Origin of the sequence: Acinetobacter sp. YH12151 (genome assembly GCF_013418355.1) — a bacterium.
Taxonomy (GTDB): domain Bacteria; phylum Pseudomonadota; class Gammaproteobacteria; order Pseudomonadales; family Moraxellaceae; genus Acinetobacter; species Acinetobacter pseudolwoffii.
Map to the genome: position 1 here is coordinate 115,344 of NZ_VPCG01000005.1, position 42,672 is coordinate 158,015.

General features: G+C 42.1%; 39 protein-coding genes, 1 tRNA gene and 2 pseudogenes (1 of these 42 cut by a window edge). 19 read left to right on the forward strand and 23 right to left on the reverse strand.

Translation table 11 applies throughout. The features are described from left to right. From FTU82_RS03090 to FTU82_RS03100, 3 genes are all read right to left on the reverse strand, one after another. Nucleotides 1-578 carry the start of a glutaminase gene (locus FTU82_RS03090; RefSeq protein ID WP_180085136.1) on the reverse strand. The gene continues 697 nt to the left of window position 1, outside the view, so only the first 578 of its 1,275 coding nucleotides appear in the window; its start codon is at nucleotides 576-578; its stop codon lies off the left edge, out of view. A gap of 218 nt (nucleotides 579-796) precedes the next feature. After that, entirely contained in the window at nucleotides 797-1,603 is an 807-nt protein-coding gene (locus tag FTU82_RS03095; RefSeq protein ID WP_074383104.1) for an SDR family oxidoreductase, read from the reverse strand. 20 nt (nucleotides 1,604-1,623) lie between these two features. Further along, entirely contained in the window at nucleotides 1,624-2,295 is a 672-nt protein-coding gene (locus FTU82_RS03100; RefSeq protein ID WP_100534430.1) for a hypothetical protein, read from the reverse strand. Between the two features lie 174 nt (nucleotides 2,296-2,469). Between FTU82_RS03100 and FTU82_RS03105 the strand changes: the two genes are divergently transcribed. Both FTU82_RS03105 and FTU82_RS03110 read left to right on the forward strand, forming a co-directional pair. Next, a complete protein-coding gene (locus tag FTU82_RS03105; RefSeq protein ID WP_180085134.1) occupies nucleotides 2,470-5,364 on the forward strand; it encodes a valine--tRNA ligase in 2,895 nt (964 codons plus the stop codon). Nucleotides 5,365-5,440: 76 nt separating this feature from the next. Further along, on the forward strand, nucleotides 5,441-6,397 hold the full coding sequence (locus FTU82_RS03110; RefSeq protein WP_180085125.1) for a hypothetical protein: 957 nt from the start codon (nucleotides 5,441-5,443) through the stop codon (nucleotides 6,395-6,397). 69 nt (nucleotides 6,398-6,466) lie between these two features. Here the strand turns inward: FTU82_RS03110 and FTU82_RS03115 are convergent. The 3 genes and pseudogenes from FTU82_RS03115 to FTU82_RS03125 all read right to left on the reverse strand — a co-directional run. Further along, nucleotides 6,467-6,715 (reverse strand): annotated as a pseudogene (locus FTU82_RS03115) (endonuclease domain-containing protein); the annotation flags it as partial. A gap of 71 nt (nucleotides 6,716-6,786) precedes the next feature. Further along, nucleotides 6,787-7,971, reverse strand: a complete 1,185-nt coding sequence (locus FTU82_RS03120) for a molecular chaperone DnaJ (RefSeq protein WP_075167554.1) — start codon at nucleotides 7,969-7,971, stop codon at nucleotides 6,787-6,789. 93 nt (nucleotides 7,972-8,064) lie between these two features. Continuing rightward, nucleotides 8,065-9,096 carry a molecular chaperone DnaJ gene (locus FTU82_RS03125; protein WP_180085123.1) on the reverse strand — a complete coding sequence of 344 codons (1,032 nt, stop codon included), beginning with the start codon at nucleotides 9,094-9,096 and terminating at the stop codon, nucleotides 8,065-8,067. Nucleotides 9,097-9,257: 161 nt separating this feature from the next. On the opposite strand from FTU82_RS03125, the gene FTU82_RS03130 reads away from it, so the two are divergent. Beyond that, the gene (locus tag FTU82_RS03130) at nucleotides 9,258-9,794 is read left to right on the forward strand and encodes a hypothetical protein (RefSeq protein ID WP_180085121.1); all 537 of its coding nucleotides are present in this window, start codon (nucleotides 9,258-9,260) and stop codon (nucleotides 9,792-9,794) included. Nucleotides 9,795-9,845: 51 nt separating this feature from the next. Here the strand turns inward: FTU82_RS03130 and FTU82_RS03135 are convergent, their stop codons facing one another. Further along, nucleotides 9,846-10,562 (reverse strand): carbonic anhydrase family protein, encoded by a 717-nt coding sequence (locus FTU82_RS03135; RefSeq protein WP_180085119.1) that lies wholly within the window; start codon nucleotides 10,560-10,562, stop codon nucleotides 9,846-9,848. A 437-nt stretch (nucleotides 10,563-10,999) separates the two neighbouring features. Between FTU82_RS03135 and FTU82_RS03140 the strand changes: the two genes are divergently transcribed. Next, the gene (locus FTU82_RS03140) at nucleotides 11,000-11,677 is read left to right on the forward strand and encodes a DUF421 domain-containing protein (RefSeq protein ID WP_005172071.1); all 678 of its coding nucleotides are present in this window, start codon (nucleotides 11,000-11,002) and stop codon (nucleotides 11,675-11,677) included. Between the two features lies 1 nt (nucleotide 11,678). Here the strand turns inward: FTU82_RS03140 and FTU82_RS03145 are convergent, their stop codons facing one another. The 3 genes from FTU82_RS03145 to FTU82_RS03155 form a co-directional block, all read right to left on the reverse strand. Beyond that, nucleotides 11,679-12,380 (reverse strand): HAD family hydrolase, encoded by a 702-nt coding sequence (locus FTU82_RS03145; protein WP_180085227.1) that lies wholly within the window; start codon nucleotides 12,378-12,380, stop codon nucleotides 11,679-11,681. Nucleotides 12,381-12,527: 147 nt separating this feature from the next. Next, the gene (locus FTU82_RS03150) at nucleotides 12,528-13,670 is read right to left on the reverse strand and encodes a porin (protein WP_180085117.1); all 1,143 of its coding nucleotides are present in this window, start codon (nucleotides 13,668-13,670) and stop codon (nucleotides 12,528-12,530) included. Nucleotides 13,671-13,823: 153 nt separating this feature from the next. Further along, the gene (locus FTU82_RS03155) at nucleotides 13,824-15,062 is read right to left on the reverse strand and encodes an MFS transporter (RefSeq protein ID WP_180085115.1); all 1,239 of its coding nucleotides are present in this window, start codon (nucleotides 15,060-15,062) and stop codon (nucleotides 13,824-13,826) included. A gap of 137 nt (nucleotides 15,063-15,199) precedes the next feature. Here FTU82_RS03155 and FTU82_RS03160 point away from each other — a divergent pair, with 137 nt between their 5' ends. The 5 genes from FTU82_RS03160 (at nucleotide 15,200) to putP (ending at nucleotide 19,960) form a co-directional block, all read left to right on the forward strand. Then, nucleotides 15,200-15,829: a 1-acyl-sn-glycerol-3-phosphate acyltransferase gene (locus FTU82_RS03160; RefSeq protein ID WP_100355311.1), complete on the forward strand. Its 630-nt coding sequence runs from the start codon at nucleotides 15,200-15,202 to the stop codon at nucleotides 15,827-15,829. A 63-nt stretch (nucleotides 15,830-15,892) separates the two neighbouring features. Then, entirely contained in the window at nucleotides 15,893-16,810 is a 918-nt protein-coding gene (locus FTU82_RS03165) for a patatin-like phospholipase family protein (RefSeq protein WP_005267139.1), read from the forward strand. Between the two features lie 102 nt (nucleotides 16,811-16,912). Further along, complete coding sequence (locus FTU82_RS03170) at nucleotides 16,913-17,395, forward strand: NfeD family protein (protein WP_180085113.1); 483 nt, start codon at nucleotides 16,913-16,915, stop codon at nucleotides 17,393-17,395. 3 nt (nucleotides 17,396-17,398) lie between these two features. Further along, nucleotides 17,399-18,256, forward strand: coding sequence for an SPFH domain-containing protein (locus tag FTU82_RS03175; RefSeq protein WP_005096199.1), 858 nt, complete (start codon nucleotides 17,399-17,401; stop codon nucleotides 18,254-18,256). Nucleotides 18,257-18,469: 213 nt separating this feature from the next. After that, the gene (gene putP, locus FTU82_RS03180) at nucleotides 18,470-19,960 is read left to right on the forward strand and encodes a sodium/proline symporter PutP (RefSeq protein WP_180085111.1); all 1,491 of its coding nucleotides are present in this window, start codon (nucleotides 18,470-18,472) and stop codon (nucleotides 19,958-19,960) included. 93 nt (nucleotides 19,961-20,053) lie between these two features. On the opposite strand, the gene FTU82_RS03185 is transcribed toward putP, so the two are convergent. After that, nucleotides 20,054-20,962: a polyprenyl synthetase family protein gene (locus FTU82_RS03185; RefSeq protein ID WP_074383117.1), complete on the reverse strand. Its 909-nt coding sequence runs from the start codon at nucleotides 20,960-20,962 to the stop codon at nucleotides 20,054-20,056. A 524-nt stretch (nucleotides 20,963-21,486) separates the two neighbouring features. Continuing rightward, complete coding sequence (gene prpF / locus FTU82_RS03190; RefSeq protein WP_100357284.1) at nucleotides 21,487-22,677, reverse strand: 2-methylaconitate cis-trans isomerase PrpF; 1,191 nt, start codon at nucleotides 22,675-22,677, stop codon at nucleotides 21,487-21,489. A 334-nt stretch (nucleotides 22,678-23,011) separates the two neighbouring features. On the opposite strand from prpF, the gene FTU82_RS03195 reads away from it, so the two are divergent. The 4 genes from FTU82_RS03195 to FTU82_RS03210 all read left to right on the forward strand — a co-directional run bounded on the left by FTU82_RS03195 (nucleotide 23,012) and on the right by FTU82_RS03210 (nucleotide 27,583). Continuing rightward, nucleotides 23,012-24,367 carry an amino acid permease gene (locus FTU82_RS03195; RefSeq protein ID WP_180085109.1) on the forward strand — a complete coding sequence of 452 codons (1,356 nt, stop codon included), beginning with the start codon at nucleotides 23,012-23,014 and terminating at the stop codon, nucleotides 24,365-24,367. 88 nt (nucleotides 24,368-24,455) lie between these two features. After that, a tRNA-Arg gene (locus tag FTU82_RS03200) sits at nucleotides 24,456-24,531 on the forward strand. Between the two features lie 338 nt (nucleotides 24,532-24,869). Beyond that, nucleotides 24,870-26,102 carry an OmpP1/FadL family transporter gene (locus tag FTU82_RS03205; RefSeq protein WP_180085107.1) on the forward strand — a complete coding sequence of 411 codons (1,233 nt, stop codon included), beginning with the start codon at nucleotides 24,870-24,872 and terminating at the stop codon, nucleotides 26,100-26,102. A gap of 317 nt (nucleotides 26,103-26,419) precedes the next feature. After that, nucleotides 26,420-27,583 (forward strand): OmpP1/FadL family transporter, encoded by a 1,164-nt coding sequence (locus tag FTU82_RS03210; RefSeq protein WP_180085105.1) that lies wholly within the window; start codon nucleotides 26,420-26,422, stop codon nucleotides 27,581-27,583. A gap of 64 nt (nucleotides 27,584-27,647) precedes the next feature. Here the strand turns inward: FTU82_RS03210 and thrH are convergent, their stop codons facing one another. Further along, entirely contained in the window at nucleotides 27,648-28,265 is a 618-nt protein-coding gene (thrH, locus tag FTU82_RS03215) for a bifunctional phosphoserine phosphatase/homoserine phosphotransferase ThrH (protein ID WP_180085102.1), read from the reverse strand. Between the two features lie 204 nt (nucleotides 28,266-28,469). On the opposite strand from thrH, the gene FTU82_RS03220 reads away from it, so the two are divergent. Together FTU82_RS03220 and FTU82_RS03225 are read left to right on the forward strand one after the other, a co-directional pair. Beyond that, nucleotides 28,470-29,204: a phosphoadenylyl-sulfate reductase gene (locus FTU82_RS03220; RefSeq protein ID WP_180101012.1), complete on the forward strand. Its 735-nt coding sequence runs from the start codon at nucleotides 28,470-28,472 to the stop codon at nucleotides 29,202-29,204. 462 nt (nucleotides 29,205-29,666) lie between these two features. Next, nucleotides 29,667-31,049 carry a wax ester/triacylglycerol synthase family O-acyltransferase gene (locus tag FTU82_RS03225; protein WP_005096186.1) on the forward strand — a complete coding sequence of 461 codons (1,383 nt, stop codon included), beginning with the start codon at nucleotides 29,667-29,669 and terminating at the stop codon, nucleotides 31,047-31,049. 208 nt (nucleotides 31,050-31,257) lie between these two features. Here the strand turns inward: FTU82_RS03225 and FTU82_RS03230 are convergent, their stop codons facing one another. From FTU82_RS03230 to FTU82_RS03255, 6 genes are all read right to left on the reverse strand, one after another. Then, nucleotides 31,258-31,431 (reverse strand): PA1571 family protein, encoded by a 174-nt coding sequence (locus FTU82_RS03230; RefSeq protein ID WP_180085100.1) that lies wholly within the window; start codon nucleotides 31,429-31,431, stop codon nucleotides 31,258-31,260. A 132-nt stretch (nucleotides 31,432-31,563) separates the two neighbouring features. Next, on the reverse strand, nucleotides 31,564-33,018 hold the full coding sequence (rng, locus tag FTU82_RS03235; RefSeq protein WP_005096179.1) for a ribonuclease G: 1,455 nt from the start codon (nucleotides 33,016-33,018) through the stop codon (nucleotides 31,564-31,566). A gap of 41 nt (nucleotides 33,019-33,059) precedes the next feature. After that, entirely contained in the window at nucleotides 33,060-33,626 is a 567-nt protein-coding gene (locus FTU82_RS03240; RefSeq protein WP_005096178.1) for a Maf-like protein, read from the reverse strand. Next, the gene (mreD, locus tag FTU82_RS03245) at nucleotides 33,614-34,105 is read right to left on the reverse strand and encodes a rod shape-determining protein MreD (protein WP_005096176.1); all 492 of its coding nucleotides are present in this window, start codon (nucleotides 34,103-34,105) and stop codon (nucleotides 33,614-33,616) included. The genes FTU82_RS03240 and mreD overlap by 13 nt, the downstream gene beginning before the upstream one ends. Next, nucleotides 34,092-34,949, reverse strand: coding sequence for a rod shape-determining protein MreC (gene mreC, locus FTU82_RS03250; protein WP_005096172.1), 858 nt, complete (start codon nucleotides 34,947-34,949; stop codon nucleotides 34,092-34,094). Before mreC ends, mreD begins: the two co-directional genes overlap by 14 nt. A 16-nt stretch (nucleotides 34,950-34,965) precedes the next feature. Continuing rightward, nucleotides 34,966-36,012, reverse strand: coding sequence for a rod shape-determining protein (locus tag FTU82_RS03255; protein ID WP_004279360.1), 1,047 nt, complete (start codon nucleotides 36,010-36,012; stop codon nucleotides 34,966-34,968). Between the two features lie 132 nt (nucleotides 36,013-36,144). Between FTU82_RS03255 and gatC the strand changes: the two genes are divergently transcribed. Genes gatC through gatB form a run of 3 tightly spaced genes read left to right on the forward strand, consistent with a single transcriptional unit; the run spans nucleotide 36,145 to nucleotide 39,483 of the window. Next, entirely contained in the window at nucleotides 36,145-36,459 is a 315-nt protein-coding gene (gene gatC, locus FTU82_RS03260; protein WP_005096170.1) for an Asp-tRNA(Asn)/Glu-tRNA(Gln) amidotransferase subunit GatC, read from the forward strand. Between the two features lie 52 nt (nucleotides 36,460-36,511). Continuing rightward, nucleotides 36,512-37,990 (forward strand): Asp-tRNA(Asn)/Glu-tRNA(Gln) amidotransferase subunit GatA, encoded by a 1,479-nt coding sequence (gene gatA, locus FTU82_RS03265; protein WP_180101013.1) that lies wholly within the window; start codon nucleotides 36,512-36,514, stop codon nucleotides 37,988-37,990. Then, nucleotides 37,990-39,483, forward strand: coding sequence for an Asp-tRNA(Asn)/Glu-tRNA(Gln) amidotransferase subunit GatB (gatB, locus tag FTU82_RS03270; protein ID WP_180101014.1), 1,494 nt, complete (start codon nucleotides 37,990-37,992; stop codon nucleotides 39,481-39,483). Before gatA ends, gatB begins: the two co-directional genes overlap by 1 nt. Nucleotides 39,484-39,526: 43 nt before the next feature. On the opposite strand, the gene FTU82_RS03275 is transcribed toward gatB, so the two are convergent. Continuing rightward, nucleotides 39,527-40,420 (reverse strand): DUF4231 domain-containing protein, encoded by an 894-nt coding sequence (locus FTU82_RS03275; protein ID WP_180101015.1) that lies wholly within the window; start codon nucleotides 40,418-40,420, stop codon nucleotides 39,527-39,529. Continuing rightward, the gene (locus FTU82_RS03280) at nucleotides 40,417-40,830 is read right to left on the reverse strand and encodes a TIR domain-containing protein (protein ID WP_180101016.1); all 414 of its coding nucleotides are present in this window, start codon (nucleotides 40,828-40,830) and stop codon (nucleotides 40,417-40,419) included. The genes FTU82_RS03275 and FTU82_RS03280 overlap by 4 nt, the downstream gene beginning before the upstream one ends. Before the next feature lie 398 nt (nucleotides 40,831-41,228). On the opposite strand from FTU82_RS03280, the gene FTU82_RS03285 reads away from it, so the two are divergent. Continuing rightward, nucleotides 41,229-41,450 carry a hypothetical protein gene (locus tag FTU82_RS03285; RefSeq protein WP_180101017.1) on the forward strand — a complete coding sequence of 74 codons (222 nt, stop codon included), beginning with the start codon at nucleotides 41,229-41,231 and terminating at the stop codon, nucleotides 41,448-41,450. Between the two features lie 15 nt (nucleotides 41,451-41,465). On the opposite strand, the gene FTU82_RS03290 is transcribed toward FTU82_RS03285, so the two are convergent. Together FTU82_RS03290 and FTU82_RS03295 are read right to left on the reverse strand one after the other, a co-directional pair. Continuing rightward, nucleotides 41,466-41,954: a hypothetical protein gene (locus FTU82_RS03290; RefSeq protein ID WP_005172120.1), complete on the reverse strand. Its 489-nt coding sequence runs from the start codon at nucleotides 41,952-41,954 to the stop codon at nucleotides 41,466-41,468. Between the two features lie 224 nt (nucleotides 41,955-42,178). Next, a pseudogene (locus FTU82_RS03295) lies at nucleotides 42,179-42,672 on the reverse strand (transposase family protein); the annotation flags it as partial.

The window sequence follows — 42,672 nt, forward strand, 5'->3', positions numbered from 1 at the left end:
CATTGCTTGATATAACCATTGACAATCGCTTCTGGATCTTCTTCCAATACTCCTACTGTACGCAGCATATAACCCAAGGATCTGTTACGAAACGCCGTTTTCAGTTCAGAGGTATATACATCGGTATCAAAACTCAGTTCACGTCCAGCCAAACCGCTTAAAAAACGGCGCAACTGTTCCGCCCGGGATACTGTGCGTTTATAGGGAATCAGGGAATGGGCAGTAATGGCACCCGAATTGATCATCGGATTTTTCGGAATATTGGTGTCTTTCTCCAGTGAAATCTGGTTAAAGGCCTCGCCCGAAGGTTCCACGCCCACTTTTTCCATGACCTTGGTCAGGCCGACTTTCTGCAAGGCCAAGGCATAGGCAAAAGGCTTGGACATGGACTGCATGGTGAACTCAACCTCGTCATCACCGGTGGAATAGATCGTGCCATCTACGGTGGAGAGTGCCAAAGCAAACTTCTCTGGATCGACTGCTGCCAGCTCAGGAATATAGTCGGCCAAGGCCCCTTTATCATTGTCTTGGCAGGAAGTTAAAACATGCTTGAGATAGTCTGGCACCGGTGTTTTCATCGAATGAGCGTATTCCAATTCACTATTATTTTTAACTAACATAGCGGTTTTTGACTTAAGTACCAGAGTGAAAAGGTAATTTTCTGCATATCTGTGTGATGGGTTGTGCACGCTTTGCGTCAGCTCCTTCAGAAATTAAATTGTAGGTTTGTTTTAATTTTCTTTTTCAGAGCGATCAAAAAAGGGCAATACTGCCCTTTTTATTGAGTCTGGATGATCTATTTCACCTTGGTTCTGCGAATCATCTTGTACAGGACTTTTGGCGAAATACGCGACACCAGTACCCCGAGTTTTTCTTTCTTGCCGCCAATCACGATATATTCTTCGCCACTCTGCAAAGCTTGTACAGTTTGGCGGGCAAAATCTTCTGCGGACAGACCATTTTCAATCGCTTCATCTGCATGCCCTTGTGGCTTCCCTTGACCATTTAAAGCGTTCAGGGACACATTGGTTTTAACAAAACCGGGGAAAATCACCGATACGCCAATCCCCTGATCTGCCACTTCAGCACGCAGGCTGTTGGCCCACATATGAATTGCTGCTTTGGCTGCGGAATAAGACGCGCGATATTGTGTACCGAGCAAACCTGCAACACTGGAAATAAACACAATACGGCCGGATTTTTGTGCCAGAAAAGTTGGCAGTACGGTTTTGGTCAAAAATACCTGCGAGAAATAATCGACTTCCATAATGGCGCGTTCAGTCTGCATGGTGGTTTCTGCAATCAGGGCACGCTGACTGAGTCCGGCATTATTGATCAGCCAGTCAATCCGGCCTTTTTGTTGCACAACCTGCTCATAGGCATGGCGAACCTGACTTTCATCGGTGATATCAGCCGTGATGGAAATATGTTGATCCGGATTGATCAGGCTTTGGCGCACATTTTCCAGTTCTTCATGACGGCGCGCAGTCAATATCACCTGCGCTCCCTGTGCGGCACATTGCTGTGCAATCGCCTTGCCTATCCCTGAAGATGCGCCAGTAATCCAGACCACTTTTCCATTTAAACTTTCAACTTTCGCCATGAAATCCTGTTTCCTTTGTTTTAATAAATATGGTGCGGCCTTTCATCTTCCAGAAATGCCAGTAAATGCTCGAAATAATAACGCATCGTATCAGCATCATAGATATTACCGAGTTTATCAAAACGTTTATAGCCGAGCTGGGTGGTTAGGTGAATCACCCCATTTAAGGTTTTATCGACCACAACATTAAACTTCAACAGGTTTTTCGGTTCACGGATCAGACAGGTCACGCCCTGATCAACGACCTGGGTAAAGGCTTTGAGTGCCGGCGAGACATATTGATGATTGCCGGTTTTCATCTGATCCACACAACCCAGTAACTCCATCACCAGCATCTTTTCCACCGGATAACGCACAAAAACATCGCCGTCATGCGTATAGGTCATGCGATGCAGATAATTCACCATGGGCATGAGCCGTTCATTGCCAAATAAGGAAACCGACCAAGGCATATATTTACGTGTCGTCTCAATAATGTGCTGAATCACTTTTTCAGATTCACTGTCGGGAGATTTCGCGATCTGCACCATCTGACCAAAAATCTGGTCAATAATTTCACAGGCCATATCGGCCAGATTTTCACCGAGCGGTTTAGCCAGACTGTCTGGATCACCGGCATTTAATCTAGAATGAAGGTCGATAAAGCGCTGATGGGTTTCAGGCTGGATCTTCAGGGAAATGCTATAGCTCATCTTGTTATCCTTTTTAATCTTCTGCGATGAGTCGCGTTTTTTATCTTTGCATCATACGACGAGTTGCTCTGCATGCCAATTGTCTAAAGTTTGCATTTGGTTAAGCTGCCGCATGCACTATTTTTTTTGCTACAATAGATCCAATTTTTCATCTACTTTTGATCTGTTCGAACTATGACTGATTCAGCGCAAAATATCGCGACAACCTACGATCCGACCGAGATCGAGAAAAAATGGTACCAAACTTGGGAAGAGCGCGGCTACTTCAAGCCCTCTGAAAAAGGCGAATCATTCTGTATCATGATTCCGCCGCCAAACGTCACTGGTAACTTGCACATGGGTCATGGTTTTAACAATGCCATCATGGATGCATTGACCCGTTATAACCGTATGTCAGGTAAAAATACGCTTTGGCAACCGGGTACTGACCACGCCGGTATTGCCACCCAAATGGTGGTAGAACGTCAGCTTGGTGCAGAAGGCATTAGCCGTCATGACTTGGGCCGTGAAAAGTTCATCGAAAAAGTCTGGGAATGGAAAGAACAGTCTGGCGGTAATATTACCCGTCAAATCCGTCGTTTGGGTTCTTCTGTAGACTGGTCACGTGAACGCTTCACTATGGATGATGGTCTATCCAATGCGGTCAAAGAGGTATTTGTAAAACTGCATGAACAAGGTTTGATCTACCGTGGTAAACGCCTTGTTAACTGGGATCCAAAATTACAAACGGCGCTTTCTGACTTAGAAGTTGAGTCTGATAAAGAAGAAGCAGGTTCATTGTGGCATCTGAAATATTTCTTTGAAGATAAATCATTGCGCACGCACGATGGCAAAGATTATATCGTGGTCGCAACCACCCGTCCTGAAACCCTGCTCGGTGATACTGCCATTGCAGTTGCCCTGGATGATGAGCGTTATGCGCATCTTGTCGGCAAAAACATCATCCTGCCGATTACCGGTCGTAGCGTGGCAATTGTTAAAGATGAATATGTTGACAAAGAATTTGGTACAGGCTGTGTAAAAATCACCCCTGCGCATGATTTCAATGACTATGAAGTGGGTAAACGCTGCGAATTGCCAATCATCAACATCTTCAACAAAAATGCTGAAGTGTTGGCTGAGTTTGAATACATCGCAAAAGCCGGCGAGCAAATTTCTAAAACCATCCCTGCACCTGCGGAATATGTGGGCTTAGATCGTTTTGAAGCACGTAAAAAATTAGTTGAACAAGCTGAAGCTGAAGGCTGGTTAGAGCAAATCCAACCGTATACGCTTAAACCACCTCGCGGTGACCGTTCAGGGGTCATCGTTGAGCCGTTACTGACGGATCAATGGTATGTGAAAATTGCACCGCTTGCTGAGCCTGCAATTAAAGCGGTGAAAGATGGCGAGATTAAATTTGTACCTGAGCAATACAGCAACATGTACATGGCCTGGATGAACAACATCCAAGACTGGTGTATCTCGCGTCAATTGTGGTGGGGTCACCGCATTCCTGCTTGGTACGATGTAGATGGTAATGTTTATGTAGGTCGTGACGAAGCTGAAGTTCGTGCGAAAAACAATATCCCTGCCGATGTTCAATTAGACCAAGACGAAGACGTACTCGATACATGGTTCTCATCGGGTCTTTGGACGTTCTCAACTTTAGGTTGGACTGGCGATGAAGCCAAAGATAAAGAAAACTATTTCTTAAATACTTTCCACCCGACTGATGTACTTGTGACTGGTTTTGACATCATCTTCTTCTGGGTTGCCCGCATGATCATGATGACCATGCACTTCATGAAGAATGAAGATGGCACACCACAAGTACCGTTTAAAACTGTGTATGTACACGGTTTGGTACGTGATGGCGAAGGTCAGAAAATGTCTAAATCTAAGGGTAACGTGCTTGACCCATTAGACTTGATTGACGGTGTTGATCTTGAAACTTTGGTACAAAAACGTACCACAGGTTTGATGAACCCGAAACAAGCAGCGAAGATTGAAAAATCGACTCGTAAAGAATTCCCTGAAGGGATTCAATCTTACGGTACAGATGCGGTTCGTTTCACATTCTGTGCGCTTGCGAACACCGGTCGTGACATCAAGTTCGACATGAAGCGTGTTGAAGGCTACCGTAACTTTGCCAACAAAATCTGGAACGCAACCCGTTTCGTGATGATGAACTGCGAAGAACAAGTGATTGGTCAAGAAGTTCGTCAAGACCTTTGGGAATTGCCTGAACAGTGGATTGTAAGCCGTCTACAAAAAGCGCAACAAGCAGTGCAAACCGCATTTGCAACGTATCGTTTAGACTTGGCTGCGCAAGCGATTTACGAGTTCATTTGGAATGAATACTGTGACTGGTATGTCGAGCTGACTAAGCCTGTTCTGAATGATGAAAATATCTCGGTAGAACGTAAAGCCGAAATCCGCCGTGTTCTTCTTGCTGTGATGGAAGCGTCTTTACGTTTGGCACATCCGTTGATGCCTTACTTGACAGAAGAAATTTGGCAAACGCTTGCGCCGAAACTGAACATTTCTGGCGAAACAATCATGTTGGCTCAGTACCCTGTTGCTGACCAAGCGCTCATCAATGATCAAGCTGAAGCTGATATGCAGTGGCTGCAAGGTTTGATTGGTGCGGTACGTAACATTCGTGGTGAAATGGGTCTAGGTAATGCGCGTTTGTTGCCTGTTCTGCTTCAAAACACCACTGATGCTGAAAAAGCACAGATCGCACGTATTGAACCGTTGTTTAAAGCATTGGCGAAAGTTGAAAGCATTACCTTCTTAGGCGACAGCGAACAACCACCATTATCTTCATCAAGTGTTGTAGGTCATGTATCTGTATTCGTTCCAATGAAGGGTTTAATTGACCCTAAAGCGGAATTGAGTCGTCTACAAAAAGACTTAGACAAGGTTCAAAAGCAGCATGACCAAATTGCCACTAAACTTAGCAATGAAGGTTTTGTGGCGAAAGCACCTGCGGCTGTAGTTGAAGGCGAGAAAGTGAAACTTGCTGAGTTTGCTGACCAATTAGCGAAGATTAAAGCGAATATGGAGCAGATTGCAGCGCTGTAAGGTATTGTCAATTTAATCATTTTTGTAGTATAAAGGGCTGATTATTCAGCCCTTTATCTTTATTGAAATTATTAAAATGCTAAACAATAATAGAATAGAAATTAATCTTGGGATTATTGATAGTTCCATTTCATATTGGGCTTTGCATTTTTATTCCATTTTGGAATGCTTAAGTTCTCATAAAACATTGACTTACCCTGCTCATAATTTGAAGAGCTTTCCCATATGGTCATTAAGCAATATGAAAGGGCATTATCCTAATAGTTTTTGGGATGATATGGAAAAAAGCATGAGAAACTGGGGAAGCCAATATTTTTTCACACACTTTTTAAATCAAAATTTGGGATTACCAATAGTTGACGAACTAAAATCGCGGCTAGATGATTTATTTTATGTTCGAAAAACGTTCGACTATAATAATTTTGAATTCTTTGTTTCTGGCAAAGATTCTAGATTATTTTTAAATCTTAACAAACGGTATGATGAAATTTATCCTAAAAATTTCAACCTTAACCCGCTACAAATTTTAGACCTTGAAAATTATTCTGACTTTTGTTTAGTTCTAAAAAATACTGAAGAAAATAGAAATATTGGAATTTTTGGAGAAGTTGAAGGATGGCATGGAGAAAAATTACTGCGGAACTCTTTTTGGGATCAGAGAAAATCTCAGCACTGTGTAATGGGGGTAGGAGCTATTGACGGAACAGATAAAAAACTATACATCGAAACTTTTTACCATCAAGGTAAGTTCCCAAAAATCATAGTATTATTTGAACAGTCTCATTTTATCATATCTGATTTTTACAATATTCTACAAGAATTTAGAAATATGTTTTATCAGGGTGCATATTATAAATGTCATTCACGTGATGAAAGTATCATATTTATCATTAATTATATAATAAGTAATTGGGATGAACCTGTTGGAACCATTTTATCTTTTCTCCGTAGCCAAATATACGGAAATGGAAATTTAATAGGCATTATTAAAGATGAAAAAATTGAAATAATTCCTTCTATTGATGCTAAATAATAATTAGGTTAGTTGTATTAGTTAAGCATTTATTAGATATCTAGACCTGTTTTTACACTATCTCTTTTTCAAGCCGACAGCCTCTAAAAACTTGGTTCGTTCAGCATCATATTCCACAGCATCATCCGTTCCATGCTGTCCACCATCTACCTCAATCACCAAGCCAATTTCATGACAGTAAAAATCTAGAATATAAGGTTTGATCACATGCTGACGACGAAATTTAAGATTCATAAATCGCTTGGCGCGTAGAAGTTGCCACATTAAATGTTCTGCATCGGTGGCAGTGTGACGCATGGATTTGGCGAAGGCGAATAATCAGCGGGTTAAAGTGCATAAAAAAGCATCGTCAAAATGACGATGCTCTGAATGACAATCAATGCTAAAAATTACTCAAATGACCAACTAAATGCTCTGCTTTTCAGTAAAATTTTTAAGTAATCAAAATCCTTATAATCATTTAAACGCTTTTCATCTCTTAACAGTTTTGCTTGAATATCTGCTAAATCGCGTTGATATTTTTTTATCAAATCAACAGGTTTAAAACGCTGTTTGTAAAAACCAGAGCCGATCCAATCAAATGAATAAATAATATCATCTATTTCAAATTGTAATTTCTCTACTTGCTCTTCCAACAATAAATTATAAGATTTCAAATGCTCATTCGCGATTTTTGTTGCCTGTTCCTGATCACCTTGCGCTGTAAAAACACGCAATTTCAAAAGAGTAAGCAAATCTTTTTCCTCTAATGCAGCATTTGCTTGCTGTAATAATTCGGTTTTTTCAATGCGCTTTTGTTCATCTTGCTCTCGATCAGGGTGAATTAAGGCAGCAATTTTTGAATAAATGCTTTTTAGAGATTGCCCTGCCATTTTTTTCGCTTCTTCAAGCTGTGTTTGCTTCTTTAAAATTTTCTTTTTTTCCTTTTCAACAAACTTTTGATATTCATCACGCTCATCTTCATTAAGCTGATTTTGAATAAAATTTGCTTCTTCTCGATCTAATTTATCTTTTACTTTTTCCATAAACGCGTCGAGATTATTGAGATCCAAATCAAAGTCAAGCCAAGCTACGGGTACCCCGATTTGGTCTGCTATCATTTCTTTTATGGCTTGTTTTTGCATCATTTCATCAGCATCATGCGCTTGATGCGAATGATCATTTACATGAGAGCTGACTTCTTCAGCATCAGCACTTTCTTCTATCAGCTCATAATGTTGAGCAATGATAAGCGTCAACTCATGTTGTTGTTCAGAAAGATTCGGATTATTAAGCAGCTGACTCGCTAAAATTGAAATTTTTTCATCTAAACGCACTAAATATGTTTTTGCGATTTTATGCGTATTTTTATATTGCCAAAGCGTCTCTAATTGAGCGAACAAAACGTGGTGCCACTGACGATATACAGGTAATAGCTCATCTCTTGCATCCTCTTGAACTTGTTTTTGCGTTTGTTGCCAGTCCGCCAATACCATTTGTAATTGCTCAATTTTTTCAAGCAACCGATTAAACTTTTTTTGTTGTGCCGATAATTTTTCACTCGTTTGATAAATGCTTAAATCTAAATTGCTCATTCACTGACTTCAACGCTAATCTTAATTTCTGTAATATTTTAGCATAATGAATAGCATACAAACTTTTTGCTTAGTTCAAAAAAACTATATTCTTTACAAAACCCCATGCTCCAACAACATCCCTAGCCCACTCTCTTTCCCCATAAAACTCAGCCGTTGCTTCTCCGCTTTTAACTGATGCTTCACGTTCGAAACATCCGCATCAATCTGTTTATACAACTGCTCAATATTGAGTTGCCCTTTGGACTTTTGCACCGCAATTTTGGCTTTATTTGACCATACAAGTGAGTTAATCAATTCCTGCATCTGCTGTTTTAAGGACTGGCTTTGTGCTTCTAACGCCTGTTGGTAAAACTTGAATTGTTCTGTGCTTAAACCTTTGTTTGAACCGTTTTTACTTTGCTCAACTTCAAGCTGAATTTTCAGTAAAAAGAATAAATCTTCCTGTTCGTATGCTTCATTGGCACGTTGTAAAAGCTCGGTCTTTTCCTCTTTTTTAGCTTCATCGGGCTCACGATCAGGGTGAATGATGGAAGCAATCTTGAGATACACAGTTTTGAGTGATTGATTCACCATCTTTTCAGCTTGCGCTTGTTTTTCTTGCTGACGTTTTAACTTGGCTTGCTCACGTGCTTGTTGGTATTGATCATTATTCCAATCTTCAAATACATCATCGGCTTGGACTGTTTCAGTTTCAGGCTCATCAAAAGTGTCTATATTTTTCTTCTTGTTTTTTTTCTTGCTGTATTCATCTGCCTGCTGATAATAGACATGCATTTTTTCCACTTCATCTAACTGCTTTTGACTCAGCAAATGTGAACCTTGTAGTAACCGTGCTAAAGTTTGGATTTTATCTTCCACCAATGCTGTATTTGATTTCGTGAAACTATAACTACTTAGACCATTCCAAAGTGTCTTCATCTGTTCATACAAAGTGCTATATAACTCACGATACGCAGGCATCAGCGCCTTTTGACTATAGGCACGAATGTCATCTTGGGCATGTTGCCATGCAAGCAATAACTGTTTCTGCTGTTCAATCTCATCAATTAAACGATTCAGCTTCTGATGCTGTGGTGAGACTTCTAGCACAGTGTGAGGCGTGGTTTTTAACTCAAAAGACATGACATTCAAGAGCAACAAGACAAAGGAGAAGTTTAGCGGTTTTATAAATCAAATGTAGGCCAAGAATTGCAACAAATATGCACTCTATATCACTAAATTTTTGTTTAATATAAAAATAAATAACAATTACTGAAAACTGGCTGTACTGGAGGGAGATTCAGATGCCGACACAAGCAGATTTAATCTTTAATCAGGAACTGGCCGCATGGGTACAAGCCATAGGTTCAGTGATTGCGATTTTTGTGGCGATTAGTGTGCCCTTATATTTAAACCATTTGGCTAAAAATCGTGATGATGCATTACAGGATATGCAAAAACAGAAGTTCTTTGTCACGATGCTGCCGACGCTTTACCGTATTCGCCGTTATAGCACTGACTTTATTGAACAAATAAATGCTTATCCACAAAGTACTCAAAATATTTTACATACCTTGGAAACTGAGTATCTGGAACTGATTCCTGTTTTTTCTAAAGAACTGCATATCTTTGTACATAGTCAAATTTATGACGCCAACTTGAACCAGCTCGCATTTGAGCTGTTTCATTCTGAGGAAATTCTGCAACAGCATTTACTACAGCCTCATGACCAAAAACAGCTCAAGCATCAGGCGTTATTAACCAAACATAGTCAACATATTCAAGAGTTCAGCCAGCAGCTGATTATGCAGATTGAAAAGAGCTATAACCTAGAAAGTTAAATACTCTTTTCAATTTTTTGCACGATAGATGAATAAGATTAAAACCTATGATTATTCAACAATAAGTCGGCCATTCAAAGGTTGAACTGGGCGATTATTCGGATGCCCCATTAAGTTGGAAAATTCTGCAATTTGCTGTGCTGAAGCCTGCTGAATGTCTTTTAAAATGAGCCAGCGTACACCCTCTGAACAAGGTGGGGTGGTCAGTGAACCACTAAAACGATAATAATCCAGATTCTTTGGCAGCATCTGACTCACCGGTTGCGGCGTTTTTAACACTACTTTTTCACCCTGTTTCTTCGGCAAACGCTTCCACATCCGTTCCAACATTGGGTTGGCCTGTCCCTGCTCGAACATCATACCGACTACAGCCAGTTCTCCTTTCGCGTTGGCATGTACAAAATGAATTTCCAGCGGATAGCTCTTACCTTTAATCAAGTTTTCGCTCGGACTATGCAAATGGAACTGTTTCAGTTCAAAACGCTCCCCATCCAGCTCCAGCTCACCACCTTCGGCAAAGTCCACCTGAATGGTATGACCTTTATTTTCAATGGCGTGAATCATGGTGTTATAACTAAATTTCAGCGGTTCCAGTTGTGCTTTTACCGTCCGCTCAATATTAATTGGCGACTGATTCGCACCATCACAGGCAGTATATTTCTGGCTTAAATTCGACCATTGTTCAGGCTGCATATAGCCCCAATTGGCATCTGCATAGCCTGCCGTACTCAAACCAAACACTGTTAAAAATGTGAATATTTTTTTCACAATAATTTTCCCTCTTAGAACCGTAATCAATAATTTTTCATTTAGAAAACAAATTTTTAGGCTTATGACTGCCTCATTTTTCAGAGCACAAACTACAGATTTTTACTTAATTTTGGTGAATTACTTACAAATTTCCAAACACTTAAGCCTATGAAAAGATAGAGTATTTATAAATTATTATTTAAATTTCAATAAGATAATCATTTTAGTGTCCTAAACCAACTTGGAATAAAGTGTGAGCTGAATCACAATTAAAGTGATGAATATTTATGCAATATTTACATGAAACTTCTAGCTACTTCATAAATAAATCTGATTATAAATTCGCTCTATTTTTTAATAATATATTTTATATTCAAAAGCTTACATAAACACAGCAGTAAATAAACCTGCCACATTGCTAGACTCAGCTCAACGCGTTATATAGGAACAGCTTAATGGATTGGGTCTCGATCTTTATTCATGATACGACTTGGAGCTTTGCATCAGAGATTTTGCTACGTTGTATAGTCATGTATATCATGATTATCCTGTTTTTACGGCTGACCGGAAAACGTGGTGTACGACAGCTTTCCATCTTTGAAGTCGCGATCATTCTCGCCCTGGGCTCAATTGCCGGTGACCCGATGTTTACCGAAGATATTCCCCTGATTCAGGCAGTTCTGGTAATGTCGGTGATTATCCTGATGTATCGCCTGACCACTTGGCTGATGATGAAATACCAATGGTTTGAAGACCTACTGGAAGGCAAACCGATTTATATTGTGGAAGATGGCCTGCTGGTCATTGAGGAAATTAAAAAAGGCAAAATGTCACATGATGAATTCTTTGCCGAAATGCGCCAGCAAGGCGTAGAACATCTGGGTCAGGTGCGTACCGGTTTACTGGAAACAGACGGTAAATTCAGTGTGTTATATTTTACCGATGATCAGGTGAAATACGGCTTGCCACTATTTCCTAAAACCTGTTCGATCGTGGAGCAGGTGAAAGCAGACCGTTTATATGCCTGTATTTATTGCGGTCAGGTTCAAAACCTCTCCACAGCTGCACAACAATGTCCTCGCTGCAAATCAGCACAGTGGGCTGAAGCGATTAATTGTTTACGCATCACTTGAATTAAAGCTGATTCAGCCGTTGTAAATGCGTGAAAATTTCAGGTAGCTGCTGGATTTTATATTGGATTTCTTCGGCATCAGGATGAAAGCCCTGCATCCACAAGGCATGCATTCCGGCATTTTTTGCCCCTTGTATATCATTGATTGGATGATCGCCAATATATAAACAATGTTCAGGCAAGACGCCTAAACGTTGTGCAGTAATCTGGAAAATTTCTGGCTGTGGTTTGTTAAAACCCACTAAACCCGAACTGATGATTTCCTCGAAATAATCGGCAATGCCTAAACCTCGAATGGTATTTAAACGGGTGTCATGTCCACCATTCGAAACAATTGCCAATTGATAGCCTTGAGATTTTAACTGCTCTAGCACCTGCTTGGCATCCGGCATTTCTACAGCGCAGCGACCAAACTGGCTAAACCAGAACTGTGCCAGCTCATCTATGCTGGGTGGATTTAACCAGGATAGCTCCTGTAATAATGCATAAGCTGCCGAAGCCCCGATGCTGCCATGCGTTAGCAATTCCTTTTTTGGATAACCCCCATTATCGATGCGGCGAACGATCTCGATAATTTTTTCAGGCTCGACCTGTGCCAATGCTGGGGCATAATATTCTGCCAGATAACGGCTATAGGCCTGTGCTGTCAGGTCACGATGGGTCAAGGTATTGTCGAGGTCAAATAAAACAGCTTGAATAGGCATAATTTTCAAAACGAAATGCTGAAACTTTCAATCAGGATAACAGTCCGCAATTTGTTAGATCAGACATAAAATTGCTAAGTTTTGTTGTTTTAAGCATAAAAAAAGCGATGCCAAAGCACCGCCTTTTCTTAGATTACAAAGTCGAAATTAGAATTTGTATTCGAAACCTGTACCTACAAGAACTTGTTCATCTTCGTCAGAACCTTGTTCGATCGTTAAATAACCAGCATGACCGTATAATTTCACTTGTTTAGAAAGTGCATAGTCTACACCAGCAAGAATTTGGTTCGCCTCAAAGTCTGGAGACGCATTTTTAAAGCTCACAACATTTTGGCTATATTGACCTTTGACTGTCCAAGCTTTTGCTGCAGGTAAATTATATTCAGCGCCAATTAACCATGCTTGAGCATCATCAATATTTGCTGCTACTAAAGCATTAGCTTCTGTTGGACTTACGCTTGCATCTTCAACTTCTGAAGTTTGATAAAGTGCTTTCAGTGCCAAACCACCATCTAGATTAATACGACCAATAGCACGTAAAGTATTTGCTTCAGCAATTACATTGTTTGCAAGAGCTACATCACGTCCCAGCGTATCAGTATTATTGAAACCACGACTTAAGAAACGGGATGGGATCGCTTTATCATAGCCGAGACCAGCAACAAAAGTTTTATCGCTATATACAACTGAAGAAGACCAAGAGTCACCTAGACCACGCCCAGCAACCGTATAGCCACCTTTAGTCGCTTCAATCGTGTTATTACCTTCACCTGTAGCAAGCTGAAGTTTAGCATCGATTTTACCTTCTCCTACATTAAATGCAGGTGCTTCGTAGACAAGCACGTTATCAATACGGTTTTCACCTACCATGATACCTGCTACATCGGCATTATTTGCTACATAGTTATTGAACGTATCAACGACTGATGAAAGCTGTTTGACAGGGGTATCAATTTTACCGGCTTTCAGCGTACCCAACTTTTCATCTTTAAGGCCAATTAAAAGATTACGTGGTACAAATGTGTCAGAACTTCCACCGTTGTCTACATAAAAAGTAAACTCAGCTTGGTATAGGGCACTTAAACGATCTGTAAGTTTTTCATCACCTTTAAGACCTAAGAAAGAGTTGTTTGTGTTCAAATCAGTAATATGACGATCTTCTACGCCATTTTTATTATCTGCTTGTACATGATCTAGAGAAAGATCAATCTCACCATAGAAAGTTGGTGCTGCAAAAGTTGTCCCCGCCACAAGGCTGAATGCAATTGCTGTTGCTAACTTAGTTTTCATTAAAATATTCCCTGTTTAAAATTTATGTTTAAATCAAATTGAAACAAATGTTACAACGTGGAAACATATTACAGAATTATTAAATAAGTATTTAGATATTCTTTTTAATACTTTAGGTTAATATTTAATCAAACCATTGATTGTGTATAAGTTTTAGACTTTTTCTTGAGTTCCCGTCCATCTGAATATGGGAATCAAGCAAAAAATTGCTACGATCACGATGAGATTCAGATAGTCTTGATAACCTAAAGCATCTCCCAAAATACCACTCAGGCTATACAATCCCCCACTTACCGTGGCCATGAGTGCAACCTGAAAGGTAAAATCTGTCCCTGCCAGATGCTTACGGCTGTATTGCATGACCAAGGTCAACATGACCACCAACAGCATAGCTGAGATCATGTCTTCGGCTGCATTGACCAGATATATCATCCAGTTTTGTACTTTGTTTTGAGCTTCATACTGCGTAGCGAGCCAGGCATAAGCCATTAAGCTCAATATTTTTAGAATTGAGAAAATGATCAAACTCGAGCTGCGAGACCAGTACTTCAGACACCAGCCAGCCAATCCTGCTCCAATCAGTGCCGCAAATGCACCAAGCATGGTGACATAAAGGCCAATCTGGCTAAAGCTCAGTCCGAGATCTACCATTAAAGGTTTTAATAAAGGCCCGGATAAACCATCGGCGATTTTAAAGGTCAGTAAAACCAGAAGCCACCTCGCCAAGCTTAAATCTGACCAGAAGTATTGAAAATAGGTTTTTATATTGCTGAGTGCAGGTCCTTTATCAGCTGGCGTGATAATTTTTGAATGCTGAGATTCTCTAAAAAATAAAATGGGTAAAGTATTAATAAAGACCAGAGCTGCCAATAATAGAAAGGTAGCTTGCCATTGCAGCAGATCGAGCAACCATAATATGGCCCCACCTCCGACAATGAATCCCAGACGAGAACCAATCACCTGAAAGGTATTACCCCAATGTTGCTGTTCATTTTTCAGAATATTGACTGCCAGTGCATCGGTGGCAATATCCTGCGTCGCACCAATACCATTCATCAACAAAAGCGTGATAAAAAACAGCAGTAAATACAGCGGCTGATTCAAGGCCTGAATCGGTAGAAATGAGAGCCCAATCAATACAGCAACTGACAGCCATTGCAAGGGAATAATCCAGCTACGGTAATGACCTTTGGCGCTCGATCCATGCCGATCAACTAAAGGTGCCCAGAATATTTTAATCGACCAAGGCAGCATTAACAGACCAAAGCCCCCGATATGCGCCAGCGATACCCCTTCAGCTCGCAGAATGACTGGCAAGGCATGCGTCATAAACCCGACCGGAAGCCCCTGTGCCCAATACAGCGAAAACAGTAAAATATAGGTATTCCGCATATTTAGGCTAAGTCCTTAAGGTGAAAATGCATCACCAGCATTTGAGATGCTATACATTTTGCCAATGATCCGGATTTTACAACAGTCTAATATAATAAAAAATAAAGAAAAATTAGTTTCAGGACGAGACAGAAGCAATGGCCCAAATACGTTTCCCCCAACTCCCGCCGCATGTGCCAGCCCGCGGCAGCAAACTGAGCCGAACTTTTTTCAGGCAGCTTTTCTTGGCTCAGGGCTGGCGTCTGGAAGGAGAATTCCCCGATTTGCCCAAAGCTGTGGCGATTATCTCTCCCCATACCTCCAATATTGATGCCTGGCTAGGTTTCAATGCCCTGCTTGGTCTCGGTATTCAGATTACGATTTTTGGTAAAGACAGCCTGTTTCGTACACCGCTAAAACCGGTGCTGGAATGGATTGGTGTGGTTCCTGTCGTCCGAGATAGTCCACAAGGACATACCCGACAGATTGTAGACATCATTGAAAAATCGCAGCAGATCTGGGTCGGTATGGCACCGGAAGGTTCACGTAAGGTACCGGATAAAATTCGCAGCGGTTTTTATCATATTGCCAAGGCAGCCCATTTGCCGATTGTGATGTTTTCCTTTGATTATGATATCAAGACTATTCATATCCTGGGCGTGTACCATCTGACCGGTGATTATGAATACGACCTGGAACAGATTTATCAGCATTATCAAGGTAAATTCTCGGCCAAAAATCCAGACTGGGTGGCCAAGCCGTTACAAAAGCTTTTGAAAAAAGACTAGGCAAATACGGCTTTTTTTGATGTGATAGCCTGAATTTTGTTGATTTAATCACCAGTTTTTATAATGAAATTAGCCCGTTATGCCTTAATTGGCTGCCTTGGTTTCAGTCTTGCAGCCTGTGACAAAGCTACTAAAACACCTACGCCTGCCACGCCATTAAAAGCCCGTGAACCTGTCGTCGCCATTGCCCTCGGTGGTGGCGGTGCCAAAGGTTTTGCCCATATTGGCGTCATTAAAGTGCTCGAATCACACGGCATCAAACCGAAGATTGTCACCGGCACCAGTGCCGGCAGTTTTGTCGGCAGCCTGTATGCCAGCGGCAAATCCCCTTATCAGTTACAGCAGATTGCCCTGAATTTTAAAGAATCCGATATCCGCGATTTAACCTTGAACCGACAAGGGATTATTGCCGGACAAAAATTGCAGAATTTCGTCAATAAAAATGTGGCGAACAAACCGATTGAACAATTCCCAATTCGTTTTGCTGCAGTTGCCACTCGCCTGGACAATGGGCGTAAAGCTGACTTTATTAAAGGCAATGCCGGACAGGCGGTTCGTGCTTCCTGTAGTATTCCGAATGTATTTGTGCCTGCCGTGATTGGCGGCATCAAATATGTCGATGGCGGTCTGATTAGCCCAATTCCGGTCAAGACCGCCAAAGATATGGGAGCAGACATTGTCATTGCCGTGGATATTTCTGCCCGTCCGGATGGTAATAAAGCCTTGAATATGTGGGGCGTACTGGATCAGACCCTAAATATTATGGGACAGCAAAGCATTAATGAAGAGTTGAGTCAGGCCACTGTGGTGATTCAGCCCAAAGTCGGCCATATCGGTACTTTGGACCTGAAAGCCAGCAATGCCACCATTCTGGAAGGTGAAAAGGCGGCTCAGCTGAAAATCCGTACTATTGAAAAAGCTATTAGCAACTTTAAGCAGTCGCCAGCGGCATTTAAACCGCCCCGTCAGGCAAAATTTTGATGCATGAATTTTTTATATTCATCTGCTGCCGCATCTGCTACATTGAAGATCAATCATATAAAGATGATGATTAATTAAATACTTAGCGATATAGGTCACGATATGGAATTAGTTCTTGAACCTTGGCACTGGTTTGTATTAGGCATCCTTCTGATTCTGTCGGAATTACTGCTGCCCGCATTTGCTGCCCTGTGGTTCGGGATCGGTGCCATCATGGTTGGCGTCCTGTACTGGATGTTCCCGATGATGGGACTGACGACCCAGCTCCTGACCTGGATCGTTCTTTCTGTTCTGTGTACGCTGCTCTGGTTCAAGTTTATCAAGCCACTTTCCATTGACAAGACCAAAGCCGGTCTATCGCGTGAAGCGACCATTAGTCAGGTGGGCATGGTGATTCAGACTAATCTGGATCATGGGCAAATCCGGGTGCGCTTTCCGATGCCAGTTTTAGGTTCGGATGAATGGGAATGTCGTACTCTGGATCAGGTTCAGGTCGGTGACCGTGTTCGCGTCGTGGATATTCTGGGGAATGATCTGGTGGTTCAACCCCACAGCACACATTATCAAAATGAAAAAGGTGAATAAGATATGTCTGGTGGAACTATAATTGTTATCGCATTTTTGGCCTTTGTGGCGATTACAATTTTTAAAGGGGTACGTATTGTCCCGCAAGGTTATAAATGGATCGCACAACGCTTGGGCAAATACCATACGACGCTGAATCCGGGTCTGAATTTTGTCATTCCGTATATTGATGAAGTGGCTTATAAAGTCACCACCAAAGATATTGTGCTGGATATTCCTTCACAGGAAGTGATTACCCGTGATAATGCCGTGTTACTCATGAATGCGGTGGCCTATATCAACCTGACCACACCTGAAAAAGCGGTCTACGGCATTGAAAACTATTCTTGGGCAATTCAAAACCTGGTACAAACCTCATTACGTTCGATTGTCGGTGAAATGGATCTGGATGATGCACTATCATCACGTGATCATATTAAAGCACGTTTAAAATCCAGTATTTCCGATGATATCTCGGACTGGGGTATCACGCTTAAAACCGTTGAAATTCAGGATATTAAACCTTCAGTCACCATGCAAACCGCGATGGAAGAACAGGCCGCTGCTGAACGTCAACGTCGTGCGACCGTGACCAAAGCTGATGGTGAAAAACAGGCTGCCATTCTGGAAGCGGATGGTCGTCTGGAAGCATCGCGCCGTGATGCAGAAGCACAGGTGGTTCTGGCTGAATCTTCACAACGTGCGATTGATATGGTGACTTCGGCAATTGGTAGTAATGAAATTCCGGTTGCCTATTTACTCGGTGAGCAATATATCAAGGCCATGCAAGATATGGCCAAATCACCGAATGCCAAAACGGTGGTCTTGCCTGCAGACGTGCTGAACACGATTCGAGGCGTGATGGGTCGTCCGCCTCAGTAAAAATTTTCATTTTCAAATCCATAGGCAGCGTATTCGCTGCCTATTTTTCGTTTAAACACGAAAATCTCAGCAAAGATTTGGAATTTATGCTTAAATTTCGCGTTATTTTTTGAAATCCTTTGGGCTTTGATGCCAGATCTGTGTTTCGCCACAGCATTTATCATCAACATAAGTCCTTATTCGATTACTGTCCAACTCGAAAATGGATACCGTATGAGCTCCCTAAATCCAACGTTAATTACCTTTCTTTTTTATATTGTCGCCATGGTGGTGATCGGCCTGATGGCTTATCGTGCGACCACAAACTTTTCCGATTACATTTTAGGGGGCCGTCGTTTAGGTAGTTTTGTTACTGCACTTTCCGCTGGGGCTTCCGATATGAGTGGCTGGCTGCTGATGGGCCTGCCCGGTGCAATTTATCTTTCCGGTTTGTCGGAAATATGGATTGCCATTGGCCTGATTATTGGTGCCTGGTTAAACTGGTTGCTGGTGGCTGGCCGCTTACGAGTACATACGGAAGTTCAGCACAATGCCCTGACCCTTCCAGATTATTTTTCCAATCGTTTTAACGACCAGAAGAAAATTTTACGTATTGTATCGGCTTTTGTGATTCTGATTTTCTTTGCGATTTACTGTGCCTCAGGCATGGTAGCAGGTGCGCGCCTGTTCGAAAGCATGTTTGAAATGTCCTACACGACGGCGCTCTGGATCAGTGCCATTGCCACCATCAGTTATGTATTTATTGGCGGTTTTCTGGCAGTCAGCTGGACCGATACCATTCAGGCCGGCCTGATGATCTTTGCGCTGTTGCTCACGCCAATTGTGACCCTATTGACCTTCTCTGATATGTCTCAGGTCACTCTGGCGCTTGAAACGGCACGTCCACAGGCCATGAATCTGGTCGGTGATTTAAGTACGGTGGCCATCCTGTCGCTACTGGCATGGGGCTTGGGTTATTTTGGTCAGCCACATATTCTGGTGCGCTTTATGGCGGCAGATTCAGTCAAGTCAATTCCAAATGCACGCCGTATTGGTATGACCTGGATGATCCTGTGCTTAGCTGGTGCCGTGGCTGCCGGTTTCTTTGGTATTGCTTATTTCCAGCAACATCCGGAACTGGCCAGTGTGGTGAATGCCAATCCTGAAACTGTATTTATGGAATTGACCAAAATTCTGTTCAACCCATGGATTGCCGGTATTGTCCTGGCTGCGATTTTGGCTGCGGTAATGAGTACTTTAAGCTGTCAGCTTCTAGTCTGCTCAAGTACGCTGACAGAGGATTTTTATAAATCCTTCCTGCGCAAAAATGCATCTCAAAAAGAACTGGTTTGGGTTGGCCGTTTTATGGTGCTGCTGATTGCCCTGCTGGCAATCTGGATGGCGGGTAATCCTGAATCGAAAGTGCTGGGTCTGGTCGCTTATGCCTGGGCCGGTTTTGGTGCTGCATTTGGCCCACTGATCATTCTGTCCCTGTTCTGGAAACGCATGACTTTGAATGGTGCCTTGGCAGGTATGATTATGGGTGCAGTGATGGTGATTTTATGGAAAAACCTGTTCGCAGCAACAGGTGTCTATGAAATTATCCCGGGCTTTATCTGCTCATTCATTGCCATCATTGTAGTGAGCTTGATGGGTAAAGTACCTACGGCTGAAATTACCGATCGTTTTGAACAGGCTGAACGTCTGTATAACGAAACCAAATAAAATTAACGATCAAAAAAAGCGGACTTTAAAATCCGCTTTTTTAATACCTGAACAATTACTCAAAATAAAAACAATGAACAGATTCAAGCCATTTTAATTTTTACGCTGGAGTAAAAACTGGGTGATAGAGATCAGCTCTGCCGCCTGATCATCAAAATGAGCAAGTGCGGCTAAGGCCTGATCATGCAATTGCTGTGCATAGGCTTTGGCCTGTTCCAGCCCCATCAAGGCAGGATATGTCGATTTTTCTACCTGCTCATCCTTGCCAGCTGTTTTACCCAACACTTCGGTATCAGAAATAATATCCAGAATATCGTCCTGCACCTGGAAGGCCAGACCAATCGCCTGTCCAAACTCACGCAGCTTTGGAATCGCCAGATCTGTACCTTCAAAGATTGTGACCGCCGCCATCATGATCGCAGCACTCATCAAAGCACCGGTTTTATTACGATGAATGGTTTCTAATACTTCCTGATCAATTTTTTTGCCTTCGGACTGCAAATCCAACACCTGACCATTGACCATTTTCGAAGAGGCTGTGGCCAGAATCTGCATTTGTTTTAGCACAATCGAAGCATCTACCGCAGGGCCTTGATCAAACAGACGACTGCCTAAAATTTCAAAGGCCATCGACTGTAGAATATCACCTGCCAAAAGCGCGGTATCTTCACCATAAGCCACATGGCAGGTCGGCTGACCACGGCGCAGCAAATCATTGTCCATACACGGCAGATCATCATGTGCCAGTGAATAACAATGGATAAATTCAATCGCAACCGCCGCACGGCGTACCGCCGCGGTATTCTGATTCGGTTTCAGTGCTGCTGTGGCATAGCATAATGCTGGACGAACACGCTTCCCTCCCAGCATCACGGCATGATGCACCGCCGACTTTAAAGGTTCAGGAATGGCAAAGGCATCTAGGGCTGTCAGTAAATCTTGTTGAATACGATGTTGTGCTTGAGTCAATGCATGGATTGATACGTCAGTAATAGATGACACATTTGCCTCGAATACATAGTCCGGAAGGATGAAAATAACAAGTTTGAGCCACTTGTTCTGATAAGCACTATTGTACCTACAATCGCCTTGAATTTTCAGCTTTATCTGTGGATTGATTTAAAGCAGCAATAGATATCAAAATATGTTCCTCCACTAAAAAACCACTGCCGCGACAGCGCTACTGTCCCAGAGTTGAAGTGCTTGGATTTATCAAGTGCCTGTGGCAGAGATGCCACACATTGCCCACCACCACAGGACGTCGTGTATGGGCAATAAGAGACCTTTGCCTACCTTGGGTCTTTCCAAAGTAGGATTTCACCTGCACAAATCCATTTAAACTTTTAAAGGAAAGATGAGGCTGGACAATATCTACCTCTAAATATAAACAAGTTTAGATATTTAAACGTATTCTCTGATAGCTTTTATTACTTCCTACCATGCCAACGATAGCTGAGTCAAAATTTTGGCCAGTAATGGTCACAACAGTAATTTTCTCAGGCTAAATAATGGGTCGGCAAATCAAACTAGAGCAAAACATCTTCAGGAACGCGTACCCAACCTTCCATCAACACACGTGCACTGCGACTCATGATGGCTTTTTTCACTTTCCACTCTCCATTTTCCTGACTTGCTTGTGCACCGACTCTTAAAGTCCCCGAAGGATGGCCAAAACGCACGGCTTCACGCTCTACACCGCCTGCCACCCGATTCACCAGAGTCCCCGGAATGGCTGCCGCCGTACCAATTGCCACCGCAGCTGTGCCCATCATGGCATGATGCAGTTTCCCCATAGACAAGGCACGAACCAGAATATCGGCATCTGCTTCGGCAACCACCTTGCCACTTGATGAGGTATAAGTTTTGGATGGCGCTACAAAAGCGATTTTTGGGGTGTGCTGACGGTTAGCTGCTTCGCTAATGTCCTGAATCAATCCCATCTGCTTCGCAGCATAAGCACGAATGGTTTCAAACTTTGCCAGCGCTGCCGCATCATTATTCATATGATCCTGAAGCTCGGTGCCGTTATAACCCAAATCTCCCGCATTCAAAAACACGGTGGGAATGCCGGCATTAATCATGGTGACTTCAAAACTGCCAATATTGGGAACTTCCAGCGTATCGACCAGATTACCTGTCGGAAACATCGAACCGCCTTCGCCATCATCATCGGCAGGATCTAAAAACTCGATCTGTACTTCGGCTGCCGGAAAAGTCACGCCATCCAGTTCAAAATCGCCCAACTCCTGAACTTGACCATTTCGCATTGGTACATGCGCAATAATGGTTTTTTGAATATTGGCCTGCCAGATGCGGACTGTACACAGCCCATTTTCCGGAATACGTGATCTATCAATCAGAGCATTAGAAATGGCAAAAGCTCCCACTGCTGCGGTGAGATTACCGCAATTACCACTCCAGTCCACAAAAGGACGGTCAATTGACACCTGACCAAATAAATAATCTACATCATGATCGGCCTGCTGGCTTTTTGACAGAATCACGGTCTTGCTGGTACTGGAACTGGCGCCGCCCATACCATCGATCTGTTTAGCATAAGGATCTGGGCTACCAATCACGCGCAGCAGAAGCTGATCACGAATCCGGCCGGCCTGTTGTGCTTCTGCGGGCAAATCATCCAGCTTAAAAAAAACGCCTTTACTGGTGCCTCCACGCATATAGGTTGCAGGAATCTTGATTTGGGCTGCAAAACTCATGAATTGTTTCATCCTTTGGCTTGTCTTTGTTTTGGTAAAAAGTTATGGAATACTTATGAGAAGAGTATAATCGCTTTAAAGCCAAGGAAGTTCAGTGCTCCGACCTAAGTATAAAAAATCAGCATTCGTATCAGAGCAAAAAAACAGGAAACTCATCAGTTACAATGTCAATAAAATTAATATATTGATTCAGTTATCTTTTATTTAATTTATTTTTATAATTTTTTATTATAAATCTGATAATAATATTTCATTCAAAGTCTTGCACTAGGTTTCTGAACTTTGTTCCATTACAATCTTTATACTTATTTTTTCCATTGTCGGGCTGAACACTTTGAATAACGAGTCTTCACAACTTCAGCGTGGCTTAAAGAACCGTCATATTCAGTTGATCGCCATGGGCGGTGCAATTGGCACAGGCTTATTCTTAGGTTCCGCACAGGTGATCCAATCTGCGGGTCCTTCTATTATTTTGGGCTATGCCATTGGTGGCTTGATTGCATTTTTAATCATGCGTCAATTGGGTGAGATGATTGTTCATGAACCTGTCGCAGGTTCATTCAGCCATTTTGCTTATAAATACTGGGGCAAATTCCCCGGTTTCCTTGCGGGCTGGAACTACTGGATTCTTTATATCCTGGTGGCCATGACCGAACTTACTGCCGTTGCGAAATATATCAACTACTGGTGGCCGCATATTCCAGCCTGGGCATCGGTACTGTTTTTCTTTATCGTGATTACCCTGGTCAACCTCGGCAATGTAAAATTCTACGGTGAATCAGAATTCTGGCTCTCAATCATTAAAGTGACTGCGGTCGTTTCCATGATTGTCTTTGGCTTGTACCTGATCCTGACTGCAGATGCATCATCAGCTGCATCGTTTAGCAACTTATGGACTGCAGGTGGCTTCTTCCCGAATGGCTTTGAAGGTTTATTCTTCATGCTGGCCTTCCTGATGTTTGCCTTTGGTGGTATCGAACTGATTGGTATGGCAGCAGCAGAAGCTGAAAATCCAGAGAAAACCATTCCGAAAGCGATTAATCAGGTGGTTTTCCGTATTCTGATTTTCTATGTCGGTGCATTAACGATTCTGTTGTCGCTGGTGCCTTGGAATCAGCTGGAACTGGGTGGCCTGGATAAAAGTCCGTTTGTGATGATTTTCAGTCAATTGGGTATTGGCTGGGCTGCACACTTACTGAACTTTATTATTCTGACAGCAGCACTGTCAGTTTATAACAGCGGTATGTATGCCAATAGCCGGATGCTGTATGGTTTAGCACAGCAAGGAAATGCCCCGAAAGTCTTCATGAAAGTGAATAAGCAAGGTACTCCGATTGCTGCTGTATTGTTCTCTGCCGCGCTGATTTTCGGTTGTGTACTACTCAACTACTTCGTGCCTGAAGATGCCTTAAGTCATCTGATTTACATCGTAGTCGGTGCATTGGTATTGAACTGGGCCATGATTACGCTGACCCATCTGAAATTTATTCAGAGTATGAAAAAGCTCGGACAGAAAACATCGTTCCCTGCGCTGTGGTCACCTGCAAGCAACATCTTGGTACTGGGCTTTATTGCAACTATTCTTTACATTATGTGGACACAAGGATTCCAGGAATCGGTCTATATGATTCCTGTCTGGATTGTGATCATGTTAGGCCTGTTTAAGTTGCTTAAACCGAAAAATAGCTAATCACGTTATTTAAATGAGATTTGAAAAAGTTATTGCTCCAGCAATAACTTTTTTTTTGCTTTATTTTGCAGTACATTAACCGTTCTTTGCGCCCTTAGCTTAACTGGATAGAGCAGTTGCCTCCTAAGTGACCGGCGTGGGTTCGAGTCCCGCAGGGCGCACCATCCTTTCAAAATGTGATCTATACTTCAAAAAATTAGCGTTAATCTTCATATTTTTAGAATATTTTTTATACAAAAAGTCATTTTTTCTTCATTATTTTATTTCTTTTACTTTCAAATACTTATTTCAAAATGAGGCTATTTTTTGGTGTAAAAACTCTATTTTGGTGCTTTTTTAGACTAATTAGTTTTTTCTAGAGCATTTACTCTTATTTTAATTGTGGTATTTTTGGCACATGGAGTAACAAATGATTACGGTTTATTAACCGTTATCTCCAAAAAATCAAATAAGTGCAAACAACAACGCTAGATATAAATTTGTACCTCAAGGAAAGACGTAAATGAAATTAAAAACATTAACTACTGCAATGATTTTAGCAACGTTACCAATGACAGGCGCATTTGCTGCAGCTATGGATCGTTCTGGCCAATCAATTGCAGCATTTTTGCAACCTGGTAATTACTTTGAAGCTGGCTTATCTGTTTTAGATGCTGATGTATCAGGTACATCTTCTGCTGCTTTAGGAAACCAATCAACGGGTGATATGGCAAGTTCTTATTACTTTCCATCTGCAGCTCTTAAAATTCAAGCTACTGACAATATCTCTGTAGGTCTTTTATATGATCAACCATTTGGTGCAAAAGCTGAATATAAAGATCCAACAATTGCATTCACAAATGGTGGTGAAGGTACAGCAGCCGAAGTCCATACTGAAAATTTAACCTTATTAGTAGGTTTCCAACCAACTGTAAATTGGAACTTCTACGGTGGTGTAGTTTATCAAGAAGCTAAAGGTGAAGTATCCTTGCGTGGCGCTGCATATAGTGCCCTTGGTGGTGTTGGAAATCCTCTATTACCAGCAATTGCTTATGATGCAGATTTGAAAAAAGATTCTGCAATTGGTTGGACTGCTGGTTTAGCCTATCAAATTCCAGAAATTGCACTAAAAGCTTCTTTAACTTATCGTTCTGAAATTGAACATGAATTAACATCTGAAGAAACTTTAAATGGGGTACCCGCATCATTAGTAACTCCTGCTATTGGTTTAACTTTGAACCCAGGAAAAACTAATGTTACTACGCCACAATCAGTTAACTTAGATTTACAATCTGGCATCATGGCTGATACAGTTGGTTTCCTAAATGTACGTTGGGTAAATTGGGATGGCTTTGCGATCCGTCCAAATGCATTTGGACAGATCTTAGATGCAGCTGGACAAAACCCTGCCCTTGCAAGCTTAGTTGGTGGCAATTTAGTTGAATATAATAAAGATCAATGGTCTGCAACGGCGGGTGTGGGACGCAAGTTTAATGACAAATGGGCGGGTAACGTTTCTGTAGGTTGGGACTCAGGCGCGGGTAATCCTGTAACTACGCTTGGCCCAACTGAAGGTTACTGGAACGTTGGTTTAGGTCTTCAATTCTCTCCAGCTCCAAATTACTTTATTGCTGGCGGTGTGAAATACTTCTGGTTGGGTGATGCAACAGCTTTAACAGTAGCTAATCCAAATGTTGGTGAATTTGAAGATAACCACGCTATTGGTTATGGTCTAAAAATGGGTTATCGCTTCTAAGTTAGAACTTAATATAAAAAACCACCTTTGGGTGGTTTTTTATTGTCTCATTCTATTTTTATACACTTGCATATTATTCGATTATTTTACCATCAATTAAAATTGATAATTTTTTAGTTCTTTTACACTATTTTAAATATTTTAAAATCCATATTTTTCAAAAACTTAAATTCAAAAATATAGTATAAATACTCTAAGCAAGCCCTTTCCTTAACCGCTTTAGTTCATTTCTTCGGCAAAGCTGAGCATTTACTCTTTTTAAAATTGTGTTACTTTTCCAGCACATTTTTGTTACAGATGGCATCAGGGACCGTACCATGAAGCTCAATAAAATTTATTCCGCTATTTTACTTAGCACTTTACCTCTTTCTGCTGTTCAAGCAGCTGGCTTGGACCGCTCTGGTCAGTCCATTTCTGCTTTTTTACAGCCGGGTAATTATGCGGAAGCCGGTATTTCTGTTTTAGATCCAACTGTAAAGGGTTCTTCTACAGTAACTGGTTTAGAAGGCGAAAAAATTAGTGATATGGGTGAAGACTATTACTTCCCATCTGCAGCCATTAAAGTACAAGCGACCGATAAAATTTCACTAGGCTTGATTTATGATCAACCATTTGGTGCTGATGCAACCTACTCATCAACAGCAGGTACATTTGGTAATGGTATGGAAGGAACTTCTGTTGAAGTTGATACTAATAATCTAACAGCGCTGATTGGTTACCAACCCAACCAAAACTGGAATTTTTATGCAGGTCCCGTATATCAAACAGTTGAAGGAAAAGTTTCATTACGTGGTGCCGCATACGGTGGTACTCATCTATTAGGTGGCTACGACATAGATCTTAAAGAAAATGATGCTTTCGGTTGGATTGCAGGTGCCGCATACTCTATTCCTGAAATTGCACTTAGAGCTGCTGTCACTTATCGCTCTGAAATCAAGCATGAACTTGATACTTCAGAAACATTTGCCCTAGGTGCTGTTGTTCGTCCTAACTCAAACACAGAAGTTGTTACACCTCAGTCTGTAAACATTGATTTACAATCAGGTGTTGCTAAAGACACCTTAGCTTTTGCAAATATTCGTTGGGTACATTGGGATCAATTTGCAGTTAAACCTACATATTTAGCTGCTGCAACACAGGCTGCAAGAGGCAAAGCACAAAACCTAATCGACTATTCAGATGATCAGTGGTCTATTACAACAGGTATCTCTCATAAGTTTAATGATAAATGGGCTGGTTCAGCTTCTGTTGGTTATGACTCTGGTGCAGGCAACCCTGTTACGACTCTTGGCCCAGTAAATGGAAACTGGAGTATTGGATTAGGCGCGCAATATAGCCCTGCACAAAGCTATTTCATTGCTGCTGGCGTACGTTACCTATGGTTAGGTGATGCACAAGCGCAAACTGCAGGCACTGTTGTAGGTGATTTTGAAGATAACTATGCTCTAGGTTATGGCATGAAAATCGGCTATCGCTTCTAATCAGTCGATTGCATAAAGAAGGGCGCTCTAAGCGCCCTTCTTTTATTTCAACTTGCTTAACAGATTAAGCCGGAATATCACGCACAGATGCATTACGAATTGCTTCTTTTAAGGCTTCATAGCCACGAATCGGCGGGAATTGCGGGAATTCAGCAATCACATTATCAGGGGCATCAAACAAGAAACCTGCATCTGCTTCGCCTAGCATCGTAGTATCGTTATACGAATCGCCTGCCGCAATCACACGGAAGTTTAAACCATGGAGCGCTTTTACCGCCTGACGTTTTTGATCCGGCTGACGGAGTTTATAAGCAGAGATCATGCCTTCTGCATCCGTTTCCAGCTTATGACAGAAAATAGTCGGCCAATCCAGCTGCTTCATCAACGGATGCGCAAACTCATAGAAAGTATCTGAAAGAATAATCAATTGAAAATGCGTACTGACCCATTTTACAAATTCTTTTGCTCCCGGGAACGGCCCCATTTCTGCAATCACTTCCTGAATATCGCTCAAGCCTAAACCGTGCTGTTTTAAAATATTCAGACGTTGGGTCATCAGTACATCATAGTCAGGAATGTCACGAGTCGTCGCTTCAAGCTCTTTAATACCGGTTTTTTTGGCAAAGTTAATCCAGATTTCTGGAACCAACACGCCTTCTAAATCTAGACATACGACTTCCATGAACATTCCCTCTAAGTTGTATTGAAAAAATTTTGCACTATCATAGCTGAAGAAATAGATTTTGCACTGTACTTTTTTAAATCTATTTTTTTCATAAGTATCTATTTTTTAGTGATAAGTCAACTAAATCAATTCTATTAAAATAGATGTTAAATTAATTAATATAGGCCATGTCCTTTCCAAGCCTATATCGCCAGGATTCTCATGACCATCATTCCTACTATTGATCGTATTGATGCACTTGCATCTGAATATGCAGATAAATCGCCCAATGAAATTTTGGCACTTGCACTGAGCCAGCAAGGTGAAATTGCGATTTCATTTTCTGGTGCTGAAGATATTGTATTGATTGATATGGCATCGCATCTCGGTAAACCGTTCCGGGTATTCAGTCTGGATACTGGCCGTCTACATACAGAGACGTATCAGTTTATTGAACGGGTACGTAAGCATTACAACATCGAGATTGAAATCTGCTTCCCTGAAACGGATGCAGTACAAAATTTAGTGACCACCAAAGGTTTATTCAGTTTCTTTGAAGATGGCCATCAGGAATGTTGCGGTATACGCAAGGTTCAACCGCTACGTAAAAAACTGGCGACGCTGGATGGCTGGATTACTGGTCAGCGCAAAGACCAAAGTCCGGGTACACGCAATGAAATTCCTGTGGTTCAGGCAGATCCAGGTTTTTCCGGTCCGGGTAAGCAGCTGATCAAATACAATCCTCTGGCCAACTGGTCCAGTGCAGATGTCTGGAGTTATATCCGTATGATGGAAGTCCCTTATAATGCCCTGCATGAGAAAGGTTTTGTTTCTATCGGCTGTGAACCTTGTACTCGCCCTGTGCTGCCAAATCAGCATGAACGCGAAGGCCGCTGGTGGTGGGAAGAAGCTACCCATAAAGAATGTGGCTTACATGCTGGCAATCTAAAAAAATAAAGTTAAGTTTTATCGTTCCTATTGATTGAAAGACTATTTTTTAATAAAGATAGTCTTTTTAATTGATAATTTTACATTTAGTGACAAGATATAAATGACCTTTTATCGGGATAATATTATTTTAATTAAAGAGTTTATAAAATTCTAGCTCATTGATTTATTAGCATAAAATGTGAAATTGAACACAATGCTATTCTTTTAATAACACATAATTATTAAGTTACATTCCACTTCGCCTAGTAAATACTATTTTTAGCAAACTATTTTAAAACTAAAATTTTCACATTTCATAAACTTAGGAAGATATTTTGTTCTTGTCAATAGCCACTTTTTCACAGTTGAGGCAAGATAAAGCAGTTCATTTATATGCTAAAAAAGATATACTTTAAAAACTAAAGTAATAATTCTAACAAGGCTTTTTAGCAAAAAAGCCATAGAGAATGCAGTGAGGCAATCCACGCTATGCGTCCATTACATCCAATTGATTTTATTTTCTTAACTTTAGAGAAACGGCAGCAGCCTATGCATGTAGGTGGACTATTTTTATTCCAAATTCCCGAAAATGCACCCGCTTCCTTTATTCAGGATCTCGTCACTGATATTCAAAACTCCAAATCATCGCCGATTCCACCTTTTAATAATTATTTAAATGGCCTGTTTTGGGATGAAGACCAAGAATTTGATTTAGATCATCATTTTCGTCATATTGCCCTGCCGAAACCGGGTCGTATCCGTGAATTGCTCACTTATATTTCACAAGAACATAGTGCGCTGATTGATCGTGCCAAGCCTTTATGGACCTGTCATATTATTGAAGGAATTGAAGGTAATCGTTTTGCCATGTATTTCAAGATCCATCATGCGATGGTGGACGGAATCGCCGGCATGCGTCTGGTCGAAAAATCGCTGTCGCATGATCCGAATGCCAAAAGTATTGTGCCACCGTGGTGTGTTGAAGGGCCACGCGCCAAACGCCTTAAAGCACCTAAGGTCAATGCTTTTAAAAATGTCCTGCAAACCATTAAAGGCCAACTAGAATGCGCACCACGCGTCGCTTATGAGCTGTCTCAGACCGTTATGAAGGATATGGGGCGCAATCCGGATTATGTGTCCAGTTTTCAGGCACCAAGTTGTATTCTGAACCAACGTGTCAGTGCTTCGCGTCGTTTTGCGGCACAATCCTTTGAATTTTCACGTTTACGGCATATTTCTAAAGCATTGGGCGTCACGATTAATGACATGGTACTGGCCATCTGTTCAGGTGCACTACGTGAATATTTACTATCACAAAACGCTTTACCGAAAAAACCATTAATTGCTATGGTTCCGGCCTCGGTTCGAAGTGATGATTCGGATGTTTCCAATCGCATTACCATGATTCTGGCCAATCTGGGCACCCATAAAGAAGATCCTCTGGAACGTCTCAAAATTGTACGTGGCAGTGTACTGAGTGCCAAGGAACGTTTTAAACGCATGAATGCCAATCAGATTTTAAATTATAGTGCCTTTGTCTATGGTGCAGCCGGTCTGAACATTGCATCCGGTTTAATGCCAACGCGCCAGGCATTTAATGTGATTATTTCCAATGTACCCGGCCCTCAGGAACCGCTATATTGGAATGGTGCACGTCTCGAAGCGCTTTATCCAGCCTCAATTGTACTAGATGGGCAGGCTTTGAACATTACCATGACCAGCTATCTGGACAAACTGGAAGTCGGCTTAACCGCATGCCGTAATGCCCTGCCGAAAATGCAGAACCTGCTGACGCATCTTGAAGAAGAAATCCAGCGTTTTGAACGAATTGTAGATGGTGAACCTGTCCCAAAGTTACAGGCGGTGAGCTAGCCGCGGATGAATAAATAAGATAGATGGACTGCCAAAGGTGCTGATCATTTTTGCCAGTCCTTGAGCACAGAATGAAGGGACCGATCTGGTCCCTTTTCTTTGTTTTTGGAAATCTTTTTAAATTATTTTAGAACTTTTGGATGACTTCTCGATTTAAACGTCTATCCAAATCATTTTTTGACAAGTTAGAAACCCTGCACAAATGCAATCAGCTTTTAATGGTACGGCACTGTTGTAATAATTGATGGCAGACGTTACGGATCATGCTGGCGGTAATCTGGACTTCATTACCGCGCTCATCGACGATATATCCTGCATGTACAGTCTTTGGTTCTAATACGTGTTTTAGGCCTTTATTAATTACTGCTTTACTCATATTCATAACACACTCCTTTTGCTAAGCCTGAAACTGGGAGAAACGGCTTTGGCTAATTCATGCATCTAGTATTGTAAATAACAGCACCAATGTAAAATTTCAGATGTAACAAGTGTTTAACGATATTCTGTTACAATTTCAGCTGAGAATGATATCGTATTGCTCTTGCGTATACAGATTTTCTACTTGGAACTTAATCACGCGATTAATGAAATGCTCTAGATCAGCGACTGCTGGGGCCTCTACTGTTAGTAAACGATCAATTACAGCGGGATGCGCGACAACAGTAAAGCCACTCTGCGACTCATAAGCACGTGCATAACGTAGAATTTCTCTGAATATTTCGTAACATACTGACTCGGCGGTTTTGACATAACCGCGTCCCTGACAGGTCGGACAAGACTCACAAAGCAGATGCTCCAGCGACTCACGGGTGCGTTTCCGGGTCATTTCCACCAGACCCAGTTCAGATACCTGAGTAATCTTGGTTTTAGCATGGTCACGTTCCAACATGCGTTCAAACTGTTTCATCACTTCTTCACGATGCTGCGCTTCCTGCATATCAATGAAATCAATGATGATAATTCCACCCAGATTACGCAGACGCAACTGACGTGCAATGACCTGAGTCGCTTCCATATTGGTTTTAAAAACAGTGTCTTCCAGTGAGCGACCACCGACATAAGAACCGGTATTGACGTCAATGGTGGCCATGGCTTCGGTCTGATCAATCATCAGATAACCGCCCGATTTCAATGCGACACGAGTTTGCAACGCCTTTTGCAGATCTTCTTCAACATTATATAAGTCAAAAATTGGACGCTCGCCCGGGTAGTGCAGTAAGCGGTCTCGCATATTCGGCACAAATTCTTCGACAAACTCTTGCAGCTTGGCGTGAATTTCACGTGAATCGACGTATATTTTTGCAGTTTCTTCATTGGCCAGATCACGAATGATCCGTTGTGGTAAAGGCAATTCTTCAAAGATCAGCGAGGGAACTGCAATAATCTTCTGCTTACGCTGGATATATTCCCAAAGCTTGGCCAGATAAGCCATATCTTGGGCAATGGCTGCTTCTTCAATACCTTCAGCAGCGGTACGTACAATCACTGAGCCTGGCAGCTTATGCTCGGCCTGAATCCGCTCAATAATCGAACGCAAACGATTGCGCTCTTCCTCAGATTCAATTCGCTGCGACACACCAATATGATTGCCATAAGGCATCAGCACCAGATAACGCGAAGGAATAGACAAATCCGTGGAAAGACGGGCACCTTTGGTACCCAGCATATCTTTCATCACCTGAACCGTGAGGATTTGACCGGGCTGAAGCAGTTCAAAGACATTTGGGGTGGGCTGCTGGCGCGGCCAGACCATATCATTGATATGCAAAAATGCCGTTCTGGACAGACCAATATCCACAAACGCAGCCTGCATACCCGGCAAGACCCGTACCACTTTGCCTTTATAGACATTACCGACCAAGCCACGCTTGGCCGTACGCTCGACAAACAGTTCATTGACCGTGCCGTTTTCAATCAACGCGACCCGACATTCCATCGGCGTGACGTTAATCAATAACTCGTCAGACATAATTACACTCAAAACATTATAAAAATTCTTTTTATCAGCAGTTAATTTAGTGCCTTAACTGTCTGTAATAACTGTACGGTTTCATAGAGCGGCAAGCCGACCACATTGGAATAGCTGCCTTGTATTTTTGGAATATAACGTGCTGCAATTCCTTGAATCGCATAAGCCCCGGCTTTACCCAGCGGCTCACCTGTGGCCCAGTAACTTTCCATGTCTGCGGCACTCAGGATTTGAAATTCGACCTGCGTACGTACCACTATACTGTATTTTTCATCTTTTGTACGAACACAGACACCGCTATAGACATCATGCCACCGACCGGAGATTTTTGTCCACATTTCAATGGCATGTTGCTTGGATTCTGGTTTACCCAAAATCTCACTATCGACCCCCAGACTGGTATCCGCAGCAATGATGATTGCATCTGGATAACGCTCGGCCACTGCATCAGCCTTGGCTCGTGCCAGACGTTCAACATAAGCCGCGACGGATTCACCTTCACGCACAGATTCATCGATATCCGGACTGTAGATATCAAAGCTCAGTCCGAGCTGCTGTAATAACTCACAACGCCGAGGTGAGCTGGAAGCGAGAATTATATGCGCCATTTTTTCAACATATAATAGAGGACAGGCCAAACCAGAATACTGGTCAGCATTGGAATCCAGTGCCTGGCAAAAGAAAATTGCACGCCTGCCACAATCTGGGCAAAAAAGATCATCAGCAAATGTGCAACAATTGCCAGCCCCGTAATCACCCAGAGATTATTAAAGGTCAGGATACGGCGTTCACGAGTCAGGAATCGGGCTAAAAAGGCAATAATAATAAAGCTGAGGGCATTCAGACCTAAAGGTGCGTCCAGCAGCAAATCAATAAAAATACCGGTACCAAAGGCAAACCATATCCCGCACCAGGTCGGCTGACACAACACCCAGAATAGCATCACCATCAGCATGAACAGCGGACGCCAGCCCGAGAGAGTATAAGAAAGTGGATAGACCATTAAAATCGAAGCCACGATCACTGAAATGACGATGGCAAATAAGGGATCACGATGCTTTCTGGATTTCATCTTAGCGATTGACATGCGGTTGCTCCATCGCCAATGAGTCGGAAAATAACACCACCACATGATGACCACCGGCCAACTGCGCGGCTGGCGTTACATCAATCTGGGCAAATTCACCTGAATTATGTCGTTGTACTTTGGACACCTGCCCCACCAGATAACCTGCCGGAAAATGTTGGCCCAAGCCGGAACTATAGACTTTTTCCCCGACCTTGATATTGGCACTGGTCGGTACATATTCCATTTTCAAACGTCCCAGATCACCCGTCCCCGAGACAATGGCACGCATTCCGGTATGTTCCAGACGCACTGACAATGAATGTTCTTTATCAGACAACAGCATGACCCGGCTACTATGCGGATAGACATTAATAATCTGTCCCATAATCCCCTTGTCATCCAGTACCGTTTGCCCGACTTTCAGCTCGTTATTTGAACCCCGGTTGATCACAATGATATGTCTTAAAGGATCGGCATCGGTGCCAATCACTTCCGCAATTTCAATACGCCCGTCAATGATCAGTGGTGTATCGAGCAGACCGCGCAAACGGGTATTTTCAGCAGAAAGTTCAGAGATTTTTTGTAAGCGAACTTGCGCCTGCAACAACTCAGCCTGCATCGCGGTATTTTCCCGACGCAACTGAACTTCAGACTTGGTTTGTTGATTCAACCACTCTCGCGACAATACCGGATAACTGGCCACAGCATAAATAGGATTATAGGCCGCGTACAGGACATCCCTTGCAGGTTGTACAACATGTGGCATGCGCCAATCAAAGAAAAGCACCACCAAGCATGTTACCAATGCAATGATAAAAGAGCGAAAAGATGGCGGTTGTCGAGAAAACAGATGTGCTTGCACCCGCCGAATCCTTTTCTTAGCCTACGAATAACATGTCATGATTTGGATTGTCGAAAAATTCGAGTACCTTGCCACCACCACGGGTTACACATGAGAGTGGATCTTCTGCCACCACAACCGGCAGGCCGGTTTCTTTGGCCAGCAGCTTGTCCAGATTACGCAGCAATGCACCACCACCGGTTAACACGATACCGCGTTCAGCAATGTCCGAAGAAAGCTCAGGAGGTGTGTGTTCTAGTGCTGATTTCACCGCAGAGACAATGTTTTGCAAAGGATCTGAAATGGCTTGAGTCACTTCGTCTGAGTTAACCACAATCGCACGTGGTACACCTTCTGCAAGATTACGGCCACGAACTTCAATTTCAAGCGGTTTAGCACCTTCATCTGGCAAGGCCATGCCCACTTCTTTTTTGATCACTTCTGCCGTGGTTTCACCGATCACACAGCCATGCGCCTTACGCACATAGTTAATGATCTGCTCATCAAAGACATCACCGCCAATCCGTAAAGAATCTGCATAGACACAACCCTGTAGGGAAATGATCGCAATTTCAGTGGTACCACCACCGACATCGACCACCATTGAACCACAGGCCTGCTCAACTGGCATACCTGCACCAATGGCCGCTGCCATCGGTTCTTCGATTAAACGGACATCACGTGCACCAGCATTAAATACCGCTTCACGAATAGCACGACGTTCAACCAGCGTCGATTTACATGGTACGCACACCACCACACGCGGTGCCGGAGTAAACAGACGGTTTTCATGTACTTTGCGAATGAACTGATTCAGCATGGTTTCAGTGACTTCAAAATCCGCAATCACCCCATCTTTCATGGGGCGGATTGCTGAGATATTGGCTGGGGTACGACCTAGCATTTGTTTCGCTTCAAGACCTACAGCGGCAACAATTTTATGTGAACCACTATGACGGATGGCTACAACCGTGGGTTCATTTAATATAATGCCTCGTCCTGGCGCATAAATAAGTGTATTTGCAGTACCTAAATCAATGGCAAGATCTGGCGAAAACAAGCCTATTAGTCGTTTTAGAATCACGGGGACGTTCTCAATTAAACTTTATATGGACGCAAGGTGGCAACTTTAACTAAATGTGATGATTTGGACAAGTCAATCGCTTATCATAACGCATGATAATTTGAATTTTTTTAATACTGATTAGGTAATATTATGTCTACATCGGATGCACAGCATTCTGCAGATTTAAGTGCAGAAACAGTTTCAGCCATTGCCCACCTTGCAAGGTTATCTCTCAATGATACGCAATCTGCTGAATATGCTCAAAGTTTAAATAAGATTTTAGGCATGATGGACACATTGAAAGGCATCAATACCGACGGAATTGAACCGCTGAAGAGCCCTTTCGACCATCCTCAGCCACTACGTGAAGATGTGGTCTCAGAAAGCAATCATCGCGAGCAATACCAAGCAGTTGCACCTGCTGTTCAGGATGGTTTATACCTCGTACCGCGCGTGATTGAGTAATTACTACCCAGTTCATTCTTTTTATTAAATTAAACGTAAAGAATTATTTCTCATGACAGATTTACATCGCTTATCCATTCGTGAACTCAGTGAAGGTCTGGCAAATGCCCAGTTTTCATCTCGCGAATTGACTGAACATTACTTAAAGCGTATTGCAAAAATTGATGTTCAAGTAAAATCATATGTAACCGTTACGCCTGAATTGGCATTGGTAGAAGCTGATGCGGCTGACACACTGCGTAAGGCAGGTGGTGCAAATGTGTTAACAGGCGTACCAATCGCGCATAAAGACATTTTCTGTACTCAAGGCATCAAAACCACTGCCGGTTCTAAAATACTGGACAATTTTATCTCTCCTTACGACGCCACCGTTGTCGCGAAAGGCAAAGCTTCGGGCCTGGTGACTTTGGGTAAATTGAACATGGACGAATTCGCCATGGGTTCGACCTCTGAAAACTCATATTACGGCGCAACGGCTAACCCTTGGAATTTAAACCATGTTCCTGGCGGTTCTTCAGGTGGTTCAGCAGCAGCTGTTGCAGCGGATCTGGCACCCTTCGCTACCGGTACTGACACCGGTGGCTCTATTCGTCAACCTGCGTCATTCTGTGGCCTGACTGGACTTAAACCGACCTATGGCCGTGTGTCGCGCTTCGGTATGATTGCCTATGCATCATCCCTCGACCAAGGCGGCCCGATGGCACGCTCAGCAGAAGACTGTGCCTACCTGATGAACGTGATGGCCGGTCATGATGCCAAAGATTCAACGTCAATGAATCAAGTGGTTGATAACTATGTGGCGAACCTGAATGATACATCCGTCAAAGGTTTACGCATTGGTATTCCAAAACAGTACTTTAATGTTTCCGGCCTAGCTGAAGATGTTAAAGCACGTGTCGAAGAATCATTGAAAAAGTTAGAAGACATGGGCGCTACGCTGGTTGAGATCGACCTCAACATGACCGAAAGCTACGTTCCGACCTACTACCTGATCGCACCTGCTGAAGCATCTTCTAACTTACAACGCTTTGATGGTGTGCGTTATGGCTACCGCTGTGAAAATCCAGTGGACTTGATGGACTTGTACAAACGTTCACGTTCAGAAGGTTTTGGTGCGGAAGTGCAACGTCGTATCCTGATTGGCACATATGCGTTATCCGCAGGTTACTACGATGCATATTATGTGAAAGCACAAAAAGTACGTCGCCTGATCCAGCAAGATTTCCTTAAAGCCTTTGAATCTGTCGATGTGATTGCTGCGCCATCTGCGCCAACGACTGCCTATAAAATTGGTGCGGATTTGACTCCGGTTGAAATGTACCTGGGCGATATTTATACACTTGCAGTGAACCTGGCAGGTCTTCCTGCGATTAACGCGCCTGTTGGTTTTGACCAGAACAACTTGCCAGTTGGCTTACAGTTGATTGGGAATTACTGGTCAGAATCGCAATTGTTGTCTGTGGTGCATCAGTACCAGCAAGCAACCGATTGGCATACACAACGCGCGGCAATTGCTGAGGAGAATGCATAATGGCTCAAGCTCAAAACAATTCTACAAAAGCGGCTAAACCAAAATCTAACCTGATTGAGGGTTGGGAAGTCGTTATTGGTATCGAGATTCACACCCAGCTTGCCACCAATACCAAAATTTTCTCGGGTTCATCGACTGTATTCGGTAATGATCCAAACACCCAAGCCAGCCTTGTAGATTTGGCCATGCCGGGCGTATTGCCGGTATTGAATAAAGAAGTGGTGGATCTTGCGATTCGCTTTGGTTTGGGTATCGATGCCTATATTGATCAGGCTTCTGTATTTGCACGTAAAAACTACTTCTACCCGGATTCGCCAAAAGGCTACCAGATTAGCCAGATGGACAATCCGATTGTGGGCTTGGGTCATATCGACATCCAGCTTGAAGATGGCACGGTTAAACGGATTGGCGTAACCCGTGCGCACCTTGAGGAAGATGCAGGTAAATCGATTCATGACCAGTTCGAAGGTATGTCAGGCATTGACTTGAACCGTGCCGGTACGCCGCTGCTTGAAATTGTTTCTGAACCAGATATGCGTTCGGTTGAAGAAGCGGTTGCTTATATTAAAGCGATTCATACGCTGGTGCGCTGGTTAGGCATTTCTGACGGCAACATGGCAGAAGGTTCGTTCCGTTGTGACTGTAACGTGTCTTTACGTCGTCCGGGTCAACCCTTCGGTACGCGTTGCGAATTGAAAAACCTGAACTCATTCCGTTTTATTGAACAAGCGATCAATGTTGAAATTGAACGTCAAATGGAAATTCTGGAATGGGACGGCACCATTGATCAGGAAACGCGTTTATTCGATCCTGTGAAGATGGAAACGCGTTCAATGCGTTCAAAAGAAGAAGCCAACGATTACCGTTACTTCCCTGACCCTGACTTGTTGCCTGTGGTGATTCCAGATGCGCAAATTGAAGCGGCTCGTGCTGCTTTGCCTGAGTTACCTGCTGCACGTCGTGCGCGTTTCGTGGCGGACTTCGGTGTAACTGAGTACGATGCTCACGTGCTTACACTGACTCGTGAAATGTCAGAGTTCTACGAAGAAGTGGTAAAAGCTGCTGGTGGCGCTGCTCAAGGTAAAGTGTCTGCAAACTGGGTGATGGGTGAATTCTCTGGTGCTTTAAATAAAGCTGGCCTAGATTTGGCTGACTCTCCTGTTTCTGCTGAGAAACTTGGCGGTATGATCGCACGTATTGTCGATAACACCATTAGCGGTAAGATTGCAAAACAAGTGTTCGGCTTTATGTGGGAAGAAGGCAAAACTGCGGACGAGATTATTGCGGAAAAAGGCTTGAAACAGGAAACTGATACAGGTGCAATTGAAGCGATTATTAAAGACGTGCTTGCTGCCAACGAGAAGATGGTTGAAGAGTTTAAATCTGGTAAAGAGAAAGCTTTCAATGGTCTGGTTGGTCAAGTGATGAAAGCGTCTAAGGGTAAGGCCAACCCTGCTCAAGTGAATGAATTGATGAAGAAATTGATTGGTTGATCTGATCTTTCTTTTAAAGAAAACCCGCGAAAGCGGGTTTTCTTTAAAACTTTTTCCGAGCAACCCATTGTGTATGTTCTCTAGAAAAGGCTTGCTCAGCAGAATCTACAAAGCGTTCGAATTCATCTGGATCATCACCTAATAATGACAATTCTTCAGCTAGTTTCTGAATTTCATATGCTGTTAAAATATATGAACTAGCTAACTCTCCATGTTTTTTTATTTGAACCCAACCTATTAAAGCAGTAATTAATACTAAAATTGGTTCAACATTACTATACCAATCAGTACTCAATATATTTTTAGAAGCAATTAAAATCATCGAAATTAAATATAAAACTATTAATCCAACTATAATAATCATCCAATTTCTATTAGCTTTTTTATTAAAACTTGCTTTCTTTGCATACCACAATTTCTGGTCTTGAATCCTATACTTTAAATAAAATTCTTTTTTCTCCTCCAAACTATACAATCTGATTGCTTTCATTGAATCAGAAATTGCACTGCTGTGAACTAAGTCTGTTTCTGCGATAGGTGCAATCGAAGCGAACTCATTAACCTCTTTTATTTCCTCTAATCTATTTAGAAACTCTTGCGTAGAAATTTTTTCATCATTTTTTATAGATTTATCATTAAATGGTGAGCTACCCATTACATAGCGCCAAGTGATTGTCTTTACAGATTCAGCTAATGCTCTTGCTCGATACCAAGTTTGTTCAGGTTTTAAAAATTGTCGGTAAAGCTGGCTAACTAGTACTGCGCAGACAAGAACAAATGTCCAAATAAAATATATAACCTCAAATTTCATCAAAGCAGTTATTGCTGTAATAAAAAGAAAAAAGTATTCAACTCTAATCAAATTTAGGTATTTATCTTGTGCTTTCTGAGAAATATCACTTGCACATTTATAAAGACCAGGGAAATCCAATTTCATACGAACTTCCTTTGAACGACTAAGTTTCTAATCGCTGAAGTAATACTTTTGCTATTCCAACCAACTACTTCATTAGCTGCTAGGGTTACTCTTAAAGGTGTTCTTTCTGCTCCCCAAGGAATAATTGCAACTATTGGCTTCTTCATACGAAGTGCCTCATCAATCTCGTAACCAATCCAGTCACTATGATTAGTGTACATGCCTGCTAGAATTACAACACATTGAGCATAGGATATTTGTTTTGTAATCTGCTCTTTTAATTGAGCATTAGTCATACCGTAGAATGCTCTATCCTCAGGTACAGAACTATTAGTCCACTGAAAACTTGGATCATCATTCAGAAACTTAACAGCTCGACAGTACTTGTCACTATATTTCCAAGAATGGCTAATGAATACACGGTGCGACATTGTTATAAAGTCCTGTAGTTTTGTTATATAAATATTAAATTGTGATTGTTTTTTGTATTTCAACCATCCAGTCTGTAACTTAATATTTCAAATATATGACTATCAAAAAGTATCTTTTATCATCGAACTCAAACACTTAGGATACATCAAAGTTCGATAATCCCTCTAAGCCCCCCCTTTTTCAAAGGGGGACTTGTCACATAATCAATTGGATACGCGTGGTTCCCTCTCCTTTTTTAAAGGATGAGCGTCATAACGCGCAAGAGGGAGAGGATTATTAAAAGACTCCCTCTCCTGAGCAAGTTTTAAAGCACTACTTTAAAATGCAGCGCAAGCGGTTACTAGCAAGATTTTTATTATTTATACTATAAAATCAGAAATATCCAAGCAAAACAAAAATGACACCTGAACTATTACTTACCATCATTCAAACCCTCATCGGATTATTTGCTCTGGTCATTATCATTTTACTGATAATGACCAAATGGCGTAAACGACTATCCGCAGCTCAGCCTGTACCATATAGAAAACAGCGCGGTTTGGGCTTAGCAGATGGGCTTGAATTTATTTTCTATCCTATTTACTGGCTGATTAAAATCATTATCGCTATTTTCAAATAAAACCAGCTTACCCTCTTACAACCCCAACTTATTCAGCAAATCTGGTGTCAAAAAAGTCTGTGCCACACGATTTAAATCGATATAACGCAGCACACCTTTAAGCTGATTATTGATTTCAGGATTCTTTAAAATTTCCTCACCTGTGGTTTTACCCAAAGCCTGAAAACTATCGCCCACAGCCTGTAAACCTTCAGCTTGAATCACCGCCTTGGTCTGTGCTGAACATTGCTCCACTAAAATGCGCTGCAACACCGTCGCCAGATTCTTGTCTAATGCTTCCTTTTGAGTCGCAGTCACATTGCTAAAAGCCTTTAAATCGGGATGATTGCCCAATGCCACAAATGTCCATTGCAAGACCGTGGTTTTATCAGTGGCTGTAGTGGACTTCATCAAACAGTCACTCAGCTGATCGACCGTTGGGCCCGCCATCGTAACCTGTGCTGCTCCCAATAATGCTGCACCTAGAAAAAATGAACGAATACGAGAAGAACTTTTTAAACCCATCACCACTTCCTTTTAATATGACATCAGCATTTTGGCGCTGAAAATAGTTTCTTTGTATCATGTAAAAAGGAAATATACTGATAGAGCTCTGTAAAACCTGAACTGGATTTAAAATTAATTCAGATGAAAAATTTCATCCCATCATGCTATTCATCAGATGATGATATTGATCGAGTAAACTTAGCGTTATTATTCAAATTAAAACAATAGATCTCTTGCGAAAGTTAATTTAAGAGCATCCAATTCACCATTCCAGCAATTAAATTCATTCTTAGACCAAAGCGTTTCCGTCTATTTCTATAGCGTTCTGTTAATATCCGAAAATGTTTAAGTTTGCCGTTGATATGTTCAATTGTGATCCTACGCCGACTGATTTCTTGGTTGATCTGTTTTGCTATTTGGGGTAATGATAAATTCTTAGGTTTCTTGATTGGAATGAGTAACTTACTCTTAATCTGATGAAATCCTTTATAGGCTAAATCTGCCATGATACAAGGATAAGTGACCATCTCCTTCAAATACTTACGCGCAATCGTCAGATCGTGTTTTCTGCCATCTTCAATCTGTATACTTACAATTTGCTTTAATTTTGGGTTAAAAATGACCTGTGTTTTTAGCGTATGTTTCTTCTTTTTACCGCTATAGAATTTTCTTTGTTTTTTTGGGACGCTCAATCTGTGACTCAGTGACATCAACGATTACATAATCCTCCTCACTA

Excerpts from the sequence above, each read along its gene's own strand:
- FTU82_RS03095 (WP_074383104.1), bottom strand. The coding sequence starts at position 1,603 with ATGGCGAAAGTTGAAAGTTTAAATGGAAAAGTGGTCTGGATTACTGGC.
- FTU82_RS03100 (WP_100534430.1), bottom strand. The coding sequence starts at position 2,295 with ATGAGCTATAGCATTTCCCTGAAGATCCAGCCTGAAACCCATCAGCGC.
- FTU82_RS03105 (WP_180085134.1), top strand. The coding sequence starts at position 2,470 with ATGACTGATTCAGCGCAAAATATCGCGACAACCTACGATCCGACCGAG.
- FTU82_RS03110 (WP_180085125.1), top strand. The coding sequence starts at position 5,441 with ATGCTAAACAATAATAGAATAGAAATTAATCTTGGGATTATTGATAGT.
- FTU82_RS03120 (WP_075167554.1), bottom strand. The coding sequence starts at position 7,971 with ATGAGCAATTTAGATTTAAGCATTTATCAAACGAGTGAAAAATTATCG.
- FTU82_RS03125 (WP_180085123.1), bottom strand. The coding sequence starts at position 9,096 with ATGTCTTTTGAGTTAAAAACCACGCCTCACACTGTGCTAGAAGTCTCA.
- FTU82_RS03130 (WP_180085121.1), top strand. The coding sequence starts at position 9,258 with ATGCCGACACAAGCAGATTTAATCTTTAATCAGGAACTGGCCGCATGG.
- FTU82_RS03140 (WP_005172071.1), top strand. The coding sequence starts at position 11,000 with ATGGATTGGGTCTCGATCTTTATTCATGATACGACTTGGAGCTTTGCA.
- FTU82_RS03145 (WP_180085227.1), bottom strand. The coding sequence starts at position 12,380 with ATGCCTATTCAAGCTGTTTTATTTGACCTCGACAATACCTTGACCCAT.
- FTU82_RS03150 (WP_180085117.1), bottom strand. The coding sequence starts at position 13,670 with ATGAAAACTAAGTTAGCAACAGCAATTGCATTCAGCCTTGTGGCGGGG.
- FTU82_RS03155 (WP_180085115.1), bottom strand. The coding sequence starts at position 15,062 with ATGCGGAATACCTATATTTTACTGTTTTCGCTGTATTGGGCACAGGGG.
- FTU82_RS03160 (WP_100355311.1), top strand. The coding sequence starts at position 15,200 with ATGGCCCAAATACGTTTCCCCCAACTCCCGCCGCATGTGCCAGCCCGC.
- FTU82_RS03165 (WP_005267139.1), top strand. The coding sequence starts at position 15,893 with ATGAAATTAGCCCGTTATGCCTTAATTGGCTGCCTTGGTTTCAGTCTT.
- FTU82_RS03170 (WP_180085113.1), top strand. The coding sequence starts at position 16,913 with ATGGAATTAGTTCTTGAACCTTGGCACTGGTTTGTATTAGGCATCCTT.
- FTU82_RS03175 (WP_005096199.1), top strand. The coding sequence starts at position 17,399 with ATGTCTGGTGGAACTATAATTGTTATCGCATTTTTGGCCTTTGTGGCG.
- putP (WP_180085111.1), top strand. The coding sequence starts at position 18,470 with ATGAGCTCCCTAAATCCAACGTTAATTACCTTTCTTTTTTATATTGTC.
- prpF (WP_100357284.1), bottom strand. The coding sequence starts at position 22,677 with ATGAGTTTTGCAGCCCAAATCAAGATTCCTGCAACCTATATGCGTGGA.
- FTU82_RS03205 (WP_180085107.1), top strand. The coding sequence starts at position 24,870 with ATGAAATTAAAAACATTAACTACTGCAATGATTTTAGCAACGTTACCA.
- FTU82_RS03210 (WP_180085105.1), top strand. The coding sequence starts at position 26,420 with ATGAAGCTCAATAAAATTTATTCCGCTATTTTACTTAGCACTTTACCT.
- thrH (WP_180085102.1), bottom strand. The coding sequence starts at position 28,265 with ATGGAAGTCGTATGTCTAGATTTAGAAGGCGTGTTGGTTCCAGAAATC.
- FTU82_RS03220 (WP_180101012.1), top strand. The coding sequence starts at position 28,470 with ATGACCATCATTCCTACTATTGATCGTATTGATGCACTTGCATCTGAA.
- FTU82_RS03225 (WP_005096186.1), top strand. The coding sequence starts at position 29,667 with ATGCGTCCATTACATCCAATTGATTTTATTTTCTTAACTTTAGAGAAA.
- FTU82_RS03230 (WP_180085100.1), bottom strand. The coding sequence starts at position 31,431 with ATGAATATGAGTAAAGCAGTAATTAATAAAGGCCTAAAACACGTATTA.
- rng (WP_005096179.1), bottom strand. The coding sequence starts at position 33,018 with ATGTCTGACGAGTTATTGATTAACGTCACGCCGATGGAATGTCGGGTC.
- FTU82_RS03240 (WP_005096178.1), bottom strand. The coding sequence starts at position 33,626 with ATGGCGCATATAATTCTCGCTTCCAGCTCACCTCGGCGTTGTGAGTTA.
- mreD (WP_005096176.1), bottom strand. The coding sequence starts at position 34,105 with ATGTCAATCGCTAAGATGAAATCCAGAAAGCATCGTGATCCCTTATTT.
- gatC (WP_005096170.1), top strand. The coding sequence starts at position 36,145 with ATGTCTACATCGGATGCACAGCATTCTGCAGATTTAAGTGCAGAAACA.
- gatA (WP_180101013.1), top strand. The coding sequence starts at position 36,512 with ATGACAGATTTACATCGCTTATCCATTCGTGAACTCAGTGAAGGTCTG.
- gatB (WP_180101014.1), top strand. The coding sequence starts at position 37,990 with ATGGCTCAAGCTCAAAACAATTCTACAAAAGCGGCTAAACCAAAATCT.
- FTU82_RS03275 (WP_180101015.1), bottom strand. The coding sequence starts at position 40,420 with ATGAAATTGGATTTCCCTGGTCTTTATAAATGTGCAAGTGATATTTCT.
- FTU82_RS03280 (WP_180101016.1), bottom strand. The coding sequence starts at position 40,830 with ATGTCGCACCGTGTATTCATTAGCCATTCTTGGAAATATAGTGACAAG.
- FTU82_RS03285 (WP_180101017.1), top strand. The coding sequence starts at position 41,229 with ATGACACCTGAACTATTACTTACCATCATTCAAACCCTCATCGGATTA.
- FTU82_RS03290 (WP_005172120.1), bottom strand. The coding sequence starts at position 41,954 with ATGGGTTTAAAAAGTTCTTCTCGTATTCGTTCATTTTTTCTAGGTGCA.